Source organism: Nonomuraea gerenzanensis (genome assembly GCF_020215645.1).
In the GTDB taxonomy this organism is placed as follows: domain Bacteria; phylum Actinomycetota; class Actinomycetes; order Streptosporangiales; family Streptosporangiaceae; genus Nonomuraea; species Nonomuraea gerenzanensis.
Genome location: NZ_CP084058.1, coordinates 8,718,507 through 8,773,769 on the forward strand (window position 1 = coordinate 8,718,507; position 55,263 = coordinate 8,773,769).

The following is a 55,263-nucleotide window of genomic DNA, read 5'->3' on the forward strand; positions in this document are numbered from 1 at the left end:
GGGTGACCGCCGCCCTCGTGTGGCTGTTCTGCCACCAGCTCGGCTACGCCTGGCGCGGCTGGGAGCTGGGGCACCGGCCGCTGGCGCAACGGCTGGCTGTCGCCGGGGCCGGGCTGATCGCGCTGGTCGGGCTGACGGCGGGAGCGGGCTACCCCGCCTCGATGGTGGCCACCGCCGGCGTCGAATCCAACATCTTCCCGACGAACGCCGCCATCGCCGCCCTGGCCGTCTTCCAGCTCGGGCTGCTGATCCTGGTCACCCCGGCCGCCGGGCGCCTGCTGCGCCGGCCGGCTGCCTGGAAGCCGGTGGTGGCACTCAACGTGGCCGCGTTGACCATCTTCCTCTGGCACATGACCGCTTACCTGGTGGTGCTGTGGGGCTATGAAGGGCTCGGCGGCACGCTGCCGGCCCGGCCGACCGCCGGCTGGTGGGCCCAGCGCTGGCTGTGGTTGCTGGCCCCGTCGGTCGTGATGGCCGTCCTGGTCGTCCTGTTCGTCCGAGTCGAGCTGGCCGCCCGCCGGCCCCGGAGACAGGCGCGTCGCTGATCTCGGGCACGAAGCCCTGGCGCCCCTCGTCCAGGCATGCGTCTGGCGGACGATGTCCGTGAGGATTTGCACCGCACTTTACGCCCGGCGCGGCGTCCGCCCTTCAAGCGCGGGTAGGTCGTGATCAGATACGTACCGGACCGGGGGCAGAGGGAAATCAGGTGTGATGTCGCTGGTTGTCCGGGGAATCTTCTGGGTCGGGGTCTACCTGGCCGTGGCCGTCGCTCCCCTGGTGTTCGCGCTGCTCGGCGAGGCCCCGCCCGGGCGTGGGTTCCTCGTCGACTTCTCGGTGGCCCTCGGATTCGTCGGGCTGTCGATGATGGGGCTGCAATTCGCCCTCGTCGCGCGTTTCCGGTCAGTCGCCGCCCCCTTCGGCGAAGACGCGGTGGTGCAATTCCACCGGCAGATCGCCTACGTCGCGACTCTGTTCATCCTGGCTCACCCGGTGCTCCTGCTGATCCAGAACAGCAGCCTGATCGCCCTGTTCAACCCGGTCACGGCGCCCTGGCGGGCCCGCTTCGCGGTCGTCTCCACCCTGTGCGTGCTGACTGTCATGGTCACCTCCGTCTGGCGGCGGCAGGTGCGCATGCGTTATGAGGTGTGGCAGGGCCTGCACATGCTGCTGTCCATCGCCTCCGTGCTGTTCGCACTCGCGCACGTCGAGCTGGTCGGCTACTACGTCGACACGCCGTGGAAGCGGGTGCTGTGGGCGATCATGACGGCTGCGTTCGTCGGACTGATCGTGTGGGTACGCCTCGTCCGCCCGCTTCGCCGGCTTCGCCGGCCCTGGGAGGTCGAGGAGGTCACCGCCGAGCCGGGCGCCACCACGACGATCACCTTGCGCCCGGTCGGGCACGAAGGGTTCAGGTTCGAGCCCGGACAGTTCGCGTGGATCACGGTGGAACGCTCTCCCTTCGCCCTCACCCAGCACCCCTTCTCCTTCTCCTCCAGCGCGGAGGCCGACGGCAGGGTGCAGCTGAGCATCAAGGCGCTCGGCGACTTCACCACCAGCATGGCCGGACTGCGGCCCGGCACCCGCGCCTACCTGGACGGCCCCCACGGCGTGTTCACCCCCGACCGCAACGAAGGGCCGGGCTTCGTGCTGATCGCCGGCGGAATCGGCATCACGCCCATGATGAGCATGCTGCGCACCTTCGCCGACCGGGGGGACCGGCGGCCGTGCCACCTGTTCTACGGCGTCACCACCCTCCAGGACGCGACCTTGCTGGAAGAGATCCGGCAGCTGGAACGGCGGCTCAACCTCACCCTGGTGCCCGTCGTCCAGGACCCGCCCGCGGACTGGACAGGTGAACGAGGCCTCATCGACAAGGACCTGCTCACCCGGCGGCTCCCCGGGCTGCCCGACCGCCACCGGCGGATGCAGTACTTCATCTGCGGGCCGCCACCGATGCTCGATGCCATGGAGTCCGGCCTCGCCGAACTCGGCGTGCCGGTAGCGCACATCCACACCGAACGATTCGTCTTCGTCTGATCGGGAGCACGCCGATGCGTCACCTCTACACCACGCGCGCTGTCTTCCTCATCACCCTCCTGCTCGTCCTCGCCTCGGCGGCCTTCGCGGTGGTGACGAACGCATGACCGTCCCGGGAGGGGGCCGGTGTGCTTGATCTCCATCCCCTCCTTCCGCGCGAAGCCCTTTTCGGGGCGGGCTCCCGACGGCCCGCCCCGGCGCTGGGCAACGGGTGGGTGGCAAGGGGCCGGCCTACAGCTTGGAGAAGCAGGGCCCGTCGAAGGTGTAGCCCTGCGCGGTAGGCCCGGTGAAGAAGTCCTTCACGATGGTCACCCCCGTCGTAGCCTTGTCATCCACCTTGTTGATCAGGGTCTGCCGGAACACCGCCGAAGCGTCCGCGAAGTTCCCCGCCTCCGCCGGCAGCATCCCCTCATAGTCCACCGTCTTCAGCGTCTTCACCGCCGCCAGCAGCCCGCTCCTGCTCACGTTCCCGCCGGCCACCATCGCGTCCAGCGCCGCCTTCATCGGGTACGCCCACGCCCACCCCGAGGTGTACCCGTCGTTGGGCGTGACGCCCGGCAGCGCGTCCCGCATCGCCTTGTGCCCGGGGGTGTCGGCGTCCCAGGGCTTGCCGGGGGCCGACTGCTCGTACAGGGCCTTGAGCGCGGGGGCGGCGGGGGACTGGAGCAGGGCGGGGTTCCACGTCGGGCCGGTGCCGATGAAGCGGCCCTTGTAGCCGGCGGCGGCCGACTGGCCGACGATGGTGGCGGCGTCCGCGGGGCCGGTGGTCAGGACGACCAGGTCGGGCTTGTTCTTGGTGATCTCGGTGATGGCGCGGCCCTGCTCGGTGGCGCCCGTCGGGGTCTCGACGTTGGTGAAGGTCAGGCCGCTGCGTTCGGCGGCGGCCTTGGCGCCGGCCGCGGCGTCCGCGCCGTAGTCGCCGGCCAGGTGGACGGCCATGACCGACTTCACCTTGTACGTCTCCACCGCGTAGTCGACGGAGTTCATCGCCTCCACGCAGTAGTTGGACCCGGTCTCGATGATGACGTCCTCGAACTCCCAGGCCGAGGTCCACGACGCGGGCGCCGAGACGATGTTGTTGGCCTTGAGGTCGCCGATGATCGCGGCGGTCGTGGGCGAGCCGAGGGTCTGGGCGAGGCCGAGCACCTCGTCCTTGATCTCGTTGTAGACCTGCCGGTGCACCTCGGGGTTGTACTTGTTGTCCTTGACGTACTTGGTGACGTCCACCTCGTACTTGCCGCCGATGCCGCCCGCCTTGTTGACGCGGGCCCAGAAGGCCTTCTGGGCGTCGGTGATGGGGACGGCGAGCGCGGCGAAGGGGCCGGAGGTGAGGTCGGAGATCGTGCCGAGGTAGATGCAGCCCTTGTTGCTGTCCACCGCGGAGGGGCAGGGCTCGGTGGTGACACCCGGCGCCGCGACGGCGCCGCCCTGAGTGCCCTGGTCGTCCCCCCGGAAGACGCCGCACGCGGACAGAAGGGCCGCTATGGCGACAACAGTGACTGCATAGCGACTCTTCATGGAGAACCCCTCCTAGAGCGAGCTAGTACGAGAAAGGCCAGGACTTCCAGTAGTTGCGGACCCGGACCCACAGGCCGAACAGGCCCCGTGGCTCGAAGATGAGGAACAGCACGATCAGCAGCCCGTACAGCACGGTCTCGACCTGGAACACGTTCGGCGTCTGCGTGGTGTCGCCGCTGATGAACGGCACCAGCGCCGGCAACGACCTGGTCACCGGCTGCAGCAGCGAGATGAACAGCGCCCCCGCGATCGCCCCCGACACCGTGGCCACCCCGCCGATCAGCACCATCGCGATGAACTGCACCGACAGCAGCAGGTTGAACGACGACGGCTCGACGTACCCGGAGATCGTGAACAGCAGCCCGCCCGCGCACCCCGCGTAGAAGGAGGAGATGCCGAAGGCGAGCACCTTGTAGCGGGCCAGCGGCACCCCGATGACGGCGGCGGCGATGTCGCGGTCGCGGATGGCGGCGAAGGCGCGGCCGATGCGGGAGCGGGCCAGGTTACGGGCGGCCACGGCGAAGACGAGGAGCAGCGTCAGCATGAGCGTGTAGAGGAGCTGCTCCTTGGTGCCGAGCGGCCCGTCCTGGTCCAGCCGCACGCCGAAGAGCTGCGGGATCGCGGCCTCCCTGCCCACGCCCGGCCCGCCGGTCAGCTCCTGCCACTCCTTGAAGATGTGCTCGCCCAGGAAGACCAGCCCGAGCGTGACGACGGCCAGGTAGAGCCCGCGCAGCCGGGTGGCCAGCGGCGCGACCAGCACCCCGGCCGCTGCGGCGACGAGGCCGGCGGCGGGCAGCCAGATCCACAGCTCGGCGACGCCGTAGCCGATGTTCTCGCCGTCGGGCGGGCCTGACAGGGCTGCGGCCGTGTACGCGCCGATCGCGACGAAGAACGCGTGCCCGAGCGAGACCTGCCCGGCGTACCCGGTGACGATGTTCAGCCCGATCGCCCCGATGCCCAGCACGTACGCCGCCGCCAGCACCTCCAGCGACCGGTCCTGCAGCAGCACCGCCAGCGCGAACGCGACGACCACCAGCAGCCCCGTCGAGACCCGCTTGGCGGGGGTGTCGAGCAGCGCCATGTCCTGGGCATAGGAGGTGTAGAGCAGGGGCCGCCCGCGCACCCTCCTGGCCCGCCCGGCCGGGAGGTCGGGGGGAGCGGCGGCGGAGGTGCGCGTCTCGGTCATACCCGCTCGACCTCCCGCGTCCCGAACAGCCCGTACGGCCGCACCATCAGCACGATCAGCATGACCACGTACGGCGACACGACCGCGAAGTTCTGCCCCAGCCACGGCGCGAACTCCCCCTGGTACGACTGGAACAACGACTCCACCACGCCCACGATCAGCCCGCCCGCCACGGCCCCGCCCAGCGAGTCGAGCCCGCCCACGATGATCGCGGGCAGCGCCTTCAGCGCGACCACCCAGGTGAGCTGCTCGATCCCCTGCCCGGTGCCGACGAACATGCCGGCGATCGCCGCCAGGAACCCGGCCAGCCCCCACGACAGCGCGAACACCGCCCCCACGGACACCCCCTGGGCCAGCGCGATCTCCTGGTCGAAGGCCGCCGCCCGCATGGCCAGCCCGTAGCGCGTGTAGCGGAAGAACGCGAACAGCAGCGCCACCAGCACGGCCGTGACCAGCATCATGGCCAGCCAGCGCGACTGCACGACCAGCGGCCCGAGCGAGACCTGGGTGAACCCCCACGGGTCCCCCACCTGCCGCACGTCCCGTCCGATGAAGCCGTTCACGATCACCCGCAGCACCACGTCGATGCCGAGCGTGATGATCGCCACGACGAAGACCGGGCGGCCCACCATCGGCCTGATCGACACCCGCTCGACGACCAGCGCCACGCCCGCGATGAGCAGCGCGGCCAGCAGCACGGCCGGGTAGAAGCCGGTCAGGGCGGCCAGGTAGCTGACCGCGACTCCGCCGGCCAGCATGAGGGCGGGCTGGGCGAAGCTGATCACTCGCGTGGCCTTGTAGATGATCACGAAGCCGAGGGCGAGCAGCGCGTACACCGAGCCGTTGCCCAGTCCCCTGATCACCGACTCCAGCAGCCCCTTCACCGGCTGTACATCCCCTCGACCAGGTCCTCGAAGAGCTTGGCGATGGCCGAGCGCTTGACCTTCTGGGTGGCGGTCAGCTCGCCGTCCTCGTGGTCGAGCTCCTTGGGCAGGAACGCGAACCGCTTGATCCGCTCCACGTACGCGAACCGCTCGTTCACCTCGTTCACGATCCCCTGGACCAGCTCGCGCACCTCAGCCTTGCCCGAAAGGTCGCGGTAGGTGGTGTACGGCAGGCCGCGCCGCCGCGCCCACTCCCCCACGGTGTCCAGCTCGATCCCGATCAACGCCACCAGGTACGGCCGCTGGTCCCCGATGACCACGGCCTCCTTCAGGTAGGGGGACGCCTTCAGCGCGTTCTCGATCTCGCTGGGCGCGACGTTCTTGCCGCCGGCCGTGATGATGATGTCCTTCATCCGGTCGGTGATCCGCACGTGCGTGCCCTCGACCCACTCGCCCACGTCGCCGGTGTGCAGCCAGCCGTCCTCGTCCAGCACGTCGGCGGTGGCGCGCGGGTTGCGCCAGTAACCGGCGAAGTTCCCCGGGTGCCTGGTCAGGATCTCGCCGGTGACCTCGTCGATCTTCAGCTCGACGCCGTGGTGCGGCTCGCCGACCGTGCCCAGGCGCACCCGTCCGGGGCGGTTGGCGGTGGCGATGGCGGTGTTCTCGCTCATGCCGTACACCTCGTGCATGGGCACGCCGATCCCCATGTAGAACTTGAGCACGTCCGGCGCGATCGGCGCGGCGCCGGAGGCGGCGTAGCGGACCCGCCGCATGCCGAGCCGCTCGCGCAGCGAGCGGTAGCAGAACACCCAGCCCATCGCGTACGCCGCCCGCGTCCAGGCCGTGTGCCGGCCCCCGGTGCGCACCAGCGCGTCGCCGACCCGGTCGGCCACCCGCAGCCAGAACCTGCTGAACGCGCGCTTGACCGGCGAGGCCGACTCCAGCTTGATGTTGACCTGCGCGAGCACCTTCTCCCAGATGCGCGGCACCCCGAACAGGATCGTCGGCTGCACCTCCCGCAGGTTGGCCTGCACGGTGTCGATGGACTCGGCGAAGTTCACCTGCACCCCGGCCGCCGAGTTGAACCACACGGTGAACGCCCGCTCCGCCACGTGGCACAGCGGCAGGTACGACAGCGCGAGATCGTGCTCCGACGGCGGCGGGGAGGTGAAGCCGCCGCCCACGACCAGCGTGCGCAGCGCGAACTCGACGTTGGCGACGGTGAGCATGACGCCCTTGGGCGGCCCGGTGGTGCCGGAGGTGTAGATGAGCGTCATCACGTCGGCGGGCTCGGCCTCGGCCATGCGCCGTTCCACGGCGCCGGGGTGCGCGGCGCGGTGCTCGGCGCCCAGCGCGAGCAGCTCGGGCCAGGACATCAGCACGTCGTCGTCGTAGCGGCCGCGGATGCCACGCGGCTCCAGGTAGACGATGCGCCGCAGCTCGGGGCAGCCGTCGATGACGGACAGCGCCTTGTCCACCTGTTCCTGGTCCTCGGCCACGAGGATCTTCGCACCGGAGTCGGCCAGCAGGTAGGCGACCTCGGCGGGCGGGTTCGTCGGGTACAGCCCGACCGTGATGGCGCGCGCGGCGACCGTGCCGAGGTCGGTGTAGAGCCACTCCGGGCGGTTCTCCGCGTGCACGGCCACCCGGTCGCCCGGCTCGACGCCGAGCGCGAGCAGCGCGTGCGCGACCAGCTCGACCTGCGTCCAGTACGCGGCCCAGGTGACCTCCTGCCAGATGCCGAAGTCCTTGTGCCGCATGGCGACGCCCTCGGGAGCGCTCCTGGCGCGCTCGCGCACCCGCGTGACGATGGTGGCGGTCCTCGACGCGACACCCACACTCATGCCGTTCCTCCCAGGTACGCCTCGATGACCGCGGGATCCTGCTGCACCTCGGCCGGGTTCCCCAGGGCGACCGGGCGGCCGAAGTCGAGCACCAGCACCCGGTCGGCCAGGTCCATGACCAGCGCCATGTCGTGATCGACGAGCACGACGGGGATGCCCAGCTCGTCGCGGATGTCCAGCACGAACCTGGCCATGTCCTCGGTCTCCTCCAGGTTCATGCCGGCCACGGGCTCGTCCAGCAGGAGCAGCCGGGGCTCCATGGCCAGCGCCCGGCCCAGCTCGACCCGCTTCTGGATCCCGTACGGCAGCAGCCGCACGGGATGGCGGCGCCAGGCCTCCAGCTCCAGGAAGTCGATGATGTCCTCGACCTTGGCGCGGGCGGCCAGCTCGGCCCGCCTGGCGCGGCCGTACCAGGCGAGCGCGGACAGCGCCCCGTAGCGGAAGTGGTGGTGGCGGCCGAGCATGAGGTTGTCCAGGACGGTCAGGTTGTGGAACAGCTCCACGTTCTGGAACGTCCGTGCCAGGCCCATGGCGGCGATCTCGTGCGGGCGGCGGGCCAGCAGGTCCTCGCCGAGGAAGGTGACGCGCCCGCGCTGCGGCCGGTAGACGCCGGACAGCACGTTGAAGATCGAGGTCTTGCCGGCGCCGTTCGGGCCGATGACGGCCAGCAGCTCCGCCTGCCCCACCTCGAAGGAGACGCCGTCGACGGCCTTGACCCCGGCGAAGCTCAGGTGCACGTCCTCGAACGTCAGGAGAGCCATCTTTTTCTCCGCTTGTAGTGCTTGACCTCGCGGAAGGACCGGACGGCCCCCAGGTAGAACTCCTTGATGTCCTCGTCGGCCAGCAGCTCGCCCGACGGCTTGTCCATCACGATCTTCCCGGTCTCCATGACGTAGCCGTGCGAGGCGATGGACAGCGCCATCGTGGCGTTCTGCTCGACCAGCAGGACGGTGGTGCCCTGGCGGTTGATCTCCACGATGAGGTCGCGCACCTGGCGGACCAGCGACGGCGCCAGGCCCAGGCTGGGCTCGTCCAGCAGCAGGTACCTGGGGCCGGCCATGAGGGCCCGGCCGACGGCCAGCATCTGCTGCTCGCCGCCCGACAGGTAGCCCGAGACGCTCCTGCGCCGCTCCCGCAGCACGGGGAACAGGCCGTAGACGCGGTCCAGGTGGGACTCGGCGGCGGTGTGGCCGCCGACCCTGAGGTTCTCCTCGACGGTCAGCTCCGACAGGATGCGCCGGCCCTCCATCACCTGGCTGACGCCGCGCCGGACGATCTGGGCGGGCCGCAGGTGCTGGATGGGCTCGCCCTCCAGCGTGACCTCGCCCTTGGTGATCTCGCCGTCGTGCACGTCGAGCAGCCCCGACAGGGCCCGCAGCAGGGTGGTCTTGCCCGCGCCGTTCGCGCCGAGCAGCGCCACGATCGAGCCGGGCGGGACGCGGAGGCTCACGCCGCGCAGCACGAGCATCACGTCGTCGTAGACGACCTCGAGGTTGCGTACCTCAAGCACGCGCGGCTCCCCGGGATTGTGTGGCCTGTGTCACTCCCCCCGATGAGGCCAATGTCCACGCTTGCTCAGCGACCGACAAGAGGTCCGGCCGAAATTCGACCCGCACGGTGCGCCTAGGATTCCTGGTATGGCAATTTGTGAACATCTTTCCAAGGCAGACGACCCCGAGGCCCGGACGCCGGAGGGCTGCGAGGAGTGCCTGGCCATGGGGGGCCGCTGGGTGCACCTGCGGCGCTGCCTGGAGTGCGGCCACGTGGGGTGCTGCGACTCCTCGCCGGCCAAGCACGCCACGGGGCACTTCCACGAGACGGGGCACCCGGTCATGCAGTCGTTCGAGCGCGGCGAGAGCTGGCGGTGGTGCTTCGTCGACAACCAGATGGGCTGACGCTCACCTTTCGAGCAGCGCCTCCTCGAAGTCGAGCTGCGCCATCACCTCGCGCAGCACCTCGTCGTCGAGGCGGCGCTCGTCACGCAACCGCACGAACACCTCTCGCTCAGCCTGCAGCATGTCGCGCCGCAGGCGGCGGTAGAGCGCGCTGGGCGTCTCGGCGCCGCCCGCGCCCGTGCCGCCGCCCAGGCGCTCCCACGCCGTCAGCGAGCGGCGCCACGACTTCTCCCTGAGCTGCTCGATCACCTGCCGCTGGATCTCGTCGGGCTCGCCGTCGAGCTCCCCGACCAGCCGCTCCAGCTCCGCCAGGCCCGACTCCAGCGCGGCCTGCTGCGCCGCCGCCTCGGCCAGACGGTCTTCGTACTGCTCCTGCTCGCTCGACACGCCCAGCCGCCTGATCAGCGCGGGGAACGTGGTGCCCTGGATGAGCAGCGTGCCGATCACGGTCGTGAACGTCAGGAACAGCAGCAGCGCCCGGTCCCGCGAGGACACCCCCGAGATCGAGAACGCCGCCGCCAGCGACACCACGCCCCGCATGCCCGCCCAGCCGAGGATCACCGTCTCGGCGACCGACGGCGCGCTGCCCCGGTGCCGTACCTTGAGCAGGAACGTCACCGAGAACACCCACACGAACCTGCTGACGATCGTCACCGCCAGCACCGCCGCCGCGTAACCGGCGACCGCCCAGGGGCTGTAGCCGGTGATGCCCTCGATCACGGTCACGAGCTGCAGCCCGATGAGGGCGAAGACGATCGACTCGAGGAAGAAGTCGGTGACCTTCCACACCGCGTCGGACACCAGCCTGGTGCCGAACCCCCGAAGGTGCATGCGGTTGCCCAGGTAGAGGCCGACGATCACCACCGCGATCACGCCCGAGGCGTGCACGCTCTCCGCCGCCAGGTAGGCGGCGAACGGGATCAGCAGCATCAGCGTGTTCTCCACCAGCGAGTCACGGGTGCGCTGGAAGATCCAGGCGAACACGAACGCCAGCGCCAGCCCGATCGCCACCCCGCCCAGGGCGGCGAACAGGAACTCCCACAGCCCCTCCCACAGGCTGACGGCCCCGCCCACGGCCGCGCCGATGGCCACGCGGTAGAGCGTGAGCGCGGTGGCGTCGTTGAACAGGCTCTCGCCGACGAGGATGGTCAGCGACCGGCGCGGCAGGCCCAGCCGCCGGCCGACCGCGACGGCCGCCACCGCGTCGGGCGGGGCGATGATGGCGCCCAGCGCGAACGCCAGCGCCAGCGGCAGCTCGGGCAGCAGGAGGTGCACGACCAGCCCGACCACGGCCGTGGTGAACAGCACCAGCCCGACCGACAGCAGCCCCACGGCCCGCTTGACGTCACGCAGGCGCAGGTAGGAGCTGTCGAGCGCGGCGGAGTAGAGCAGCGGCGGCAGGAACACGTACAGCACCAGCTCCGGCTGCAGCGGCACCGCCGGCACCAGCGGCGAGACCAGCAGCCCGGCCGCGACCAGCAGCAGCGGGGCCGGCCAGCCCTGACGCCGCGCGATCGCCGCGACCGCGATCGCCCCTCCGGCGAGCAGCAGCAGCTGCAACCCCATGCTCGGATCCACCGGCGCCCCTCCAGCCCCCAGCCGGGCGATCGCGAGCCGACCGCCTCAGCTCCATCGTCCCGCCGGAAGCGTACCCGCCGCGCCGCGGCGGGATCTCACCACTCCCTGCGATCGCTTCTCTCGTGGTAGTCGGGCTGCTCGGGGCGCAGGCGCTCGCCCGTGGAGAACATGGGGTCCCCGACGTACGGGCGGGACATGCCCGCGTCGGGCTGCTGCTGCGCGTACGGGTCCTGGCCGTACTGGTCCTGTGGCGGGTACTGGTCCTGCGGGGGGTACTGGTCCTGCGGCGGGTACTGCTCCTGGCGGCCGAGCGCCAGCAGCGGGTCCACCGGGTTGGGCTGCGGCGGGCTCTGCTGGTAGGAGCCGTAGTCCTGGGCGGGCTGCTGCGGCGCCGCGCGGCGGCGGCCGGCACCCGGGATGCCGTGCATGGGCGTGCCCAGCCCCGCCGTGCTCGGCTGGGGCTGGGGCTGCTGGTAGCCGTCGGCGTGCCGGCTCCCGTACGGGTCGGAGGGGTACGGGTCCTGCTGGTACGGCTGCTGCGGGGCGGCCTGGTACGGCTCGGCCGCCTGGGAGGGGAAGCCGAGCGGGTCGGTGCTGAGTGGCGACTGCCTGCGCTGGTCGCCGCCGGGCAGCTGGTAGACGGGCTCGGCGCTGTCGACGTACTGCGGCCCGGTGAACGGCTCGGGCTGGGCGGGCTGCGTGTAGTGCGGGCCGCTCAGCGGGTCGGAGGTGTACTGGGGGCCGCTGAACGGGTCGCCGGTGTACTTCTGCTGCGGGCCCGTCGTCTCCACGTAGTGCGGGGCCGCCGGCTCCGCGTACTGCGGGCCGGTGAAGGGCGAGCGCTCCCCGTACGCCGGGGTGGTGTCCCTGGGCCCCGTGGTCTCGCTGTAGGAGGCCACCAGCTTGTCCTGCGGGGCCGGGCCCCTGGCCACGAGGACGTCGTTGGGCGACAGGGCGGCCGTGGGCCGCTCGTCGAGCTGCGGCGCCGGCGGCTGCTGGCTGTGCTGCTGTGGCCGGTGGTACGTGCCGGTGCCCGGCATGACCTCCGTGCCGGGGTCGTGCGCGGGCACGGCGGGCTGCTCGCCCGTCGCCTCCGCGAACCCCTCGTCGAGGGTGTCGAGCAGCCGGCCGACATCCTCCATCGGCATGCGGAAGCTCGCTGTGCACATCTCGCCACGCCACAGGCTGAGGACCAGTGTCCCCTCATGCCACGTGACGCGGAGGCAGCGCTCCTGACCTCGTGCATCGAAGAAGACTTCGCCGAACGACGGCAACGGGACAACTTCCGACATGGCAGACATACTGCTTTAACCAGCCTTTATTCGTCCACTCAACCCCGGAAAACCCAGAGGAACCGGCACTACCATCTACAACGGGACTCCCTCCGGTCACACCCGGTGAAGGCCGTCCGCGACCAGTTGGAGTTCCGATCGCCCAGTGTGCCACGCGACGCGCCGGGAGTATCCGGGAACGCCGGGATGCGTCTGGCCGATCACACCGCGTTCGGCGCGGCGACCCCGGAATGCCGGTAGCGTTTAGTGCCGTGCCGGACTCCCATCTCCCACCAGTGGACACCCTGCTCAGCATCGCGGTCGGCGCTCTGGGCGGGAGCGAGCGGCAGGGCCAGCTCACCATGGTCCGGGCCGTGCAGCAGGCCATCGACGACGAGGAGCACCTGGCCGTCCAGGCGGGCACCGGCACCGGCAAGTCCCTGGCCTACCTCGTGCCCTCGATCCGGCACGCCATGGACAGCGACACCCCCGTCGTCATCTCCACCGCCACCATCGCGCTGCAGCGCCAGCTCGTCGACCGCGACCTGCCCCGGCTGTCGGAGGCCCTGGCCAAGGAGCTGCCGCACGAGCCGACGTTCGCCATCCTGAAGGGCCGGCGCAACTACCTGTGCCGCTACAAGGCGACGGCGGGCTGGCCCGAGGAGGACGAGCAGGACCAGCTCTTCGACCCGCGCGAGGTGAGCGCCACCGGCCGCATGGTGCAGCGCATCCAGGAGTGGGCCGAGGAGACCGAGACCGGCGACCGCGACGAGCTGGTGCCGGGCGTCAGCGAGCAGGCGTGGCGCCAGTTCTCCGTCAGCGCCCAGGAGTGCCTGGGCGCCAACCGCTGTCCCAGCGGCGCCGAGTGCTTCGCCGAGCTGGCCCGGGCGCGGGCCGGCGAGGTCGACGTCGTCGTCACCAACCACGCGCTGCTGGCCATCGACGCCATGGGCGACCTGCCGGTCCTGCCCGAGCACGACGTGGTGGTCGTCGACGAGGCCCACGAGCTGGCCGACCGCGTCACCTCCGTGGTCACCAGCGAGCTGTCGGAGGCGTCCGTCATGCTCGCCGTCCGCCGGGTCGGCCGCCTGATCGACCAGCCCGTCGCCGACCAGCTCATGGAGGCCGGCGAGGACCTCAAGGCGCTGCTGGCCGCCGCCCCGCCCGGCCGCATCGACGACCTGCCGCAGGTGCTCGGCCTCACCCTGCAGCTCATCCGCGACACCGCCTGGCGCTGCATCACCGCCATGGGCCCGCGCAACGCCGACAAGGACGACCCCGACAAGGCCGGCCAGCGCAAGGCCGCGTTCACCGCGCTCGACGAGGTGCACGACACGGCGGTGCGCATGCTCGACGCCTACGGCCACGCCTCCGAGGCCGACCGGGCCGAGGTCGTCTGGCTCGACGCCGGCACCGACCGCCGCCCGCCCTCCCTCCGCGTCGCGCCGCTGAGCGTGGCCGGCATGCTGCGCGACAAGCTGTTCGGCGAACGCACGGTGGTCCTCACCTCCGCCACGCTGGCGCTCGGCGGCACGTTCGACGCGCTGGCCGCCCAGTGGGGGCTCACCGAGGGCAAGTGGCAGGGCATGGACGTCGGCTCCCCGTTCAACCACCCCCGCGCCGGCATCCTCTACGTCGCCAAGCACCTCCCCCAGCCCGGCCGCGACGGGCTGCCGCAGCAGTACCTCGACGAGATCACCGAGCTCATCGAGGCCGCCGGCGGCCGCACCCTCGGCCTGTTCTCCTCCATGCGCGCCGCCAAGGCCGCCACCGAGGCGCTGCGCGACCGCCTGGACGTGCCGCTCCTGTGCCAGGGCGACGACTCCACGATGCTCCTGGTCAAGCAGTTCGCCGAGGACGAGCCGACCTGCCTGTTCGGCACGCTGTCGCTCTGGCAGGGCGTGGACGTCCCCGGCCCGTCCCTGCGCCTGGTCATCATCGACCGCGTCCCCTTCCCCCGCCCCGACGACCCGCTCACCTCGGCCCGCCAGCGCCACGTGGCGGCCAGGGGCGGCAACGGCTTCATGGCGGTGGCGGCCAACCACGCCGCCCTCCTCCTCGCCCAGGGCGCCGGCCGCCTCCTGCGCGCCCAGGACGACAAGGGCGTCATCGCCGTCCTCGACCCCCGCCTGGCCACGGCCCGCTACAGCGGCTTCCTGCTGAACTCCCTGCCCCCGTTCTGGCGCACCACGGACCCGGCCATCCCCCGCGCCGCCCTCAAACGCCTGGCCACCGACCCCTCCTGACCCCCTCCGCCGCCCGGCGTGCCCGCCGGGGCGGGGCGGAGTGACGCGGGGGCGCTGGAACGGCGGCGCGGCGGTGCAGGCGTGCGGCGCGGTGAGCGCGACGCGAGAGGCGAGTCCGCCCACGGAACCCGGCCCACCATGCGCCGTAACGAAGGCCGGCCCCGTGCGGGTCTAGAAGCGTCCCCCTGGAGGCCCCCAGCCCCGCACGGCGGCAGGCGCCCAAGCCCGCCTGCCGTAAACCATAGAACTCACGACCACGGGGCGAGATCGGGCCGCTTCGGCGACAGCCCATCCCCCGAGGACACCCCCCGGAGCCGCCGGGACACCCACGGCACCAGATGCTCGCGCAACCACTGAGCATCCTCCCGCCGCCGCGCCCGCGGATCCACCGCCCGGTCCGGCCACTCCTTGCGCCAGTCCTCGAACGGCACCCCCAGCACATCGAGCACCCGAGCCGCCACCAGCCGATGCCCGTCCTCGTTCATGTGCAGCCGGTCCGGGGCCCACGCCCGCCAGTCGCGCAGCCCCTGCATCGACCACTGATCGACGAGCCGGCACCCGTACAGGTCGGCGATCGACCGCAGATGCAGGTAGAACACCGCGAACCGCCCCCGCAACCGCCGCATCAGCGGCGTGTCCCGCGGATCCACCCCCGTGAACAGCACCACCTCCGCCCCGCACCCCCGCAGGTCGCGGACGGCGCGGGCGAGCTTCTTCGCCATCACGTCCGGATCGCTGCCGGGCCGCAGCAGGTCGTTCCCGCCGGCGCAGAAGCTGATCAGGTCGGGTGCCATGTCGACGGCCAGCGGCACCTGCTCGGCCACGATCTGGTCGAGCAGTTTGCCGCGTACGGCGAGGTTGGCGTAGCGGAAGGCGGGCTCGTCGGCGGCGAGCCGCTCGGCCACCCGGTCGGCCCAGCCACGGTAGTGCCCGTCCGGCCCGGGATCGTTCAGTCCTTCTGTGAAGCTGTCGCCCAGGGCGACGAAGGACTTGTAGTGCCTCATGAGGTGGTGTTCATCTCCGAAATAGCATGCAGCGCAAGGACGTACGACTGTAGTCCGAACCCGGCGATGGTGCCCGTCGCCACCCCGGCCACGACGGAGGTATGGCGAAACTCTTCCCTGGCCGCGGGGTTGGAGATGTGCACCTCGATGAGCGGCGCGGTGCGCTGGGCGATGGCGTCGCGCAGGGCGTAGGAGTAGTGGGTGAAGGCGGCCGGGTTGAGCACGACCGGGATCCGCCCGTCGCACGCCTCGTGGATCCAGCCGATCAGCTCGGCCTCGGAGTCGGTCTGGCGCACCTCGACGTCGTGGCCGAGCTTCCCGCCGGTCTCGCGGCAGAGGTCGACGAGGTCCTCGTACGTGTCGGCGCCGTAGATGGACGGCTCCCGCTTGCCGAGCCGGCCCAGGTTGGGCCCGTTGAGCACGAGGATCATGCGGAGATCTCCTTGTAGGCGGCTTCGAGCAGCTCTTCCGCGGGGCCTTCGAGGCGGCCCGGCCTGGCCAGGTCGTCGAGCACGACGAACCGCTGCTTGGCCCCGCGGTTCTTCTTGTCCAGGCGCATGTGGTCGCGCAGCCGCGGCCAGGCGTCGGCCGCGTAGGTGATGGGCAGGCCGACGCCGGTCAGGATGGCGCGGGTGCGGGCGACGACGTCGGCGCGGCCGGCCAGCCTGGACAGCTCGGCGGCGTAGACCATGCCGATGGCGACGGCCTCGCCGTGGCGGATGCCGTAGTGCCGGTCGCGTTCGATGGCGTGGGCGAGCGTGTGGCCGTAGTTGAGGATCTCGCGCAGGCCGGCCTCGCGCAGGTCGGCGCCCACGACGTCGGCCTTGACCTGGATCTTGCGCTCGATCAGCTCGCGGGTGTGGGGGCCGTCGGGACGGGTGGCGGCCTCCGGGTCCTCCTCGATGAGCCGCAGGATCTCCGGGTCGGCGATGAAGCCGCCCTTGATGATCTCGGCCAGGCCGGCGACGTAGTCGGCCTTCGGCATGCCGGCCAGTGTGGACAGCTCACACAGCACGCCGGCGGGCGGCAGGAAGGTGCCGACGAGGTTCTTGCCCTCGGGCGTGTCGATGCCGTTCTTGCCGCCGACCGCCGCGTCGACCATGGCCAGCAGCGTCGTGGGCACCAGCACCACCTGCACGCCGCGCAGCCACGTGGCCGCCACGAACCCCGCCAGGTCCGTCGTCGCGCCCCCGCCCACGCCCACCACGGCGTCGGAGCGGGTGACGCCGTGGCGGCCCAGCTCGGACCAGAGCCGCGCGGCCACCTCGACGGTCTTGGCCTGCTCGCCGTCGGGCACGGGCAGCTCGACGACCTCGTAGCCGGCCTCGGACAGCGCCGCGCGCACCGGCCGGGTGATCTCCGGCAGGGTCTCGGGGCCGATCACCGCTACGGTGCGCACGCCGGGCTTGAGCAGCGTGGGCAGCTCGGCCAGCACGCCGGTGCCGACCACCACGTCGTACGGGCTGTCGCCGCGCACCTGGATCCTCGTCGCGGCCGTCATTCGGGCAGCCCCCTCACGATCTCGTCGGCGAGCTCCTCGGGCTCCCGCTTGTCGGTCGCCACGGTGACCACGGCCAGCCGCTCGTAGACGGGCCGCCGCTCCTCCATGAGCTTCTTGAGCTGGCTGCGCGGGTTGAGCACCAGCAGCGGCCTGGCCGCCGCGAGCCCGACCCGCTGCACCGCGTCGGACAGCCCGACCTGGAGGTAGACGACGTGCTGACCGGCGAGCAGCGCCTGCGTCTCCTCGTGCAGCACGGCGCCGCCGCCGAGCGCCAGGATGCCGTCGTGCTCGGCCAGCGCGCGGCGTACGGCCTCGTGCTCCAGCTCGCGGAAGCGGGCCTCGCCGTCCTCGACGAAGATGTCGGCGACGGGCTTGCCCGCCACGGCCTCGACGTCGGCGTCGGTGTCGCGGAAGCCGAGCCCGAGCCGCTCGGCGAGCAGCCGCCCGAGCGTGCTCTTGCCGGACCCGGGCGGGCCGATCAGCACAGCGCGTGTCATTTGATCACCATGGAAGAGAGGTAGCCGGACAGGTTGCGGGCGACTTCCTCGACGGAGTCACCGCCGAACTTCTCGATCGCCGCGTCGGCCAGCACCAGCGCGACCATCGCCTCGGCCACGATGCCCGCCGCCGGGACGGCGCACACGTCGGAGCGCTCGTGGTGGGCCTTGGCGGCCTCGCCGGTCTTGACGTCGATCGTGGCCAGCGCCCTGGGAACGGTGGAGATCGGCTTCATCGCGGCGCTGACCCGCAGGACCTCGCCGTTGGTCATGCCGCCCTCGACGCCGCCCGCGCGGTTGGTGATGCGGCGCACGCCGTCGTCATCGGTGTACTCGATCTCGTCGTGGGCGCGGGAGCCGGGCCTGCGCGCGGTCTCGAAGCCGTCGCCGACCGCCACGCCCTTGATCGCCTGGATGCCCATGAGCGCGGCGGCCAGCCGGGAGTCGAGCCTGCGGTCCCAGTGCGTGTAGCTGCCCAGGCCAGGCGGCAGGCCGTAGGCGAGGACCTCGACGACGCCGCCCAGCGTGTCGCCGTCCTTGTGGGCCTTGTCGATCACGGCGACCATCGCGGCGCTGCCCTCGGCGTCGGCGCAGCGGACCGGGTCGTCGTCGATCCTGCCCAGGTCGCCGGGGCCCGGCAGGGTCTCGGCCGGGGTGCGGGCGCCGCCGATCTCGGTCACGTGGCTGATGATGTCGACGCCGAGCGCCTGCTTCAGGAAGCGCCTGGCGACCTCGCCCAGCGCCACCCGGGCGGCGGTCTCACGGGCGCTGGCCCGGTCGAGGACGTTGCGGGCGTCGTCGAAGCCGTACTTCTGCATGCCCGCCAGGTCGGCGTGGCCGGGGCGGGGGCGGGACCTGGGGGCGTTGCGCGCCAGGCCCTCCAGCTCGGCCGGGTCGACCGGATCGGCCGACATGACCTTCTCCCACTTGGGCCACTCGGTGTTGCCGACGCGGATCGCGACCGGGCTGCCCATCGTGTGCCCGTGGCGGACGCCGCCGACGATCGTCACCTCGTCCTGCTCGAACTTCATCCGCGCGCCGCGCCCGTATCCGAGCCTGCGGCGGCGCAGGGCCTCGTCGATGGCGGCCGTGGTCACCTCTACCCCGGCCGGCAGGCCTTCGAGGATGGCGACGAGTTCGGGCCCGTGGGACTCTCCGGCGGTCAACCAGCGCAACATGCGTACAAGTCTTCCATGTACGGCCCAGTGAGATGTCCCTCGGTCACGATGCGAGACAGAGTGTCGGAAGTGTTCCGAGCAGCATGAAGGTGCCGAAGGGGAACTGGGTGTGCCTGGTGCCGCGTCCGGTCGCCAGCAGGGAGACCGCGTACAGCGCGCCGAGCAGCTGCCCGCAGAAGGCGGCCGCCACCAGGGCCTGCCAGCTCATCGCGGCGGCGGCCATGCCGATCAGCCCGGCGATCTTGACGTCGCCGAGCCCCATCGCCTCCGGCCTGGCGAGCCACAGCACCCCGTACACCGCCGCCAGCACCGCTCCACCGGCCAGCGCCCTGGGCAGCTCCCCTGTGGGGAGCAGCGCCAGCGCCGTGATCGGGTACGCCGGCAGCGTGATCGCGTCGGGCAGCGTGCTGGTACGCCAGTCGATGACGGCCAGCGCGACGGCGATCACGGCGAAGCACACGTACGGCGGCCCGGCCCGCCACGCCACCAGCCCGGCCACGGCGGCGCTGACCAGCTCGAGGGCGGGCCAGCCGCGGGTGTCGCCGGGTGCGGCGTAGGAGGCGGCCAGAGCCCGGATGCGGTCTCCGCAGACCAGGCCGGCGAGCGCCATGAGTGCGACCACCCGGCCGACGCTAACCGCGCCGGCCCGCCGGCCGCGCCCCGCCATACGCACCCGGTATGGCAGGTGGTCCTGCCTCAGCGGCGGCGCGAGAACCAGCGGCGCTTGCGTGGCGCGGCCTCGACCCTGGCCACGGTCACGCCGTCCAGCTCGCTCACGGTGCCGGACTCGACGGCGGCGAGCGCCGCCAGCACCTCACCTTCGATCACGAACTGCACCGGCCCTGCCACGTCCACCACGACCGCCGCCGCCCCCTCCTGCACGGCGGCCTGACAGACCTGCAGCGTGGTGGCCTGGATCGGGCGCGCGTCGGGGCGCCACCGGGTGAGCGCCTCCGTGCCGGTGAACCCGAGCACCGCCTGCCGGCCGTCCTGCCCGACGAGCTTGGGCAGCGCCATCTCGCTCTCCTTCTCCTGCCGCAGCCCGTGCTCCCCCACCTCGGACTCGGTCAGCAACGCCACCACGGGCACCAGCAGGCGGGCACCGCCGAGCGCGTTCAGCACCTCGGCGGGGCCGGCCGTGCCGTCCTGGTAGGCGGCCAGCGCGGCGGCGACGGCTGGGGCGGGGCTGCCGTCGTCGTTGGGGTCGAGGGGTTGCGGAATGCTCGGCACAGCGTCCGAGACTACCCGCGCCCGCCACCGCCCCCGATCCCGACCGCCCGCCCGTCCGCTCCCTTCAGCACTCGTCGCCATCACCGAGTCTGGCCCGGATCGCGTGCACCGCCGCGCCCAGCACGGGCGGCACGGTGATGACGATCACCACGGCGTCGGTGATCCGCTCGGCCGCCGCGTCCAGCACCAGCCAGCCGAGCAGCGGCGCGAGCACGGTCCACGCCCGCAGATCCGATCGCACGACCCAGCGCAGGCATCGCACGGCCGCCCGCCGGACCGCGGCCGCGGGTCCCGCCGCAGCCGAACGCCCGACCGCAGCGGAGCGCCCGACCGCGACTGACGCGAGGGCGGCTCGCCGACGCAGCGTCAGCGCCATGCGCGGCATGCCGACGATGAGCGCGAACGCGAAGCGCGCCCGGCTGCCGCGACCGGGCAGCACGAGCAGCTCGCCCAGCCATTCCTCCAGCCACCTGGCCCTGACCACCGTGGGCAGCATGACCGCACCCACCGTGATGGCCCCGAAGCAGACCTGGGCACCGCCGAGCCCCGACAGGTTCGCCATGGCCAGCCGCCGCAGCTCCGCCTCGACCTCCGTCAGCCCCAGCCGGCGCGCGACGGGTGCGACGACGTCCAGGGTCTCCTGGGATTTCACCCGCTGCCTGGCCTCGGGCAGACCGCTGATCGTGCGCTGGTTGTGCAGCCGGTCGGCGAGCTTGAGCAGGAGCACGCGCCTGTCCGTCGCGGTGGGCCAATCGGGAGGTCTGCGCGCGGCATCATCCAGAATCTCCATGCCGCGCACCAGGCTCGTGACCGGCTCGCCGAACTCGGCGGCCAGTTCCTCCTCCGAACAGGACGTGTCGTCCAGCACGTCGTGGAGCAGCGCCGCACATAACATCTCGTGGTTCGCATCAAGCTCAGCCAGAATCACGGCAACCGCGACCGGATGGGTGATGTAAGGACTCCCGTCCCGCCGGAGCTGCCCGTTGTGCCAGCGCTCGGCCACCTCGTACGCCCGCCGCACCAGCCTCAGCTGCTCACCACTCAGCGAGCCACCGACGACCTTCAGCAGCGGCTGGAGGTACCCGCTCACGGCAACCCCACCACCCACCCCGGCACCCGCTGCCTACGCGCCCGGTAAGCCCTGGCGATCGCCTCCCGCGCCTCCTGCGCCCCGTCGGTCGTCACCCGGTAGTACCGGCGGCGCGGACGCCCCTCCGCCACGTGCGCCTCAGGATCCTCCCACCGGCTCTCCACCCACCCGATCTGCTCCAGCCGGGCCAGGATGGGGTACAGCGTCCCGCTGGGCAGGCCGGCGAGCTCGCACAGCTCCAGCCCGTAACGCTCACGCAGGGGATCGTCCAGAAAGGCCCGCAGGACCGCCTGCGTCGGCATGGTCATCCGTAACCCGGCCCGCATGTCTCGAACTCTACATAGGTAGACGTACGCGAAACCGTCACCGTACGGCCTGAGCTTCATGACCCCCGGCGAGCCGGCCTCAGCCCACGTCGGCGATGGCCGCCACCGGCCCGCCACCGGACGGCCCCTGGTGCACGGCCGCCACCGACACGAACACCGCCGGATCCCCGGTGACAGCAGCCGCCACCCCACCCACCGCGGCCTTGATCTGCCGGTGCCAGTGCACGTCGGAGTCGTCGAGCATGATGTTGCGCCGCCCCCGCACCCGCCCCGACGGGTCCGCCTCGCACTTCATGAACACGTTGACCAGCCGCCCCCCGAGGTCCGACGGGTGCGGGCGCTCGGGCAGCGGGAGGCCGGCGTCGCGGATGGCCTCCCAGATGCCGTCGGCGTCCAGCGCGTCCTTCATCACGCTGTGCCCGATGCGGTAGCGCCCGCCGATGCCCCGGACGTTGCCCACCAGCACGATCTGCGCCCGGTCCAGCTCCACGCCGGAGGAGCAGGAGGCGACGGAGGAGTACAGCGACAGGTCCTTGTGGATCTGGCCGGCGGACGGCATCTCGATCTCGCCGAGGGCGACGGCGATGCCGAGGGCGGTGGTGGAGTTGGACAGGTCCATGGAGGGGCCGGTCTCCTCGATGGCGGTGTCCTGGCCGCGGCTCTTGGCGTCGGTGATGGTGGCCAGGGTGAGCAGCGGGGTCTTGGTCTGGACGTAGTGCACGTCGCGCGGGTCGTCGATGCCCGCGATCTTCATGGCCTCGCGGACGCCGGCGGCGACCTTCTCGACCATGGCCGGCCGGCCGATGTCCTCGGGCAGGATGACCTCGCTCATCGCGACGCCGACCGACAGCCGGGGCTCCTCGGAGGCGGGGGCGTCGGCCGTGGTGGCGAAGACGGTGGCGTGCGGGCTGAGGATGCCGTCGGTGCCGCCGGACCAGACCAGCGGCACGCTCTCCGGCGACGGATGCCCGTGCTCGGCCAGGACCTCGCGGAAGGCGCGGTCGGCGAGGATGCGGGTGTAGTCGTTGACTCCGCCGTTGCCCTCGGTCTTGCCGATGACGGCCAGCACCCGGTCCGCCTCGATCACGCCGTCGGCGATGAGCCTGGACAGGCCGGAGGCGTCGGTGACGCTCTCGATCGGCACCTTGCGCACTTCGATCGGGTCCGGCATTGCGTACGCCCTTTCTGCTGGCGGCGGGTCCCCACGCTACCGAGCCGGCCGGCGGGGTTCATGGTCAATGTGTGCCCAGGAACCCCGCCGGCGATGTCAAGACGCGCTGATCGCGGGCGGCGATCGCGGCACCGGACGAACGCCATAAAGTCGGACTGTGATTCGCGACGCGCACGTCAACGGGATCAGGCTCGTCTACCGGGAGGAAGGCGACCCGTCCTCTCCCCCGCTGATGCTGATCCACGGCCGTACGGCCAACCACAACGACTGGAACGGCATCACCCAGCACTTCGCGGCCCGCTACCACGTGTTCGCCCCCGACCTGCGCGGCCACGGGGCCAGCGACCGTCCGGGCACCTATCGGTTGCCCGAGATGGCGGCGGACGTGGTGGCGCTGCTCGACCACCTGGGCGTCGGGCGGGTCAGGCTGGTCGGGCACTCGCTCGGCGGCGTGGTCGCGTGCCTGGTGGCGATGGGGCATCAGGACCGGATCGAGCGGCTCGTGCTGGAGGACCCGCCGCCCGCGTATCCGCTCACGGGGCGCCCGCCGATCGTGGAGGACGGCTCGACCGGGTTCGACTGGCGGATGGTGCACGAGACCGAGCGGCAGCTACTGGATCCCGATCCGGCGTGGGCCGAGGGGTTGGTCAAGATCACGGCGCCGACGCTGGTGCTGTCGGGGACGCTGAGCCCGTTCGAGCCGGACATGGCGGCGCGCATCCCGGGGGCGGAGCTGGTCCGGGTCGAGGCCGGGCATCTGGTGCACATGGACGCCCGCAAGGAGTTCCTGCGCGTGGTGGACGCCTTCCTCGGCCAAGGCCCAGACCTGGCAAAGCAGGCTTAGCTGGGGCAAATGTGACCTTACTGTCATAAAGATCCGCCAAGGTGGAGGAGTGCTAAACAGGCTCAGCGATCTCGTCAAGGAGCGGCTGGGCACGTTCGGCCTCACGGCGCCGTCGATCGTGCAGTGCGCGGTGGGCGCCGCCCTGGCCTGGACCGCCGCCATCGAGCTGCTCGGCCACCCCGCCCCGTTCTTCGCCCCCATCTCCGTGCTGATCTGCGTGGGCGTCGGCCTCGGGCAGCGGCTGCGCCGGGTCGTCGAGCTGGTCGTCGGGGTCAGCCTGGGCGTCGGGGTGGGCGACCTGCTGGTGGCCTGGATCGGCTCGGGAGCCTGGCAGCTCGCCCTGGTGGTGGGGCTGGCCATGACCGTGGCCGTGCTGCTCAACAGCGGAGCGCTGTTCGTGGCGCAGGCGGGCTCGTCGGCCGTGCTGGTCGCCACGCTCGTGCCCGGCGAGGGCGCCGGTGGCCTGGACCGGATGGCCGACGCGCTGACGGGCGGCGTCATCGGGATCGCGGCGGTGGCGCTGATGCCCGCCAGCCCGTTCGCGATCGCGGCCAAGCATCTGTCCGGGGTGCTCGACGCGCTGTCCACCGTGCTGGAGCGGGCGGCGGAGGCCATCGAGAAACGCGACGCCGACCTGGCGGCCGAGGCGCTGGAGGAGGCCCGTACGACGCAGGCGGCGGTGGAGGAGTACGAGGCGGCGCTGGAGACCAGCAAGGAGATCACGATGATCTCGCCGCTGCACTGGCACCGGCGGGCCCGCCTGGCCCGCTACGAGACCGCCGCCGTGCCGGTGGACCTGGCGTTGCGCAACGCCCGGGTGCTGAGCAGGCGCACGCTGGCCTCGCTCGGGGAGTCGAGCCCGCCGCCGGCCGCGCTGGCGGAGGCGATGCGCGAGGTGTCCGAGGCGGCGCTGCTGCTGCAACTGGAGCTGGGGGCCGGTCGGGAGCCGACGCTGGCGCGGCAGGCGCTGCTGGCCGTGGCGGCCCGTGAGCGGCCCCGGGGGCTGGGGTTCTCGGCGCATGTGATCATCGCGCAGTTGCGGTCCGTGGTGGTGGATCTGCTGCAGGCCACCGGGATGGAGCACGAGGAGGCCACGGCGGCGCTGACGCCACTGGACGAGGGCGGCTCGGGCGGGCGGAGCGGTGTGGAGGACGAGGCGACGCGGCACGGGTGAGGGGCCCGTGCGGGCTCAAGCGGGTGCATGGTCGCCCGCGACCGCGGCAGGGCGTCGGAGCCCGCCAGCGTGGGTGCGTTCCTCCTAGGAACATCTCACCACTGCCTCCATCCTTCCGGCCTCGGCAGACTCGTCATCACCGCCACCCGGAAGGAAGATTCACATGATCGGCAGAATGCTGCTCACCCTCGGCCTGCTCACCGCGATGACCGCCTGCGCCGACGGCGGCCGTGGCGCGAAGCAGGCGCCGGATCGGGCGAGCGCGCCCCCGCACCCGTACGTCGGCATGTGGGTGACCGCCGACGGCCGGATCAGGCAGGAGCTGCTGCCCGACGGCCGCTACGAGGAGGAGCGCGACGGCCGCGAACGCGCCTACACCGGCCGGTACACCGTCACCGGCGACCACCTCGACTACTTCGACGACGCGGGCTTCACCGCCACCGGGGACGTCCGCGACGGCGTGCTCTACCACGAGCACCTCGTCCTCTACCGGGAGCGATGACCGGAGCGATGACCGGAGCGATGGCGGGGGCGATGGCGGGGGCGATGGCGGGGGCGATGCTGGACGAGCGAGGGTCGGGCGAGGGTCGAGGCCGGCGGGCCGCGACGCGGGCCGCCGGCCTCAAGGGGCTACGGCTGGAACGGATACGGCGCGGTGACCTCGAAGCGGGCCAGCTCCTCCGTGGAGCTCACCCGCCGGAACCCGGCCTTCTCGAGCACGCGAATCGAGGCCGGATTGGCCGGTTCCGCGTGCGCGAGCACCGTGTGCACCTCGGGGGCGGTCAGGGCGAACGCCGTCAGGGCGCGGGTCGCCTCGGAGGCGTAGCCGCGGCCCCGGCGCGAGGCCACGACCCCGTAGCCGATCTCGACGGCCCCGTCCTGGGGCGGCCAGAACAGGCCGAGCGAGCCGACCACCAGCCCGCTGTCGCGCTCGACGATGAGCCGGTGACCGTACGGGCCGAGCCAGGCCGGGTGCTCGCCGAGCAGCCCGGCGATGACCTGGTCACCCTCGGCGGGGAAGTCCCCGGCCCAGTGCGCGGGCCGGGCCCCGTCAGAGAGGGCCTCGGCGCCGTCGGAGGGCCGGGCGCCGTCGAGGACCGCCTCGACGTCACCGGGGGTCCACACGCGCAGGGCGAGACGCTCGGTGATCAGGTCGGCGTCTGCCGGCGCGGACGGGTCGAAGGATGAAGAACGCATGTGACAACTCCTGGTCGTTTCAGAGGACAACCGGGGCCGCGCGCTCGAAAGGTCACACGGGCCGGTTGAGGGCATGCTGAACACGGCTGTCGACAGCCATATTCATCAGCCCCCTTTCATCCAGAAGTGGTCCGCGCCGATCTTATCAGGAGGACAGGCGCTTGAGCCGGGTGACCGCCTCGTCGATGACCTCGTCCTTCTTGCAGAAGGCGAACCGGACGAAGTGCCGCCCGCGCTCCGCGTGGTCGTAGAACACCTGCGTGGGGATGGCCACCACCCCCGCCAGCTCGGGCAGCCGCCGCGTCAGGTCGAGGCCGTCGGAGAAACCCAGCGGCCGGATGTCGGTCTGCACGAAGTAGGTGCCCGCGGGCCGCAGCACCGAGAAGCCCGCCGCCGACAGCCCCTCCATCAGCCGGTCGCGCTTGTCCTGGAGCCCGGCCGCGAGCGCGGTCACCCACTCCATCTCGTGCCGCAGCCCGTAGGCCACCGCGAGCTGCCACGGCGCGCTCGCCGTGAAGGTGAGGAACTGCTTGACCGTCTGCACCGCCGTGACCAGCGCGGGCGGCGCGCACACCCAGCCGGTCTTCCACCCGGTGACCGAGAACGTCTTGCCCGCGGACGAGATCATGACCGTGCGCTCCCGCATCCCCGGCAGGGTGGCCATCGGGACGTGCTCGACCCCGTCGAAGGTGAGGTGCTCGTACACCTCGTCGGTGATCGCGATCAGCCCGCGCTCCTGGCAGAGCTCGGCGATGACGGTCAGCTCGTCGCGGGTGAAGACCGTGCCGGTCGGGTTGTGCGGGGAGTTGACCAGGATGGCGCGGGTGCGCGGGGTGACGGCGGCGCGCAGCTCGTCGGGGTCGAAGGTGAAGCGCCCCTCGACGGGCCTGAGCGTGACGGCAACGAGCCTGGCCTGGGCCAGGGCGATCGAGGCGGCGTAGGAGTCGTAGTAGGGCTCGAAGGCGATCACCTCGTCGCCCGGCTCGCACAGGGCGAGCACGCCGGCCGCCACCGCCTCGGTGGCGCCCACCGTGACCATGACCTCGCCCACCGGATCGTAGGCGAGCCCGTAGTGCGTCTGCCGGTGCTCCGAGACCGCCTGCCGCAGCTCCAGCACCCCCGGCCCCGGCGGGTACTGGTTGGCGCCCGCGCCGATGGCCTGGACGGCGCGGTCGAGCATGGCGGCCGGGCCGTCGGTGTCAGGGAAGCCCTGGCCGAGGTTGATCGATCCGGTCTGGACGGCGAGCGCGCTCATCTCCGCGAAAATGGTCGTGCCGAAGGCGCGCATCCTGCTGACAAGTGGTTCCTCCACGGCTCCACACTATTAGTCTCGTCCCGTGATCATTCGGGTCGTGCTCGCTCTCGTCCTGTCCGCACCCCCCGTCATGACCCCGGCCGCAGCGCCGTCCGTGCCCTGTCCCGTCCCGGTTCCCGCCCATACGAGCTGCGGCTTCCTGGAGGTTCCCGAGCGCAGGGACACGCCGGGGCGGACGGTCGAGGTCGGGTACGCCGTGCACCTCTCGACGGCCCCCGACCGCAAGCCCGACCCCGTGGTCTACATGAGCGGCGGGCCCGGGTCGGCGTCGATGCAGCTCATCGGGTTCCTGAGCCAGATGTTCCCGGACCGGGACGTGGTGACCGTCGAGCAGCGCGGCAGCAGGTACTCCCAGCCGTCGCTGGCCTGCCCCGAGACCGCGCAGGCGCTGCTCGGCCAGCTCCGGCAGCCGCGGGCCGACGTGGCCGACGCCGCGCGGCGGTGCCGCGAGCGGCTCGGCGAGCAGGGCGTGGATCTGCGCGGGTACACCACGAAGGAGATCGCCGCCGACGTCGTCGCGCTGCGCGGCCGGCTCGGCTACGGCCCGTGGAACCTGTTCGGCGTCAGCTACTCCACCCGGGTCATGATGGACGTGGCCGCGGCCGACCCCGGGGGCGTGCGGTCGGTGCTGCTCGACTCCTACCTGCCCGCGGGCATCGCCTGGTACGACGACGCCGGCAGGAACCTCACCGACACGATGGCGCTGCTGGGAGTGCGTGAGCCGTTCGAGGCCATGGTGGCGCGGCTCAACCGGACGCCGGCCCTGGTCCCCGTGCTGGACCCGCTGGCGGGCCGGGAGTTCACCGCGCGGATGAGCGGGGACGACGTGGCCGCGATCCTGGCGGAGGCGCTGCACGAGGCGGAGGTCGCCGCCGTGGTTCCGGCGATGGTGAACGCGCTGGCGGCGGCAGGGCACGACGAACTGCTGCGGCCACTGGCGGACGCGGTGGGCGAGGGGCTGACCTCGCACGAGTTCGGGCTGTATCACGCGGTGCAGTGCCAGGACGAGGTGCCGTTCAACACCTTCGGCGGGCAGGGGACGCGGCTGTTCACCATGAAGGCGGACAAGGCGGTGTGTGACGCCTGGAAGCTGCCGGGAAGCGCGTCCCCGGCCGTCACTTCCGGCACCGCCACCACGGTGAACGCGACCACCACCGTGAACGCGACCGCCACCGCGAACGCGACCGCCACCGCGAACGCGACCGCCACCGTGAAGGCCCCCGTCTACGTGCTCGGCGGCCAGTACGACCCGACGACGCCCCCGAGAACCTCGGGCCCCGCCGCCGAGTCCCTCCCCGACGGCCGCTTCCAGCAGTTCGCCGGTCTCTCCCACGCCGTCTTCCTGTCCTCCGCCTGCGCCCGCCGGCGGATGGCCGCGTTCCTCGCCGACCCCGCCCACCAGGCCCTCGCCGGGTGCCCGCCTCCCCAGCTCCAGCCGGGCGGCCTGCACGTGACCGCCGCGCCGTACCAGATCTCCCGCTCCCCCTGGCTGGCCGCGCCCCTCGCCCTGTTCGCGCTGGCCTCCCTGATACAGCTCGTCACGGCCGCACTGAAGGGCAGGGCGCTGAGCGCGTTCGGCGGGCTGACGGGGGTGGCGTTCACGGGGCTGCTGGCCCAGTCCGTCCTCACCCTGGCGAACAGGAACGAGACGGCCCTGGCCGTCGGCATCCCCGACCTCATGGTGCCGTACAGTGCGATCGCCGCGATCTCCGCCATACTGACCGCCGCGGCCCTGCTCCACGACCGCAGATGGCCGCAGATCGCGGCAACCGTCATCAGCGGCGGATTCCTCGTATGGTGGTTCACCTGGGTCCTGTAAAGACGCGCATCCATGAGCTCGACGCCCTACGCGGCTTCGCGGTGGGCGGCATCATGCTGGTCAACACCTGGCAACACGTCGAGGTCAAGAAGGCGCATCCGGTCGGGCTCGACTGGCTGATCGAGGGCCTGTTCCAGAGCCGGTTCTATCCGATCTTCTCGTTGCTGTTCGGCATCGGCTTCCTGCTGTTCCTGCAGGGCAACAGCCGGTGGGCGCTGCTGAGCAGACTGTTCTGGCTGTTCTGCTTCGGGATGATCCAGCACCAGTTCTACGAGGGCGAGGTGCTGACCGACTACGCCTTCTACGGCGCCCTGGTGCTGCTGCCCGCCTCGTTCCTGGCCGAGGGGCTGCCCGTGCTGCTGCTGGGCGTGGCGGGGGTCGCGTGGGCCATGATGCCCGGGGTGGGTGCCGGGCCGTTGCTGATCCCCGGGCTGTTCCTGGTCGGCATGGGGTTGTGGCAGCTGCGGCCGCCCCGGTCGCTGCTGCTGCCGGGGTTCGCGGTCGCCGCGCTGGCCTCGGCGTTGCTGACCACGGCATGGGTGAGCACGAACGACTGGATCGTCTACAGCGTGGCCGCGTTGGCGGGCGCGGCGGCGTACTCGCTGGGGCTGCTGCTGATCCTGCGGCCCCGGCTGTCGGCGGTGCTGGAGCCGCTGGGCAGGATGGCGCTGACGAACTACGTCACCGGCACCGCCGTCATCGTGCTGGCCCTGCCGCTGCTGGAGGCCGATCGCACCCGGTGGTCGGTGGTGGGGCTGACGGCGGTCACGCTGCTCGCGCAGGTGCTGTTCAGCAGGTGGTGGCTGGCGACCTTCAAGTACGGCCCGCTCGAATGGGTATGGCGGTGCCTGACCTGGTTTCGAGTGGTGCCCAACCGGTTAAAGTCGGGCCGTGACGAAAATCGCCCTCTGCCAGATCCCGGTGTCCCCTGACCCGTCCACCAATCTCAAGAGGGTCAGAGAGGCGCTCGCGTCCGCCGAGGGCGCCGATCTGGCGATCTTCCCCGAGGCCACGCTCACCCGGTACGGCCGGCGGATCACCACGCTGGCCGAGCCGCTCGACGGGCCGTTCGTGTCGGGGCTGGCCGACTCGGCCAGGGAGCACGGGCTGGCGGTGATCGCGGGCGTGTTCGAGCCCGGCGCGGATCGGGTGCACAACACGGCGGTCGCGATCGACGCGCGGGGCGAGGTGCGGGCGGCGTACCGGAAGATCCACCTGTTCGACTCCTTCGGCGCGAAGGAGTCGGACCTGGTCGCGCCCGGCGCGGAGCCGGCCGTGGTGGAGCTGGCGGGCGTCAGGGTCGGGCTGATCACCTGTTACGACATCCGTTTCCCCGAGCTGGCCAGGGCGCTGGTCGACCGGGGCGCCGAGCTGTTCGCGGTGATCGCCGCCTGGGGGTCCGGGCCGCTGAAGGAGGACCACTGGGTGACCCTGGTCAGGGCGCGGGCGCTGGAGAACACCATGTGGACGGCCGCCGTCGGCCAGGCGCCCAACCCGGCCGAGTCCTCCGACGGGTTCGGCGTGGGCCGCAGCATGCTGGTCGACCCGCTCGGCGTGGTCCGCTCCGACCTGGGCACCGGCCCCGGCGTGCGGATCGTCGAGGTGGACCGGGAGTGGACCGCCACCGCCAGGGCGATGCTGCCGTGCCTCGAACACCGGGTGCTGTGACCCCCGGGCGGTCCACCCGAGGGTCAAGCGATCGTAAAGTAGGACTGTGAGCGGAACGCAGATGCAGAAGGTGGTCCCGCCGCGTCTGCTCGTGCCATATCTGTCGGGCAAACGCACGGTCATCTCGGGTTACGTCTACCGGGTGCAGGATTGTGTCAGGCTGACCACCCCCGAAGCCCTCTACTACGGGCTCGACCTGTCCTTCGACGGCTCCGAGCTGTTCGCCGAGGTGCCCGAGCTGTACCTGATGCGCTGGTTCGCCCGCGACGTCGACACCTACGCGGTGCCGTACGGGCCGCACATGGGCGGCGACTGGAGCGACGCGCCACCGTTCGCGGGCAACGGGTTCACCACGTCGTCGGAGCACGTGGTGCCGCAGTTCCACACCGTCCCGATGCCGATCCCGGCCGGGGCGGAGATCGTGCACGTCACCACCGAGGGTGAGCGAGCCTATGCCCTGTACGACGGTCTGACCTGGCGGCCCGCCGCATGAGCGACGAGATCGCGCCGGTCGCCTCCGGCTTCGTGGCCCGCTACGCCGAGCGTACGCTGCCCGCCGCCCTCGGCCCCGACAACGACCAGGTGGTGCTGTTCAGCGAGGTCGAGCTGGACGGGTTCGAGCCCGCCTCCGGCTACTGGCGGCGGGTGGTGCCCCGGTCGCAGGTGGAGTGGCTGGTGCTCATCCGCACGGTGGGCGCGTTCGGCGGCGAGCCGTGCATCGTGCTCGACGAGGACGACGACGGCCTGCACATCGCCTACACCGGGCACAGCGGGATGAAGGCCGAGGCGCTGGGCTACTGGATGGTCGACCACGGCGCGTACGAGGTCGTGGTGCCCCGCGAGGAGGTCTTCTCGATCCGCGTCGAAAGGATTCCGGTCCCCTAGTCAACGATCGGCGCGTTCGGGTGTCTCTAGGGGTGTGACCGAAACAGCGACCATGGCGCAGCCGTCGTTCGCCGAGCTGTTCGCGGCCCAGTACCAGTCCCTGGTACGACTGGCCGGGCTGCTCGGCGCGGACGATCCTGAGGACATCGCCCAGGAGGCGTTCGCCCGGCTGCACTCGCGGCGGTTGCGCGACGACGGGGCCGCGATGGCCTATCTCCGCGCGACCGTCTGCAATCTGACCCGCAACCGCCTGCGGCATCTGCGCCTCGTCCGGCTGCGCCGCCCCGACCCGCCCGAGCACGTGCGCAGCAGTGAGCACGCCGTGCTCGTCTCCGAGGAGCACCGCGAGCTGCTGGCGGCCGTGGACCGCCTGCCGCGCCGCCAGCGCGAGGCCCTCGTCCTGCGTTACTGGCTGGACCTGCCGGAGCGCGAGATCGCCGACGCGATGGGCGTCTCCCCAGGATCGGTGAAGACCCACACCAGCAGGGGCCTGGCGGCCCTGGGCAGGGCGCTGAAGGAGGAGGACCGGTGAACGACCTGGAGAAGCGCCTGCGGGCGGCCTTCGACGCCCGCGCCCAGAGCTTCGAGAGCAGCCCGGACGCCTGGCTGCGGACGCGCGAGCGCCGGCCGCGCCGCTACCTCGCGCTGCGCCTGGCGGCGGCGGCGCTGCCGGTGGCGCTGCTGGCCGTGTTCGTTCCCGTCCTGCTCGACGGGGGCCTGGGCAGGAACACCGCGGCCGACGCCGACGCGATCTACCAGCGGCTGATGCAGGACAGGACGCCGGCCGGCGAGCAGCTCAGCGTGGACAACCCGACGGAGGGCAAGCCGCTGCGGCTCTGGTTCGCCGAGGCGAAGGCGGGCCATCCCGAGCTCTGCTTCGTGCTGGAGCGGGCCGACGCGGAGCCGTACGGGAACTGCTCCCCCGTCGTGGAGGAGGACGGCGCGGAGGCCTGGTTCGCCGGCAGCACGCTGCGCGGAGGGGCGCAGAACGCACTGGACTGGGGCGTGGCGTTCCCGGACGTCGGCGGGATCACCGGGGTGGCCAAGGACGGGCAGCGCCTGCCCGGCACGATGCTGCGGCCGGCGGGGGCGCCGTACGCGATCTGGACCGTCACCTATCCCGCCCGGCACGCGATGGCGGCGGTCGAGATCGCGGACGGCGCGGGCCGGGCGATCGGGTCGGCCTCCCGCGCCCTGATGGCGGGCCAGGAGGCGGGCCAGGACCTGGGCCCGGCCGTGGACCTGCCCGCCGGCGTCACCGCCCAGGCGCGGCGGACCGGGCGTGACACCTCGATCCGCTGGCTGCGGCACGGCACACACCTGGTCTCCAGCGGCGTCCAGCTCGATCGGCCGGTGCTCGCGATGGCCGACGAGAACGTGATCATGGGCATCGCCCGCCCCGACGTCACCAGGGTCGCCCTCGTCTTCCCCGGCGGGGTCACGGCCGAGGCCGCCACCAGACCGGATCCGTGGAGTCTGGGGCTCACGCTGTTCGCCGTGGAGGACCCGACCACGGATCCACAGGACCGCTTCGCGACCGTCGCCTACGACGCCTCCGGCACGGAGATCTGGCGCGAGGAGGCGGCCACGGAGGAGGACCGCTTCCCGCCCGTCGGCGAGGTGATGACCATCCCGGGCACCGAGGGCTCCGGCGAGCCGGTGCGCGCCTGGTTCACCGGCATCGAGATGAAGGGCGACCCCGAGGCGGTCACGCTGTGCAGGTCGGGCGGCCTGTCCTCCTCCGCCGGGGACGGCACGCTCTGCACCGGCGGCAGCCGGAACGGCATGTTCAACCCGTATCCGCTGACCAGATACCTGCCGGAGCCCGGCACCGTCACCTACCTCGGGGTCGTCGGCAAGGAGTGGAAGGCGGTGACGGCGGTGCTCTCCGACGGCACCCGGGTCCGTGCCGGGTTCCTGCGCGGCACGGGCACCCCGGCCCCGATCTGGCACGTCACGATCCCGAGGGGCGACGTGATCGTCTCCGGCTTCACCGTGCAGCCGGAGAACGGGCCGCTGGAGCGCCACCCCGAGCCGGACAGGACCTGCGGGCGCAGGGCCGCGGGCGCCGAGCGCCAGCAGGTGGCGGCGGGCGTGAGCGCCGCCGTCGCGGCGCCCGGTTGCGTCGCCTTCTTCGAGGGCGACCAGGTGGATACGTCGCTGCCCGGGCCGCTGCCCGGCGAGAAGCTGAGCGGCCTGCTCGACGCCGAGCGGCCGATGTGGTGGCGGCGCGGCCGGAGCACCTGGTACGGCTACGCGCTGCCCGGCACCGCCCGCGTCGAGCTCGTCACCTCCAACGGTCTGACCAGCACGGCCACGGCCGTTCCCGACCGGTTCGGCCAGGGTGTGACGTTGTTCGCCGGGCCGGTGCCCGAGGGCGGCGAGTTCTCCGCCGGCATGGTCGTCAAGGGCTTCGACGCCGCCGGCGAGCAGCTCTGGCAGAGCGGCTAACGGCCCAGGTCGCGGTAACGGGCCTGGCGGGCCGCGAAGCGGTCGGCCGGGCTCACCCGCAGCAGCCCCGCGATCTCGTACTCCAGCGCCCGTCCCACCCGCTCGCAGAACTGCCTGGGCTCGTAGGCGGCGTCGGGCAGCTCGGGGATCACCCGGTCGGCGATGCCGTCACGGCGCAGGTCGGTGGCGCGGATGTGCTGGGCCTGGGCGATCTCGGGGGCGAAGTCGACCGAGCGGTAGAGGATGGCGGAGGCGCCTTCCGGCGGCAGCGGCGCCAGCCAGGCGTGCTGCGCGCAGAGCACCCGGTCGGCGGGCAGCAGCGCCAGCGCGGCGCCGCCCGCGCCCTCGCCGAGCAGCAGGCAGACGGTGGGCGCGTCGAGCGTGAGGAGCTCGGCCAGGCAGCGGGCGATCTCGGCGGCCAGCCCGCCCTCCTCGGCCCCCTTCGACAGGTCGGCCCCGGCCGTGTCGATCACGGTGACCAGGGGCAGGCCCAGCTCGGCGGCCAGCCTCATGCCGCGCCTGGCCACCCGCAGCCCGGCCGGGCCGAGCGGCGAGTCGGCGCGCTGGAGCCGCCGGTCCTGGCCGAGCACCACCGCAGGCGCGGTGCCGAACCTGGCCAGCGCGAGCAGCAGCCCCGGCTGGTTCTTGCCCTCCTCGGTGCCGCTGAGCGGGGTCACGCCGGTGGCGGCGAGCTTGAGCAGCGCGCGTACGCCAGGCCGGTCGTCGCGCCTGGACCGGGTGATCGCCTCCCACGCCTCCACCGGCCGCAGGTCCTCCTCGGGCGGCTCGCCGGCCTCGATGGCCGAGCGGTCGGCGGCGAGCACGGTCAGCGCCCTGATCGCCACCTCCCGCGCCTCCTCGGCCGAGACCACCGCGTCGAGCAGGCCCTTGGCGTGCAGGTTCTCCGCCACCTGTACGCCGTCGGGGAACGGGTAGCCGTGCAGCGACTCGAACACCCGCGGCCCCAGGAACCCGATCAGCGCCCCCGGCTCCGCCACCGTGACGTGCCCCAGCGACCCCCAGGACGCGAACACCCCGCCGGTCGTCGGATGCCGCAGGTAGACCAGGTACGGCAGGCCGACCGCCCGGTGCGCCTGGATCACCGCGGTGATCTTCACCATCTGGACGAACCCGAGCGCGCCCTCCTGCATGCGCGTGCCGCCGGAGGCGGGCAGGGCCAGCAGCGGCAGCCGCTCGCGGGTGGCCCGCTCGGCCGCGGCCGCGAACCGCTCGGCCGCGACCACCCCGATCGAGCCCGCCATGAACGAGAACTCGCACGCCACGACGGCCACCCTGCGCCCGTCGAGCAGCCCCTCACCGGTGATCACGGCCTCGTCGTAGCCGGACTTGACGCGGGCCGCGGCCAGCTCGTCGGCGTAGGAGGAGCCGGGCTCGGCCGGATCGGCGGGCGGCGCGTCCCACGACTTCCACGACCCCCGGTCGAGGATCGTTTCGATCAGTGTGCGCGCGTCCGGACGGCTCACTATCGCTCCCTAGAGGTCAGCCAACGATGCAATGTTGACGCATGAGCGCCCTGGCCGGTGCCACCTGTTCGCGATCAACTTTCGCGCTCCTCCAGCCAGGCGAGCACGGCCTCGCCGTCCTGGCCGAGCGCGGGCGGCGCGGTGTGCTCCACCCCGGTCAGCCCGTCGAAGCGCAGCGGCGGCCCCGGCAGCTCGATCGTGCCGAGCACCGGGTGCTCCACCTCGACGACCAGGCCCTGCGAGCGGGTCTGCTCCCACGCGTAGACCTCGTCGAGGGTCCTGATCGCGCCCGCGGGCACGCCCGCCTCGGCCAGCTTCGCCAGCCAGTGGGCGCGGTCGTGGGCGGACAGCGCCTTCTCCATGTCGGTGATCAGCTCGTCTCGGTGGGCGGACCTGTCGCGGTTGGTGGCGTAGCGCGGCTGCTCGGGGTCGAGGCCGAGGAGCGCGGCGACCTTGCGCCACTGGCCGTCGTTGGCGGCGGCGATCTGCAGCATGCCGTCGGCGCAGCGGAAGGCGCCGTAGGGGGCGATGGAGGCGTGGTGGTTGCCGCCCGCCGCGGTGACCTGGCCGCCGACCGTCCAGGCGGTGCCGTGGTAGGCGTGCACGCCGGTGATGGCGGCCAGCAGCGAGGTGCGCACGACCCGGCCCCTGCCGGTGCGGGCGCGCTCGTGCAGCGCGGCGGCCACGCCGTACGCGCCGTACATGCCGGCCAGCAGGTCACCGATGGAGGCGCCGACGCGGTACGGCTCGTCGGGCGAGGGGCCGGTCAGCGACATCAGCCCCGCCTCGCCCTGGGCGATCTGGTCGTAGCCGGGCCTGCCGCCCTCGGGCCCGTCGTGGCCGAAGCCGGTGATCGACAGGATGACCAGGCGCGGGTTGAGCTCGTGCAGGCGCTCGACGGTGAAGCCGAGGCGGTCGAGCACGCCGGTGCGGAAGTTCTCCACCAGGACGTCGCTGTGGCGGACGAGCCGCTCGATGAGCTGCTTGCCCTCGGCGGACTTCAGATCGACGGCGATGGACTGCTTGTTGCGGTTGGCTGCCAGGAAGTAGGTCGAAATATCGTGATCCGGCCCGACGAACGGCGGACCCCAGCCGCGCGACTCGTCGCCCCCGTCCGGATGCTCGACTTTGATCACCCTGGCGCCCAGGTCACCGAGCATCTGCGCGGCGTGCGGCCCGGCCAGGGCCCTGGACAGATCGAGTACGACGATGTCACCGAGGGGTCCGAGCAAGATCCAACCTCCCGCTTGCGAATCGGGGTGAAAGAACATTCTCTCAGTACGGTGCCCCTCGTCACCTACCCTGGGTCCGATGAAAGACCTGCCCTCCACCCCCGCCCCCACCCCCGCCCCCACCGTGCCTTCGATCGCGGCCCGCGTCGCGGGGCTCGCCCCTTCGTGCGGCCCGGTCCGCCTGGTGGCCGTGGACGGGCCCGCGGGGTCGGGCAAGACGACGTTCGCGGGGCGGCTGGGGGCGGAGCTGGCCTGCCAGGTGATCCACAGCGACGACTTCCCCGTGCCGTGGGAGGACGGGCCCGGCGGCTGGTTCCCCGCCCTGGAGTCACAGGTGCTGCGCCCGCTCCAGCGCGGCCTGCCCGGCGGGTTCCGCAGGTACGACTGGGTACGCGGCGCCTACGCCCAGCAGGTGGCCGTGCCGGTCGCGCCCGTCCTGGTCGTCGAGGGCGTCGGGACGGCACGGGCCTCGGTGTCGGGCCTGCTGGCGTACACCGTCTGGGTGGAGGCAGCCGAGCCGGAGCGCCTGCGGCGGGTGCTGGCGCGCGACGGCGCCGAGCTGGAGCCGCGCTGGCGTCAGTGGTTCGCGGCGGAACGGGAGTGGTTCGCGGCGGACCGCACCCGGGAGCGGGCCGACCTCGTGCTCACGACGTGAGGTGCGCGACGTCGTTGAACGCCACCAGCTCGCCCGTGCGCCACACGGACACCGAGGCGTTCAGCACCGGCGTGCACTCCAGCACCGCCGCCAGCTCCGCGTCCGGCCGCCCGTCGAGGACGTGGCGCAGCGCCAGCACCACCGAGTCGTGCGCGACGATCAGCACCCGCCGCCCGGCGGCCCGCCCGTCCAGGTCGCGCAGGAACGCGCGCAGCCGCACCACCACGTCGGCCAGCGACTCCCCGCCGGGCGGGCGGTAGGCGTAGGCGCCCAGCGACTCGCGCCGCTTCAGCTCCTCGGGGTGCCGCTCCCGGATCGCGGCCAGGTTGAACCGCGCGAACGCGCCCGGCTCCTGGTCCCTGAGCCGCTCGTCCACGGTGACGGGCAGCGGCTGCACGCCCCACGCCTCCTGGGCGATCTTCCAGGTGTCGAGGGCGCGCAGGTACGGCGAGCACCACACCAGCTCCGGCGCCTCCCCGCCGGGCAGCGCCGCCAGCAGCCGGCCCAGCGCCGCCGCCTGCGCCCTGCCCAGCTCCGTCACCGTCACCTCGTCGTCGCCGCGCTCGTAGACCAGCGGCGTCTCGCCCGCCTCCCGGTGCGCGAGGTTGGCCTCGCTCTCGCCGTGCCGCACCGCCATGATCCGTTCGGGGCCCATGCGCTGATCGTACGGTGGGGGCATGACTTCTGTCGCAGTACTCGGAACGGGGCTCATGGGGCTGCCCATGGGCCGGAACCTGGCCAGGGCCGGCATGCGGGTGCGGGCGTGGAACCGTACCAGGGACAAGGCCCTGCCCCTGGAGGCGGACGGCGCGGTCGTCGCGCACTCCCCCGTCGAGGCCGTCGAGGGCGCCGACGTGATCCTCACGATGCTGAGCGACGGCGACGCGGTGCGCGAGGCCGTCACCGCCGCCGCTCCCGGCCTCCGCGACGGGCAGGTGTGGGCGCAGATGAGCACGGTCGGCGTGCCCGCCGCGGAACACCTCGCGTCACTGGCGGCCGAACACGGCCTGACGTACGTGGACGCACCCGTCCAGGGCACCAGGCAGCCCGCCGAACAGGGCAAGCTGGTCATCCTCGCCTCGGGCCCGGCTTCGGCGCGCGAGGTGCTGGAGCCGGTCTTCGGGGCGCTCGGCCAGCGGACGCTCTGGCTCGGGGACGCCGGAGCCGGCACGCGGCTCAAGATGGCCACGGTCAGCTACGGCATCTCACTGACGGCCGTCGTGGCCGAGGCCCTGTCGCTGGCCCGTGGGCTGGGGCTCGACCCTGACCTGGTGCGGCAGGTGATCACGGGTGGGCCGATGGACAACGCCTACTTCCAGGCCAAGTCCGCGGCCATCCTGTCGGGCGACTTCACGCCCAGCTTCACGGTGCGCAACGCGGAGAAGGACACCCGGCTGATCCGGGAGGCCGGGGAGGGGGTGGGGGTGCGGCTGGATGTGGTGGCGGCGGCCGGGGAGAGGTTCCGGCGGGCCGTGGCGCAGGGGCATGGGGATGAGGACATGGCGGCTACGTATTTCGCGAGCTTCGACGAGGCGTAGGGGGTGAGCCCGGGCTTCGCGCTTTCGGGGTGACTATTCGTGTGCGGCCGGGTACAGTTACAGCAGGCCGCCCTCCTGCGGGGGGGATGGAAGTGGGCCCGGGTGGACCGCCGGACGACGGGAGCCCGGGCTTCGCGCTTTCAGCGGGTGTCGATGCGCTGCAAGGCGAGACCCGTCTCCACTAGGCTCCAGAACTTGTCATCGCCGCGCTCAGCGAGGCACCTGGCGCCCGCGATGATGTCCGCCAGCCACAGCAGAGGCTCCGACACCGGGTCACACCACGACAGCCGAAGCCTCGGCGGCACCGCATGACGACCCTTCAGCTTGACGACGAGCTCGTGATCGCGTCGATCGAGTCCCGCGTCGCGGCGTTCGAAGAACACGTCCGCCACATGGTGATCACCGAGCTCCCAGAGCAGGCACTCCATGCACTTGCGACGGGCGCGTTCCTGGCGGGCGGGGTCCATGCCCGTGCCCACGACCAAGATCCCGTCCGGCCGCCACTCCGCAACCGCCTCGATGAGCTGCGTTCGGCGCTTGTCGTTCTCATCGTGCCAGTGCAGCCGCAACTGCCGATGCAGCAGCAGCGCTCGCAGATCGGCACGGTAGCGATCAGCCTGGTGCGGCGCCACCAGCACGGCCGCCATCAGATAGACACCGCGCGCGAGCACCATGGACTCATCGACGTAAGCGGCAAACGGGGGGTTCACGAGAGATCATGCTAGCCCCTGTGAACACGAAGCGTGATTAACTACTCACAATTCGTCCACGTCCGCATAACCCCTCCCACCGGAAAGCTTCGCGTACCCCGGCCCCCGATCGAAGAACCGATCCCCCGGCGGCCGCAACCGAGCCCGCAGCTCCGCCGTCCCCTGCTCATCGATCCGATCCCCGTCCAGCACCACCCCGTAATCCCCCAGCGCCCCGGCGATCGACACCTTCCCATCCCGCACGTCGGCCGCCACCGCCCGCGGATCCCGGTCGTACGGCGACCCCCAGCCGCCCCCGCCGGTGGTGCGGATCCTGATCAGGTCGCCCGCCTGCACCGGGTGGTCGTCCACCAGCCCTTCCATCTCCTTGCCCGCGATCTCCACGCGGAAGGGCCGCCCGGCGAGGCCGCCGTTGACGCCCCAGCAGGACAGGATGGAGCGGTCGGCGATCGACATGTACGAGGCGTCGCGCAGCATCCGGATGTGCTTGTCGTAGCCGAGCCCGCCCCTGAACATGCCCGGCCCGCCCGAGTCGCAGGCCAGGGCCAGCCGCTCCACCCGGAACGGCCAGCGGGCCTCGGCGAACTCGACCGGGATGTTGCGCGAGTCGGGCACCACGTGGATGGTGTCCTCGCCGTCGGCGTACCAGCGGCCGCCCGAGCCGCCGCCGAGGACCTCGCGCATGAGGTACGGCTGCCCATCGGCGTCCGTGCCGTACACGCCCGTGTAGCGGATGGTCTCCTGGTCGGCCGGCATGCGGCCACCGGTGGCCTTGGCCAGGACGCCGGCCAGGACGCCGAGGAGACGCAGGATGACGAACGTTCGGGCGTTGGTGGGAGCGGGGAAGACGGGGGTGAGGAGGGTGCCCTTCTCGGGGAAGATCATTTTGATGAGGGGCACCACTCCCTCGTTCACGTCCAGCTCGGCCATGCGTTCCGGGGTGTCGGCCAGGTTGCGCAGCACCGGGGCCAGCCACTTCTTGAGGAACACGCCGTCGGCGTAGTCGCCGGCGTGGTTGATCGGGCCCTTGGCCTGGGGCGAGGTGCCGGTGAAGTCGATGGTCAGGGGCGCGTCGGCGGCGTGGTCCACCGTGAGGGTGATGCGCTGGGCGTGCAGGCGGGGCTCGTCCACGCCGTCGTGCTCGGCATAGTCCTCCCACACGTACGTGCCCTCGGGGATCTTGGCCAGCAGCTCCCTGCGGAACGTCTCGGTCGTCTTGTCGATGATGGCGTCGAAGCACTCCTCGACGGCCTGCTTGCCGTACCGGTCGAACAGCTCGCCGAGCCGCCGGGCGCCCATCAGGCAGGCCGAGCACTCGGCGTCGAGGTCGCCCGCGAGGGAGTCGGGCATGCGGGAGTTGCGGGTCATGATGCGCAGCGCGGCCTCGTTGGGCACGCCCTCGTCCCACAGCTTGATCGGCGGGACCATCAGGCCCTCTTCGTAGACCGAGCGGGCGTGCGAGGGCATGGAGCCCGGCACCGAGCCGCCGATGTCGTCGTGGTGGCCGAACGCCTGCACGAAGGCCACCACCGAGCCCTCGTGGAAGACCGGGACGGTGACGCACAGGTCGGGCAGGTGGCCGATGCCGCCTTCCGACAGGTAGACGTCGTTGTGGAAGTAGACGTCACCCGGCTTCATGGTCTCGATCGGGAAGTCGCGCACGACGGGCTGGACGAGCGCGCTGTAGGAGCGGCCGGTGAGCTTGCGCAGCCGTGCGTCGTGGATGCCCGCGCGGAAGTCGTGCGCGTCCCGGATCATCGGCGAGCGGGCCGTGCGGGCGATGGCGGTCTCCACCTCCTTCTCCACGGAGGCGAGCGTCCCTTCGACGATCTCCACCAGGATGGGATCAGTCACGGCTTATCTCCACATTTCCGTATTCGTCGATCTTGGCGGTGAAGCCGGGGTGGACGGGGATCGTCGAGCCGTACTCCTCGATCACCGCCGGCCCCTGCACGGTCGCGCCGGGGCCGAGGGCGGCGCGCTGGTGGACCGGGGTGTCGCGGGTCTCGTCGAAGTGCACCGGGCGCACCGAGGTGGCGCCCTCGCCGGCCTTGTCCAGGCGGCGGATGACCGGGCGGTTGATGGGGCCGATGCCCGAGACGCGCAGGTTCACCCACTCCACGCCGTGGCGGGGGTCGTCGCGGTAGGCGTAGCCGTACAGCTTCTCGTGGGCGTCGTGGAAGCGGGAGATCACCTCGGCGTGCCAGTCCTCGTCGATCTCGCCGGCGGGCGCCGGCACCCGCACCTCGTAGGCTTGGCCGTAGTAGCGCAGGTCGGCGCTGCGCTGGTAGACCGGGTCGTCGAAGCCCTCGCGGTCGAGTGCCTCGCCCGCCTGATGCTCCAGGTCGTGGAAGATCTCGACGGCCTTGCCGAGCGAGAGGTCGCGGGTGACGTACGTGCGCACGTAGTCGTTCTTGACGTCCACCGTGAGCAGCCCGAACGCCGAGACGTTGCCCGGGTCGCGCGGCACGATCACGGACGGCAGGCCGAGGATGTCGATCAGCCGGCACGCCAGCAGCGGCCCGGACCCGCCGAACGTCACCAGCGGGAAGTCGCGCACGTCCAGCCCGCGCTTGACGGTGAGCTGCCTGATCGCGTTGCTCTGGTTGAACGCGCTGATCTCCAGGATGCCGGTCGCCGTGCGCTCGGGGGTCAGGCCGAGCTTGTCGGCCAGGGCCTTGATGCCGATGCGGGCGGCGTCCACGTCGAGCGGGATCTCCCCGCCGAGCAGGTGCGGCGGGATCCGGCCGAGGAACACGTGCGCGTCCGTCACCGTCACCTCGGTGCCGCCCTTGCCGTAGCAGAGCGGGCCGGGGTCGGCGCCGGCGGAGCGGGGGCCCACCTTGAGCGTGCCCTCGGGCGAGATCCACGCCACCGAGCCGCCGCCCGCGCCGACCGTGATGATGTCGATCATCGGGATCTTGCACGGGTAGCGGCCGACGGAGCCCTCGGTGGTGATGGAGGGCTCGCCGTCGATCACCACGGCCACGTCGGTCGAGGTGCCGCCGCCGTCCAGGGTGATCACGGACCGGTGGCCGGCGGTGGAGGCGATCAGGGCGGCGCCCAGCGCGCCCGCCGCCGGGCCCGACAGGACGGTGGTGATGGGCTGGTTGACGACCTCGCGGGCGGACAGCACGCCGCCGTTGGACTTCATCACCGAGAACGGCATGCCGAGCCGGTTCGACAGGGTCGCGATGTAGCTGCGCATGGCCGGCTTGACGGCGGCGTCCACGAGGGTGGTGACCGCGCGCTCGTACTCGCGGTACTCGCGCAGCACGTCGCTGGACAGCGAGATCACCGCCTGGGGGTGCTCGCGCCAGAGGATCTCGCGCATGCGGCGCTCGTGCTCGGGGTTGGCGTAGGAGTGCAGGAAGCAGACCCCGATCGCGGTGATGCCCTTGGCCCGGAACCAGCGGGCCACCTCCACGGCCTGCTCGTCGGAGAACGGCCGCACCTCGTCGCCGAGGTGGTCGAGCCGCCCGCCGACGGTCCTGACCAGGTGCACGGGCACGATCCTGGGCGGTTTGACCCAGAAGTAGGAGTTGCCGTAGCCATCGGGCACGCTCTGCCTGGCGATCTCCAGGACGAACTCGAACCCCTCGGTCGTGATGAGGCCCAGGCTCTCGATCCGGTCCTCCAGCAGCCGGTTCGTGGCCACCGTGGTGCCGTGCACGATGGCGGCGACGTCGAGCCGCCCGAGCTTCTCGATGCCGGCGAGGAACCCGTCGGCCGGGTTCGCCGGGGTCGAGGGGGTCTTGGTCGTGAGGATCTCACCGGTCTGCTCGTCCACCGCCACGATGTCGGTGAAGGTTCCTCCGGTGTCCACTCCGATACGCACGCTACGCATGGCTCCTCAGCTCCGGCGACGGCCGAGCACTTCGTCGATGACTCGGGGCGCGTTCGTGGGGCCCACGTACGCCGCCAGGCGCACCACCATCTCCTGCGTCCTGGCGAGCTCGGCCTCGACCCTGGCCTTGCCCGACTGGCCGGCCTGGACTCCGAAGTAAGCCCCGATAATGGTACCGATCACCCCCGCCACCCCGGCGAACAGCGCGGCGAACTCCCCCGAGGCGAACACGGCGGCGCCGAACGCGATGAGCAGCGCCACGATGCCCGCGACCACGACGAGGAAGCCGTAACGCCAGCGGGTGGCGTCCGCCTGGGCCGCCGTGAGCTCGTCCTGCCTCATCAGCGCGTCCAGCGGCGATGACTCGGACGATGGTTTGTCGGTGACCACAGATTCCTCCTGAACAACTACAGGGGAGAAATGTCCCACGAGGTCATGGAACAAGCCAAGCCACTAAGCTGGCGGCCCGTGACCGAACTGTCTGCCCTGTCTGCCGTGCCGTCCGGCGGCCGTGATGCCGTACTGAAGTTCTACTTCGGCCCCATGGACTGCGGGAAGTCCACCCTGGCGCTGCAGATGAACTACAACCACGGAAGGCAGGGCAGGCGGGGCCTGGTGCTGACCAAGCACGACCGCTCGGGCGGGCCGAAGGTCACCAGCCGGATCGGGCTCGGGCTGGAGGCGATCGAGGTGGAGGACTCCCTCGACCTCGTCCGCCTGGTGACGGGGCACGACCGTGTCGACTACCTGATCTGCGACGAGGCCTGCTTCTACACCGTCGAGCAGATCGAGCAGCTCGCCGACCTGGTCGACTCGCACGGCGTGGACGTCTACGCGTTCGGGCTGGCCTCGGACTTCAGGTCGGTGATGTTCCCGGCGGCGCAGCGGCTGTTCGAGCTGGCCGACGAGGTGTGCCGGCTGCAGGTCGAGGTGCTGTGCTGGTGCGGGCGGCCGGGGCAGCTCAACGCCAGGGTCGTGGGCGGCGCGATGGCGCGTACGGGCGAGCAGGTCGTGATCGGCGACACCGGCGACGCGCCCGTGCGCTACCAGGTGCTCTGCCGCCGCCACCACCGGGCCGGCCAGCTCGGCGAGGGCACCGCCGCACAGAGCGCCGACGGCGGCTCAGCCGCCTGAGCCACAGGCGCTCAGACGACGGGGGCTGTGGCTCAGCCGCCTGAGCGGGGCGGCACCAGGCGCTCCAGGGCGGCTCTGAGCACCTGGGCGTCGCCGCCGGGCAGCGGCGCCAGGAACTCGGCCTCGGCCGCCGCCACGACCCGCTCGGCCTCGGCCAGCACCTCACGGCCGCGCTCGGTCGGCTCCACGATGTTCTTGCGCCGGTCGGCGGGGTGCGGCCGGCGCCCGACGAGCCCCTTGCGCTCCAGCCCGTCGACCATGGCGACCATGGTCGTCCGGTCGATCCCCATCCGCTGGGCCGCCTCCAGCTGCGACAAGGGCTCCGAGCCGCCCAGCACCGACAGCACGCCGAACTCGCGCCCGTCGATGCCGCACGGCTCCAGCGCCGGCCCCATCAGGTCCGACAGGCGCTGGTTGGCGTGCTTGAACAGGTAGGCGAGGCTGCGTGTCGACACCTTGGGATTCTCCCATCCCGCAGGGTCAGACCGCGCAGTACCCGTCGTCGCACCCGTCGGCCGGAGCCGCGAGCGTGGTGATCGGCGTCTGCCCGGTACGCTCGGCCACCTCGTCGATGGCGGCGGCGAAGGCGTCCTCGGGCTGCGCGCCGGAAACGGCGTACTTGCCCTCGAACAGGAACAGCGGCACCCCGGAGATCCCCAGCGAGCGCGCCCTGGCGAGCTGCTCGCGCACCTCCTCGGCGCCCTCGCCGGAGTCGCGCACGCCCACCTCGGCGGCGAGCGCGTCCAGCACGCCGGGGTCGGCCACGTTGAGCCCCTCGGTGAAGTACGCGCGGAACAGCCGCTCGGCCATCTCCTTGCCCAGGCCCTGCCGGGTGGCGACCTCGATCAGGCGGTGCGCCTCGAACGTGGCCGCGTTCACGGCCTGGTCGTAGTTCAGCTCCAGCCCCTCGGCGGTGGCCACGCCGACGACCCGCTCGACCATCTGCCGGGCGTCCGGGCCGAACTTGCGCTCCAGCGCCGGGATCACCGGCTCGCCGTCGGACGACGCGTCCGGGTTGAGCTGGTACGGCCGCATCGTCACCTCGATCGTGCCGCCCTTGGCCCGGAACCGCTCGGCGGCCCTGGCGAACCGGACATGCCCGATATAACACCAGGGGCACACGACATCCGAAAAAATCTCGACCTTCATATCGGGGCACAACCCGATCGCGCCCCGCCGGATTCCTGCTCCTACCCGGCCGCCAGCTCCTCCAGCCGGTACGGCAGGTACGCCGAGTCGTCCACCAGCGCCGACGCCCCCCGCCACCAGCCGAACCACTCGCCGCTGCGCCACATCCAGTCGACCCGCTCGATGGCGGCCACCACGTCGCCCACCGTCGCCCAGCCCGCGCCGAGCTGCTCGTCGGAGGCGCCGTGCCGCTTCGCCCACGAGCGCAGGATGCGGGCCGCCTCGGAGGGCACCTCGCGGGCGTACGGGTCGGGGTGCTCCCTCGGCAGCCGGTGCGGCCCGAGCCCGGCCGCGACGCCCCAGCTCCACTGCGCCTCGGCGGGCCGCGAGTAGCGCAGCGACTGGAAGTCGAGGTTGGAGCCCAGCTCCTCGTCGGCCCGCCGGGCGACGACCGCGTCGAGCCGGCCGCCGGCGTCGAAGTGCACGACGAGACGCTGCCCGGGCTTGACGCCCGGCGGCAGCTCGAAGCGGTCCTCAGCCTGCCAGGAGTTGAGGTCCACCTGCGCGACGGGCGCGCCCCACATCTGGTCGGCGGCGTCGTCGGAGACCCAGGCGGCCAGCATCTCCAGTGCGGTCAGGTCGGTCCACGGCTCGATGGCGACCGCCGTGCGCACCACCTCGTCGGGCGCGGGCAGCTTGCCGCCCCTGGGCTCGGTCCACCAGCCCTCGCCCAGCTCGCGGGTGCCGACGAGGAGCGCGGCGATGGCGGCCAGCTCGGCCGAGCGCCTGGTGAGCTGGGCACCGAGGGCCAGCTCCAGCGTGCGGTCCGTACGCTCGTCGCCGAGCACCGGACGCACGTCGCCGATCAGCATCTCGGCTGTCGGCCGCTCCTCGCCCAGGAGGTTGCGTACGACTCGCCTGGCCTCGGTCCGTGCGTCTTCAGCATGTGCCTGCCGCATATTGCCACGCTACGCCGGGAGATCCTTTTCCGCGAGGGTCCTGGAGGCCACCACCTTCATGCGCCTCAGCGGCGCCACCCGCGTCCCAGCAGCCAGCCCAGGGTGACGCCGCCGAGCGCGACGCCCGCCCCCATGCCGAACGCCGCCAGCATCACCCACGGGCGGGTCTCGGTGTGCTCCCTGGGCGGCCGCTCGAACACAGCGGCCGGCTCCACGGCCGGCTCCACGGCCGGCTCCACGGTGCTGGCGGGCACCTGAGCCGGCACGGCGGCGGGCGCCGTCAGGTGCTGCTCCACGGCCGAGAAGAACTCGCCCGCCGTCCGCTTGGCCACCGCGCCGAGCATGCGCTGCCCCACCCCGCCGATCATCCCACCGACGACGGCCTCGGCCTCGTAGTCCACCCGCGTCCCGCCGTCGTGCTCACTCAGCCGGACCAGGACGGTGGCGTCCACGGTCCCCGGCGCGCCCTGCCCGCGCGCCTTGAGCGTGAAGCTCTCGGGCTCCAGCGGGTCGGACAGCGCCACCTCGCCCTGGTAGACACCCTTGATCGAGCCCACGCCCGCGTTGATCGTCATGCGGTACGTGTCAGGCCCCGTCTCCTCCAGCCGCTCGCATCCCGGCAGGGTGCGCACCAGCACCTCCGGGTCCCTGAGCGCCGCCCACACCCGCTGCCTGTCCACGCCGATCTCGGCGCTGCCCGCCAGTTTCATGCCGCCACTCTAGGCAGCGCCGGCCGCGTGGATAAGGGCAACACCTCACAGAGACTGGCAAGATGGTGCTCCATGTTCAGGGGACACCGGATGATCGGCGTGACGTGCGTGCTGGCGCTGGCCGCCTGCGCCCCGGCCGGGACCGCCTCCTCCAGCCCCTCCCCCGGCCCCACCGCCACCGCGCCGGCCCCCGTACGCACGACCCCCGCGCCAGGTCCTCCGGGCGCCAAGCCGCGCACGGGCGAGGTGCGCCCGATCCCCCGCACCGGCGGCCTGCCCCCGGTGATCAGCTCGATCCCCACCAGGCGCAAGGTCGTCTTCCTGACCATCGACGACGGCTGGGAGCAGGACCCCGGGTTCGTCAGGCAGGTCCGCGACCAGCGCATCCCGATCACCGCCTTCGCCATGCGCGACGCGGTCGAGGCCAGGGGCACCCCGGACGAGTCGGGCGGCCCCGCCCGCTTCGTCGGCGCCGGTAAATGGGGATATTTCCGGCAGCTTCGCGACGCGGGCGTGGCGGTCGAGAACCACACCCTCACCCACCCCAACCTGCGCCTGCTCGGCCACCCCGCCCAGCGCCGCGAGCTGTGCGGCGCGTCGAAGCTGATCGAGAAGGAGATCGGCACCCGGCCCGCCCTGTTCAGGCCGCCGTTCGGGAACTACAACACCGACACGCTCAGGGCCGCCAGGAGCTGCGGCCTGTCGGCCGTGCTGCTGTGGACCGCCACCGTCCAGCCGGGCGGCAAGATCGCCTACCAGGTGCCCGACAAGAAGCTGCGCCCGGGCGACATCCTGCTCCTGCACTTCCGCCCCAACCTGGCCAGGGACTTCCGCGTCCTGGTGAACAAGATCAAGCGCCGCGGCTACGAGCTGGGCGACCTTCAGGCGTACCTGGAGGCGGCGCTTCCGCGCTGACTCCGCCGGGCGGCGTACGCGACGATCAGCCGGGCGGGTGACGCGCCGGCGGGCTTCCGCGCGCGATCCTCGATAGCGCAACCAGCACAGACGATGTGACCAAGCTCGCATCGCGATGCTCTACAGCTTGTAGTACTACTTTGAGTAGATGTACTACAGCGTGTAGAGTTCAGGGAGACGACGGGGAAGATGGACGCACTTGACCTTGCGCGGTGGCAGTTCGGGGTGACCACCGTGTACCACTTTCTGTTCGTACCGCTGACCATCGGCCTGGGCATCTTCGTCGCCGGCCTGCAGACGGCCTGGCACCGCACAGGCAACGAGCAGTACCTGAAGCTCACGAAGTTCTTCGGCAAGCTGTTTCTGATCAACTTCGCCATGGGCGTGGTCACCGGCATCGTGCAGGAGTTCCAGTTCGGGATGAACTGGAGCGAGTACTCCACGTTCGTCGGCGACGTCTTCGGGGCGCCGCTGGCCATGGAGGCGCTGCTGGCCTTCTTCATGGAGTCCACGTTCCTGGGATTGTGGATCTTCGGCTGGGACCGCCTGCCGAAGAGGGTGCACCTGGCGACCATCTGGGCGGCGGCCATCGGCTCGAACCTGTCGGCCTACTTCATCCTGGCGGCCAACGCCTGGATGAAGCACCCCGTCGGCTACGAGGTCGTGGACGGCAAGGCCAGGATGACCGACCTGTGGGCCGTGCTGACCAACTCCACCGCGCTGGCCCAGGTCCCGCACGTGATCGCGGGCGCGTTCGTGGTGGCGGGCGGCTTCGTCCTGGCGGTGTGCGGCTACTGGCTGCTGCGGACGCGCGCGGACATGTGGCGCCGCGCCGCCCGCGCGGCGCTGCTCATGACGGCCGTCGCGGGCGCGGTCGTCGCGGGCACCGGCGACCACTCGGCCAAGCTCATGTACGAGCAGCAGCCCATGAAGCTGGCCGCCGCCGAGGGCCTGGAGCGGACCACCGAGGGGGCCGGGTTCACCGTCGTGCCCGGCATCGAGATCCCCAAGCTGCTGAGCTTCCTGTCCACCAACGACCTCGAAGCCCCCGTCCAGGGCACCGAGGACCTGCAGCAGCGCTTCGAGCAGCAGTTCGGCCCCGGCGACTACCGCCCCGACGGCACCGTCGTCTTCTGGTCGTTCCGCGTCATGATCGTCTTCGGCCTGGCCACGGTCGGCCTGTCGGTGCTCGGCCTGTGGCTGACCCGCCGCAGGCGGCCCTTCCCCGCGTGGCTGTCGCGGGCGATGCTGCTCGCGCTGCCGCTCCCGCTGGTCGCGGTGATCGCCGGCTGGCTGCTCAGCGAGATCGGCCGCCAGCCCTGGACGGTCGCGGGCGAGCTGCTCACCGCCTCCAGCGTGTCGCCCGGGGTCTCGCCGGCCGAGGTGGCCACGTCCCTGACGATCTTCACGCTCCTGTACGGCGCGCTCGCCGTGGCCGAGGTCGTCCTGCTGGCCAGGCACGTCCGCAAGGGCGCCGAGGAGCAGGCCCCGGTCCGGGCGGCCGAGGCGCCGCGCGAGCCGTCCCTGATGTACTGAGGAGCTTCCAGCAATGATCGAGTTGTGGTTCGCCATCATCGCCTTCCTCTGGACCGGCTACTTCGTCCTCGAAGGGTTCGACTTCGGCGTCGGCATGCTGGCGCCCCTGGTGAGCAGGAACGCCGCCGAGCAGCGCGCCAGCCTCCAGACCATCGGCCCGGTGTGGGACGGCAACGAGGTCTGGCTGATCACCGCCGTCGGCGCCATGTTCGCCGCCTTCCCCGCCTGGTACGCGGGCGTCTTCAGCTCCTTCTACCTGCCCGTGACGCTGATCCTGGTGGGGCTCATCGTGCGCGGCGTCGGCCTGGAGTGGCGCGGCAAGGTGGACAACCCGCTCTGGTGCGACCTGGGCATCGTGGTGGGCAGCGCGCTGCCCGCGTTCCTGTGGGGCTCGGTCTTCGCCGACCTGCTCTTCAACGACCCGCTCGCGGCCCTGGTGGGCGGCGCGTTCACGCTGGCGGTGTGCGTGCTGCACGGCGCGGTGTTCCTGGCGCTGAAGACCACCGGCCCGGTACGCCGCCGCGCCCGCGTCGCCGCCCTGGTCGCCGGTGGCGTCACCATCCCGGTGGCCGTGGCCGCCCTGTCGAGCCTGGGCACCGTCCCGGCCCTCGTCTCCATGGCGGCCCTGGCCGCGGCCACGGCCCTGATCTGGCGGCGCAGGGAGGGCTGGGCGTTCGCGGCCACGGCGGGCGCGATCGTGCTGGCGACGCTGGCGGTGTTCATGGAGCTGCGGGTGCGGCCGCTGCCGGGGCTGACGCTGGTGGAGGCGGCCTCGGCGGCGTACACGCTGAGCATGCTGACCTGGATCGGGCTGATCGCGCTGCCGTTCGTGCTGGTGTACCAGGGGTGGACGTACTGGGTGTTCAGGAAGCGCGTGCTGGTGGCCGGTTCGTGACCCGGCCGAGGTCCAGCACCACACGGAGCTCCGGCATGAGCGCCCGCGCGAACTCCACCTGCTTCTGCTGCCCGCCCGACAGCAGCCCCGTCATGCTCCCCCACCGCTCGTGGTCGTGCCCGAGCCGTTCGGCCCGATCAGGCCGTTGATCCTCCTTTCCCGCAGCTCGACGGTGGCGCCGTCCACGGCCGTACCGGAACGGCCGCCCGCTGGACGGCTCGTAGCTGCTGCGCGAACCGTCAGCCGACGACCTGCATCTGCTTCGTCCGATGGTCGGTGAGATGCAGGTCGCCGCCGAGCCGCTCCTTGAGCAGGTCCAGCACCTTCCTGCTGGACAGCACGGTCCAGAGCGGTCCCACCAGGTGCGGGTTGTACTCGGGGGCGGCGTCCATCCAGGCGTCCTTGCCCGCCTGGCTCCTGAACGTCGTGACGAAGAACTCGCCGTCCGGGGTCTTGCAGTAGCCCGTACGGAGTTCGGCGGCGTTCACCTGCATGCGTGGCGAGCAGCCCACCTTCGCGGAGAGCTGCTCGACCGTGAGGGGGGCGGCGCCGGCCTGCGCCCCGCCCGCTGCGGCGTAGCCGCCGGCGCTCCCTGAGGAGCACCCGGCGGCCAGCGCGGCCAGCAGCGCGAGGGCGGCCAGGCGTGGAATCGTCGTCATGTGCGGAGGTACGCAGGTCCCGCGCCGGGAGTTCAGAGACCGACTAGTTCGGTTGGGGTGTCATGGAGACCCGGTGGTCGGTCAGGTGCAGGTCGCCGTTGAGCGGCCCGCGCAGCGCCTCCAGCACCTTCAGCGGGCCGAGCACGGTCCACTTGGGGCCCACCAGGTGGGGGTTGTACTCGGGCGCCCGGTCCATCCACTCGTCCTTGAGCTTCTCGGTGGCGAAGGTGTTGACGAAGAACTCGCCGTCCTGCGTCTTGCAGTACGCCGTCCGCACCTCGTCGGCGTCCACCTGCATCTTCGGCTCGCAGCCGACCTTCTTGGAGATCTGCTCGATCGTCATGGGAGCGGCGGCGGGCTGGGACTTGCCTGCTGCGACGTAGTCGCTCCAGCCGCCTCCTGAGGAGCAGCCGGCGACCAGTCCGGCCAGCAGCGCAATAGTGGCCAGACGTGGAAATGTCGTCATGTGCGAGGGTACGCACGGCCGCGCGGCCCGGTTCAGGGTTCAGCGCAACACGACGCAGCCCCGCGCCTCCAGGCGGCGCAGCACCTCCGGCTCGCCGTCGAGCTTGTTCCAGCGCAGGTCCAGCTTGTCGAGGTCGGGCAGGTCGGCGGGCAGCTCCCGCAGCCGGTTGTTGCGCAGGTCGAGCTGCTTGAGCCCGGCGGGCAGCCGCTCCGGCAGCGTGCGCAGCAGGTTGTTGCGCAGGTCGAGCTGCCGCAGCCCGGCGGGCAGGTCGCCCGGCAGCTCCCGCAGCCGGTTGCCCTGCAGGTGCAGCTCGCGCAGCCGCGACAGGCGGCCGATCGTGGCGGGCAGCCGCTCCAGGCGGTTGTTGTAGAGCCGCAGCTCGGCCAGCGCGGCCATGGAGCCGATCGTGTCCGGCAGGCTCTCCAGCCGGTTGTCGGTGAGGTTCAGGTAGGCCAGCCGGTCCAGCCGGCCGATCGACTCCGGCACCTCGGTGAAGGCGTTGTCGCTCAGGTACAGGTAGTCCGTGAGGGGCAGGTCGCCGAGCTCGGGCGGGATCGCGGTGAGCCGGTTGTGGCCGAGGTCGAGCATGCGCAGCCGGGTCAGGCCGCCGATCGCGGCGGGGATCTCGGTCAGGGCGTTCTCGGCCAGGTTGAGCGATTCGAGCCCGGTCAGCTTCCACAGCGAGGCCGGCACGCCGCTCAGCCCGTTTCCGCCGGCGGCCAGGTGGCGCAGGGCCGGGGGCAGCGGGTCGGGAAGGGTGGCGACGCGGTTGCCGTACAGGAAGAGCGTCTCCAGGTCTGGCGGGAGGGCGGGCAGGGCGGTCAGCTCGTTGCCGTCGAGGTGCAGCGCGCGCAGCGTGGCCAGGCCGGACAGGTCGGGCAGCGCGCGCAGGCGGTTGCCGTCGAGCCGCAGCTCCGTCAGCGCGGCGAGCCCGGCCACCCGCTCCGGCACCTCGGTGATCGCGTTCCACGCCAGGTCCACGACCCGGGCGTCGGGGGGCACGGCGGGGAAGGCGGTCAGACCGGAGTCGGGGGCACGCATGCCGCCGATCATCCCACGCACCCGTCCCCGCGCGTGCCGCCGATCACCTCGTCCGCAGGTCGAACAGCTCGGACGGCGAGATGGGCATGCGGTTGATCTCGATGCCCTCGGCGTCCTCGACCGCCGAGGCGATGACGGCGGAGACGGGGATGACGCCGGCCTCGCCCGCCCCCTTGATGCCCAGCGGGTTCAGCGGTGACGGCGTCTCCAGGTGAGCGGTCTCGACGTGCGGGATCTCGGTGGCGTACGGCATCAGGAAGTCCATGAAGGAGGCGTTGACCAGCTGCCCGTGCTGGTCGTAGACCATCCGCTCGTACAGCGCCCCGCCGATGCCCTGGGCCACCCCGCCGTGGATCTGCCCCTCCACGATCATGGGGTTGATCAGCCGCCCGCAGTCGTGCACGACGGCGTAACGCAGGACCTTGATCTCGGCGGTGTCGGGGTCGGTCTCGACGATCGCGGCGTGCATCCCCGCCGCGAACGTGGACCTGATCGGCGAGTAGTAGTCGCGCCCCTCCAGCCCCGGCTCCTCCCCCTCGGCCACCGGCGGGCGATCGGGGGCGGCCGTTCCGGCGAACTGGGTGGCCCTGGCGGTCTCCTCGTCGAAGGCGTAACGCAGCGGGTTGGCCAGCACCGCCACCGTGGACAGCGGGATGGCGGCGGACGGCGCCCCCGCCACGTGCACGATGCCCTCGGCGATGTCGAGGTCGTCCGGGTTGGCCTCCAGCGCGTCGGCGGCGATGCGCAGCGCCTTCTCGCGCACCTTCCTGCACGCCAGCGCGATGGCGTTGCCGCTGACGACGGCCGCCCTGGAGGCGAAGGTGCCGACGGCGTAGCCGAAGCGGCGGGTGTCGCCGGTGACCACGCTGACCCGCTCGATGGGCACGCCCAGCTCGGTCGCGGCGATCTGGGCGAAGGCCGTCTCGTGGCCCTGCCCCTGCGAGGTGAGGCCGGTGGAGACGTGCACCCGGCCGTCGGAGGTGATCTGCACGTGCCCGCCCTCGTACGGCCCCACGCCCGTGCCCTCGACGTAACACCCGATCCCGATCCCGAGGCCGGGCCGGGGCTCGAAGGTGTCCCAGCCGATCAGCTCCTTGACCATCCGCAACATCTCGGGGTAGTCGCCGCTGTCGTAGATCAGCGGGCGCCCGTCCTGGAAGGTCATCCCCTGGTCGTACGGGAACTCCTCCGGCCCGATGAGGTTGGCCGCCCTGACCTCGGTGCGATCCTTGCCCAGGTACCGGGCGATCTTGTCCATCGTGCGTTCCATGCAGAACACGCCCTGCGGCCTCCCGGCCCCGCGATAGGGCGTGACCTGCACGGTGTTGGTGTAGACGGCGGTGAACTCGACCCGGTAGGAGCCGAGCTTGTACGGCCCCGGCAACTGCGTGGAGGTGACGATCGGCACGATGATCCCGTACGGGGTGTAGGCGCCGTGGTCGTGCAGGATCGTCACGTCCAGCCCCAGCACGCGCCCGTCGTCGTCGAACCCGGCCCGCACGTACTGCACCTGCCCCCGCTCGTGCGCGGAGGAGATGAAGTGCTCCCTGCGGTCCTCGGTCCACTTGATCTCCCGCCCGAGCGTCATCGCCGCCCACGGCACCAGCACCTCCTCGGGCCACGGGTGCACGATCTTCACCCCGAAGCCGCCGCCCACGTCGGGGGCGATCACCTCGACGTGCGGCAGCGGCAGGCCGAGGGCGGCGGCCACGGCCATGCGCACGCTGGTGGAGGTCTGGGTGCTGGAGTAGACGCGCAGGTCGCGGCCGTCCCAGCGGGCGTACACGCCGCGGCCCTCCAGCGGCATGCTGGCGCTGCGCTCGATGTCGAGCCGGAAGGCGATCGTGTGCGGGGCGGCCTCGATGGCCTGCCTGGCCCCGCGCCCGTCGGCCGTGGCGACCTCCTGGACGAGGTGCGCGCCGACGTTGCCCGGCACGTCCTCGTGCACGAGCTGCGCCCCCTGGACGGCCTCCTCGATGCCGACGACCGGCTTGAGCGGCTCGTAGTCGACCTCGATGAGGGCGCAGGCGTCCTCGGCGGCGTACCGGTCGGTGGCCACCACCATCACCACCGGCTCGCCGACGTGCCTGACGACGTCCCTGGCCAGCGGGTGGGCGGTGCGGCCGTGCGTGAGCGCGGGGTGCGGGATGAGCAGCGGCAGCGCGCTGCCGACCCGCTCGGGCAGGTCCTCCCAGGTGTAGACGGCGACGAGCCCCTCGACGTCGAGCGCGGCGCTCACGTCCACGTCGCGGACGCGGGCGTGGGCGTGCGGCGAGCGCACGAACGCGGCCGCCAGCGCCTCGGGGCCCAGGTCGTCGAGGTAGCGGCCCTGCCCGGTGAGCAGCCTCGGGTCCTCGCGCCGCTGCACGGCCTCGCCGAAGAGCCTGGTCGTCATGATTCCTCCGCCAGCAGCTCGGCGGCCCGGTGGACGGCCTTGACGATGTTCTGGTAGCCGGTGCAGCGGCACAGGTTGCCCGAGATGCCCTCGACCACCTCGTCGTCGGTGGGCGCCGGGTTCTCCCGCAGCAGGGCCGTCACCGTGCAC

At 72.0% G+C, this 55,263-nt stretch carries 57 protein-coding genes (2 of these 57 running past the window's edge); 20 read left to right on the plus strand and 37 right to left on the minus strand.

Annotated features, from left to right (window positions below; all coding sequences use genetic code 11):
• Nucleotides 1-545, plus strand: the 3' portion of a protein-coding gene (locus LCN96_RS40500) for an acyltransferase family protein (protein ID WP_225267702.1). 538 nt of this gene lie to the left of the window's left edge; only the last 545 of its 1,083 coding nucleotides appear in the window; its start codon lies off the left edge, out of view; it ends in the stop codon at nt 543-545.
• Between the two features lie 166 nt (nt 546-711).
• Nucleotides 712-2,037, plus strand: coding sequence for a ferredoxin reductase family protein (locus LCN96_RS40505; protein ID WP_225267703.1), 1,326 nt, complete (start codon nt 712-714; stop codon nt 2,035-2,037).
• Between the two features lie 231 nt (nt 2,038-2,268).
• Here LCN96_RS40505 and LCN96_RS40510 read toward each other — a convergent pair whose 3' ends face one another.
• Genes LCN96_RS40510 through LCN96_RS40535 form a run of 6 tightly spaced genes read right to left on the minus strand, consistent with a single transcriptional unit; the run spans nt 2,269 to nt 8,979 of the window.
• Nucleotides 2,269-3,555 (minus strand): ABC transporter substrate-binding protein, encoded by a 1,287-nt coding sequence (locus LCN96_RS40510; RefSeq protein ID WP_225267704.1) that lies wholly within the window; start codon nt 3,553-3,555, stop codon nt 2,269-2,271.
• Nucleotides 3,556-3,577: 22 nt separating this feature from the next.
• Nucleotides 3,578-4,741, minus strand: a complete 1,164-nt coding sequence (locus LCN96_RS40515) for a branched-chain amino acid ABC transporter permease (RefSeq protein WP_225267705.1) — start codon at nt 4,739-4,741, stop codon at nt 3,578-3,580.
• A complete protein-coding gene (locus LCN96_RS40520) occupies nt 4,738-5,625 on the minus strand; it encodes a branched-chain amino acid ABC transporter permease (protein WP_225267706.1) in 888 nt (295 codons plus the stop codon). Before LCN96_RS40520 ends, LCN96_RS40515 begins: the two co-directional genes overlap by 4 nt.
• A complete protein-coding gene (locus tag LCN96_RS40525; RefSeq protein WP_225267707.1) occupies nt 5,622-7,469 on the minus strand; it encodes an AMP-dependent synthetase/ligase in 1,848 nt (615 codons plus the stop codon). Before LCN96_RS40525 ends, LCN96_RS40520 begins: the two co-directional genes overlap by 4 nt.
• Nucleotides 7,466-8,230 (minus strand): ABC transporter ATP-binding protein, encoded by a 765-nt coding sequence (locus LCN96_RS40530; RefSeq protein WP_225267708.1) that lies wholly within the window; start codon nt 8,228-8,230, stop codon nt 7,466-7,468. The genes LCN96_RS40525 and LCN96_RS40530 overlap by 4 nt, the downstream gene beginning before the upstream one ends.
• Nucleotides 8,218-8,979, minus strand: a complete 762-nt coding sequence (locus LCN96_RS40535; RefSeq protein WP_225267709.1) for an ABC transporter ATP-binding protein — start codon at nt 8,977-8,979, stop codon at nt 8,218-8,220. Before LCN96_RS40535 ends, LCN96_RS40530 begins: the two co-directional genes overlap by 13 nt.
• 127 nt (nt 8,980-9,106) lie before the next feature.
• Between LCN96_RS40535 and LCN96_RS40540 the strand changes: the two genes are divergently transcribed.
• The gene (locus LCN96_RS40540; protein WP_225267710.1) at nt 9,107-9,364 is read left to right on the plus strand and encodes a UBP-type zinc finger domain-containing protein; all 258 of its coding nucleotides are present in this window, start codon (nt 9,107-9,109) and stop codon (nt 9,362-9,364) included.
• A gap of 3 nt (nt 9,365-9,367) precedes the next feature.
• Here LCN96_RS40540 and LCN96_RS40545 read toward each other — a convergent pair whose 3' ends face one another.
• Nucleotides 9,368-10,930, minus strand: a complete 1,563-nt coding sequence (locus tag LCN96_RS40545; protein ID WP_225267711.1) for a Na+/H+ antiporter — start codon at nt 10,928-10,930, stop codon at nt 9,368-9,370.
• Nucleotides 10,931-11,037: 107 nt separating this feature from the next.
• A complete protein-coding gene (locus LCN96_RS40550; protein ID WP_225267712.1) occupies nt 11,038-12,090 on the minus strand; it encodes a hypothetical protein in 1,053 nt (350 codons plus the stop codon).
• Nucleotides 12,091-12,464: 374 nt separating this feature from the next.
• Here LCN96_RS40550 and LCN96_RS40555 point away from each other — a divergent pair, with 374 nt between their 5' ends.
• Complete coding sequence (locus LCN96_RS40555) at nt 12,465-14,459, plus strand: ATP-dependent DNA helicase (RefSeq protein ID WP_225267713.1); 1,995 nt, start codon at nt 12,465-12,467, stop codon at nt 14,457-14,459.
• A 248-nt stretch (nt 14,460-14,707) separates the two neighbouring features.
• On the opposite strand, the gene LCN96_RS40560 is transcribed toward LCN96_RS40555, so the two are convergent.
• The 10 genes from LCN96_RS40560 to LCN96_RS40605 all read right to left on the minus strand — a co-directional run bounded on the left by LCN96_RS40560 (nt 14,708) and on the right by LCN96_RS40605 (nt 22,456).
• A complete protein-coding gene (locus LCN96_RS40560) occupies nt 14,708-15,463 on the minus strand; it encodes an SGNH/GDSL hydrolase family protein (RefSeq protein ID WP_225267714.1) in 756 nt (251 codons plus the stop codon).
• On the minus strand, nt 15,460-15,894 hold the full coding sequence (aroQ, locus tag LCN96_RS40565) for a type II 3-dehydroquinate dehydratase (RefSeq protein ID WP_225267715.1): 435 nt from the start codon (nt 15,892-15,894) through the stop codon (nt 15,460-15,462). Before aroQ ends, LCN96_RS40560 begins: the two co-directional genes overlap by 4 nt.
• The gene (gene aroB, locus LCN96_RS40570; RefSeq protein WP_225267716.1) at nt 15,891-16,964 is read right to left on the minus strand and encodes a 3-dehydroquinate synthase; all 1,074 of its coding nucleotides are present in this window, start codon (nt 16,962-16,964) and stop codon (nt 15,891-15,893) included. The genes aroQ and aroB overlap by 4 nt, the downstream gene beginning before the upstream one ends.
• Nucleotides 16,961-17,461 carry a shikimate kinase gene (locus LCN96_RS40575; RefSeq protein WP_225267717.1) on the minus strand — a complete coding sequence of 167 codons (501 nt, stop codon included), beginning with the start codon at nt 17,459-17,461 and terminating at the stop codon, nt 16,961-16,963. Before LCN96_RS40575 ends, aroB begins: the two co-directional genes overlap by 4 nt.
• Nucleotides 17,458-18,639, minus strand: coding sequence for a chorismate synthase (aroC, locus tag LCN96_RS40580; protein ID WP_225267718.1), 1,182 nt, complete (start codon nt 18,637-18,639; stop codon nt 17,458-17,460). The genes LCN96_RS40575 and aroC overlap by 4 nt, the downstream gene beginning before the upstream one ends.
• Before the next feature lie 43 nt (nt 18,640-18,682).
• The gene (locus LCN96_RS40585) at nt 18,683-19,261 is read right to left on the minus strand and encodes a prepilin peptidase (protein ID WP_225267719.1); all 579 of its coding nucleotides are present in this window, start codon (nt 19,259-19,261) and stop codon (nt 18,683-18,685) included.
• 74 nt (nt 19,262-19,335) lie between these two features.
• Nucleotides 19,336-19,869 (minus strand): SseB family protein, encoded by a 534-nt coding sequence (locus LCN96_RS40590; RefSeq protein WP_225267720.1) that lies wholly within the window; start codon nt 19,867-19,869, stop codon nt 19,336-19,338.
• Between the two features lie 64 nt (nt 19,870-19,933).
• The gene (locus LCN96_RS40595) at nt 19,934-20,959 is read right to left on the minus strand and encodes an HD domain-containing protein (RefSeq protein WP_225267721.1); all 1,026 of its coding nucleotides are present in this window, start codon (nt 20,957-20,959) and stop codon (nt 19,934-19,936) included.
• Entirely contained in the window at nt 20,956-21,285 is a 330-nt protein-coding gene (locus LCN96_RS40600; protein ID WP_225267722.1) for a PadR family transcriptional regulator, read from the minus strand. The genes LCN96_RS40595 and LCN96_RS40600 overlap by 4 nt, the downstream gene beginning before the upstream one ends.
• A 79-nt stretch (nt 21,286-21,364) precedes the next feature.
• A complete protein-coding gene (locus LCN96_RS40605) occupies nt 21,365-22,456 on the minus strand; it encodes a barbiturase (RefSeq protein WP_225267723.1) in 1,092 nt (363 codons plus the stop codon).
• A gap of 157 nt (nt 22,457-22,613) precedes the next feature.
• Here LCN96_RS40605 and LCN96_RS56920 point away from each other — a divergent pair, with 157 nt between their 5' ends.
• The 3 genes from LCN96_RS56920 (at nt 22,614) to LCN96_RS40620 (ending at nt 24,976) form a co-directional block, all read left to right on the plus strand.
• Nucleotides 22,614-23,300 carry an alpha/beta fold hydrolase gene (locus LCN96_RS56920; protein WP_263657382.1) on the plus strand — a complete coding sequence of 229 codons (687 nt, stop codon included), beginning with the start codon at nt 22,614-22,616 and terminating at the stop codon, nt 23,298-23,300.
• A 49-nt stretch (nt 23,301-23,349) separates the two neighbouring features.
• Nucleotides 23,350-24,474, plus strand: coding sequence for an FUSC family protein (locus tag LCN96_RS40615; RefSeq protein WP_225267724.1), 1,125 nt, complete (start codon nt 23,350-23,352; stop codon nt 24,472-24,474).
• Between the two features lie 163 nt (nt 24,475-24,637).
• Complete coding sequence (locus tag LCN96_RS40620; RefSeq protein ID WP_225267725.1) at nt 24,638-24,976, plus strand: Atu4866 domain-containing protein; 339 nt, start codon at nt 24,638-24,640, stop codon at nt 24,974-24,976.
• 128 nt (nt 24,977-25,104) lie between these two features.
• Here LCN96_RS40620 and LCN96_RS40625 read toward each other — a convergent pair whose 3' ends face one another.
• Together LCN96_RS40625 and LCN96_RS40630 are read right to left on the minus strand one after the other, a co-directional pair.
• Entirely contained in the window at nt 25,105-25,671 is a 567-nt protein-coding gene (locus tag LCN96_RS40625) for a GNAT family N-acetyltransferase (RefSeq protein WP_225267726.1), read from the minus strand.
• A gap of 145 nt (nt 25,672-25,816) precedes the next feature.
• The gene (locus LCN96_RS40630; protein ID WP_225267727.1) at nt 25,817-26,983 is read right to left on the minus strand and encodes a pyridoxal phosphate-dependent aminotransferase; all 1,167 of its coding nucleotides are present in this window, start codon (nt 26,981-26,983) and stop codon (nt 25,817-25,819) included.
• A 25-nt stretch (nt 26,984-27,008) separates the two neighbouring features.
• Here LCN96_RS40630 and LCN96_RS40635 point away from each other — a divergent pair, with 25 nt between their 5' ends.
• The 7 genes from LCN96_RS40635 to LCN96_RS40665 are packed head-to-tail and all read left to right on the plus strand — an operon-like array spanning nt 27,009 to nt 33,809.
• Nucleotides 27,009-28,805: an alpha/beta hydrolase gene (locus LCN96_RS40635; RefSeq protein ID WP_225267728.1), complete on the plus strand. Its 1,797-nt coding sequence runs from the start codon at nt 27,009-27,011 to the stop codon at nt 28,803-28,805.
• Nucleotides 28,781-29,737 (plus strand): DUF418 domain-containing protein, encoded by a 957-nt coding sequence (locus tag LCN96_RS40640; protein ID WP_225267729.1) that lies wholly within the window; start codon nt 28,781-28,783, stop codon nt 29,735-29,737. The genes LCN96_RS40635 and LCN96_RS40640 overlap by 25 nt, the downstream gene beginning before the upstream one ends.
• Nucleotides 29,697-30,473 (plus strand): carbon-nitrogen hydrolase family protein, encoded by a 777-nt coding sequence (locus LCN96_RS40645; RefSeq protein WP_225267730.1) that lies wholly within the window; start codon nt 29,697-29,699, stop codon nt 30,471-30,473. Before LCN96_RS40640 ends, LCN96_RS40645 begins: the two co-directional genes overlap by 41 nt.
• A 46-nt stretch (nt 30,474-30,519) precedes the next feature.
• A complete protein-coding gene (locus LCN96_RS40650) occupies nt 30,520-30,966 on the plus strand; it encodes a hypothetical protein (RefSeq protein WP_225267731.1) in 447 nt (148 codons plus the stop codon).
• The gene (locus LCN96_RS40655; protein WP_225267732.1) at nt 30,963-31,358 is read left to right on the plus strand and encodes a hypothetical protein; all 396 of its coding nucleotides are present in this window, start codon (nt 30,963-30,965) and stop codon (nt 31,356-31,358) included. Before LCN96_RS40650 ends, LCN96_RS40655 begins: the two co-directional genes overlap by 4 nt.
• Nucleotides 31,359-31,392: 34 nt before the next feature.
• A complete protein-coding gene (locus LCN96_RS40660; RefSeq protein ID WP_225267733.1) occupies nt 31,393-31,890 on the plus strand; it encodes a sigma-70 family RNA polymerase sigma factor in 498 nt (165 codons plus the stop codon).
• On the plus strand, nt 31,887-33,809 hold the full coding sequence (locus LCN96_RS40665) for a hypothetical protein (protein WP_225267734.1): 1,923 nt from the start codon (nt 31,887-31,889) through the stop codon (nt 33,807-33,809). Before LCN96_RS40660 ends, LCN96_RS40665 begins: the two co-directional genes overlap by 4 nt.
• Here the strand turns inward: LCN96_RS40665 and LCN96_RS40670 are convergent.
• Both LCN96_RS40670 and LCN96_RS40675 read right to left on the minus strand, forming a co-directional pair.
• Nucleotides 33,806-35,293, minus strand: coding sequence for a carboxyl transferase domain-containing protein (locus tag LCN96_RS40670; protein ID WP_225267735.1), 1,488 nt, complete (start codon nt 35,291-35,293; stop codon nt 33,806-33,808). The two genes, LCN96_RS40665 and LCN96_RS40670, sit on opposite strands and share 4 nt — an antisense overlap.
• A 74-nt stretch (nt 35,294-35,367) precedes the next feature.
• Nucleotides 35,368-36,525 (minus strand): CaiB/BaiF CoA transferase family protein, encoded by a 1,158-nt coding sequence (locus tag LCN96_RS40675; protein ID WP_225267736.1) that lies wholly within the window; start codon nt 36,523-36,525, stop codon nt 35,368-35,370.
• A gap of 79 nt (nt 36,526-36,604) precedes the next feature.
• On the opposite strand from LCN96_RS40675, the gene LCN96_RS40680 reads away from it, so the two are divergent.
• Nucleotides 36,605-37,180: a uridine kinase family protein gene (locus tag LCN96_RS40680; RefSeq protein ID WP_225267737.1), complete on the plus strand. Its 576-nt coding sequence runs from the start codon at nt 36,605-36,607 to the stop codon at nt 37,178-37,180.
• On the opposite strand, the gene LCN96_RS40685 is transcribed toward LCN96_RS40680, so the two are convergent.
• Nucleotides 37,170-37,835: a histidine phosphatase family protein gene (locus tag LCN96_RS40685; protein WP_225267738.1), complete on the minus strand. Its 666-nt coding sequence runs from the start codon at nt 37,833-37,835 to the stop codon at nt 37,170-37,172. The genes LCN96_RS40680 and LCN96_RS40685 overlap by 11 nt on opposite strands.
• A gap of 22 nt (nt 37,836-37,857) precedes the next feature.
• Between LCN96_RS40685 and LCN96_RS40690 the strand changes: the two genes are divergently transcribed.
• Complete coding sequence (locus LCN96_RS40690) at nt 37,858-38,718, plus strand: NAD(P)-dependent oxidoreductase (protein WP_225267739.1); 861 nt, start codon at nt 37,858-37,860, stop codon at nt 38,716-38,718.
• A 140-nt stretch (nt 38,719-38,858) separates the two neighbouring features.
• On the opposite strand, the gene LCN96_RS40695 is transcribed toward LCN96_RS40690, so the two are convergent.
• The 4 genes from LCN96_RS40695 to LCN96_RS40710 are packed head-to-tail and all read right to left on the minus strand — an operon-like array spanning nt 38,859 to nt 43,617.
• The gene (locus LCN96_RS40695) at nt 38,859-39,428 is read right to left on the minus strand and encodes a hypothetical protein (RefSeq protein ID WP_225267740.1); all 570 of its coding nucleotides are present in this window, start codon (nt 39,426-39,428) and stop codon (nt 38,859-38,861) included.
• Nucleotides 39,429-39,473: 45 nt separating this feature from the next.
• Nucleotides 39,474-41,282 (minus strand): hydantoinase B/oxoprolinase family protein, encoded by a 1,809-nt coding sequence (locus LCN96_RS40700; RefSeq protein WP_225267741.1) that lies wholly within the window; start codon nt 41,280-41,282, stop codon nt 39,474-39,476.
• Entirely contained in the window at nt 41,275-43,275 is a 2,001-nt protein-coding gene (locus tag LCN96_RS40705) for a hydantoinase/oxoprolinase family protein (protein WP_225267742.1), read from the minus strand. Before LCN96_RS40705 ends, LCN96_RS40700 begins: the two co-directional genes overlap by 8 nt.
• A 6-nt stretch (nt 43,276-43,281) precedes the next feature.
• Nucleotides 43,282-43,617, minus strand: coding sequence for a hypothetical protein (locus tag LCN96_RS40710; RefSeq protein WP_225267743.1), 336 nt, complete (start codon nt 43,615-43,617; stop codon nt 43,282-43,284).
• A gap of 126 nt (nt 43,618-43,743) precedes the next feature.
• On the opposite strand from LCN96_RS40710, the gene LCN96_RS40715 reads away from it, so the two are divergent.
• Entirely contained in the window at nt 43,744-44,409 is a 666-nt protein-coding gene (locus tag LCN96_RS40715; protein WP_225267744.1) for a thymidine kinase, read from the plus strand.
• A 32-nt stretch (nt 44,410-44,441) separates the two neighbouring features.
• Here LCN96_RS40715 and LCN96_RS40720 read toward each other — a convergent pair whose 3' ends face one another.
• From LCN96_RS40720 to LCN96_RS40735, 4 genes are all read right to left on the minus strand, one after another.
• The gene (locus LCN96_RS40720) at nt 44,442-44,864 is read right to left on the minus strand and encodes a MarR family winged helix-turn-helix transcriptional regulator (protein WP_225267745.1); all 423 of its coding nucleotides are present in this window, start codon (nt 44,862-44,864) and stop codon (nt 44,442-44,444) included.
• Nucleotides 44,865-44,889: 25 nt separating this feature from the next.
• On the minus strand, nt 44,890-45,558 hold the full coding sequence (locus LCN96_RS40725) for a DsbA family oxidoreductase (protein ID WP_225267746.1): 669 nt from the start codon (nt 45,556-45,558) through the stop codon (nt 44,890-44,892).
• Nucleotides 45,559-45,599: 41 nt separating this feature from the next.
• Complete coding sequence (locus LCN96_RS40730; protein WP_225267747.1) at nt 45,600-46,496, minus strand: hypothetical protein; 897 nt, start codon at nt 46,494-46,496, stop codon at nt 45,600-45,602.
• Nucleotides 46,497-46,561: 65 nt separating this feature from the next.
• Nucleotides 46,562-47,206, minus strand: coding sequence for an SRPBCC family protein (locus LCN96_RS40735; RefSeq protein ID WP_225267748.1), 645 nt, complete (start codon nt 47,204-47,206; stop codon nt 46,562-46,564).
• Between the two features lie 72 nt (nt 47,207-47,278).
• Between LCN96_RS40735 and LCN96_RS40740 the strand changes: the two genes are divergently transcribed.
• From LCN96_RS40740 to cydB, 3 genes are all read left to right on the plus strand, one after another.
• Nucleotides 47,279-48,121: a polysaccharide deacetylase family protein gene (locus LCN96_RS40740; protein ID WP_225267749.1), complete on the plus strand. Its 843-nt coding sequence runs from the start codon at nt 47,279-47,281 to the stop codon at nt 48,119-48,121.
• Nucleotides 48,122-48,310: 189 nt separating this feature from the next.
• Complete coding sequence (locus LCN96_RS40745) at nt 48,311-49,657, plus strand: cytochrome ubiquinol oxidase subunit I (RefSeq protein ID WP_225267750.1); 1,347 nt, start codon at nt 48,311-48,313, stop codon at nt 49,655-49,657.
• A gap of 13 nt (nt 49,658-49,670) precedes the next feature.
• Nucleotides 49,671-50,552, plus strand: a complete 882-nt coding sequence (cydB, locus tag LCN96_RS40750; RefSeq protein ID WP_225267751.1) for a cytochrome d ubiquinol oxidase subunit II — start codon at nt 49,671-49,673, stop codon at nt 50,550-50,552.
• Here the strand turns inward: cydB and LCN96_RS56925 are convergent.
• The 6 genes from LCN96_RS56925 to LCN96_RS40775 all read right to left on the minus strand — a co-directional run.
• Complete coding sequence (locus LCN96_RS56925) at nt 50,521-50,646, minus strand: hypothetical protein (protein WP_263657383.1); 126 nt, start codon at nt 50,644-50,646, stop codon at nt 50,521-50,523. The two genes, cydB and LCN96_RS56925, sit on opposite strands and share 32 nt — an antisense overlap.
• A gap of 145 nt (nt 50,647-50,791) precedes the next feature.
• A complete protein-coding gene (locus tag LCN96_RS40755) occupies nt 50,792-51,211 on the minus strand; it encodes a hypothetical protein (RefSeq protein WP_225267752.1) in 420 nt (139 codons plus the stop codon).
• Between the two features lie 43 nt (nt 51,212-51,254).
• On the minus strand, nt 51,255-51,677 hold the full coding sequence (locus LCN96_RS40760; protein ID WP_225267753.1) for a hypothetical protein: 423 nt from the start codon (nt 51,675-51,677) through the stop codon (nt 51,255-51,257).
• Between the two features lie 39 nt (nt 51,678-51,716).
• Nucleotides 51,717-52,718 (minus strand): leucine-rich repeat domain-containing protein, encoded by a 1,002-nt coding sequence (locus LCN96_RS40765; RefSeq protein ID WP_225267754.1) that lies wholly within the window; start codon nt 52,716-52,718, stop codon nt 51,717-51,719.
• A 43-nt stretch (nt 52,719-52,761) separates the two neighbouring features.
• On the minus strand, nt 52,762-55,113 hold the full coding sequence (cutA, locus tag LCN96_RS40770) for an aerobic carbon-monoxide dehydrogenase large subunit (RefSeq protein WP_225267755.1): 2,352 nt from the start codon (nt 55,111-55,113) through the stop codon (nt 52,762-52,764).
• Nucleotides 55,110-55,263: the end of a (2Fe-2S)-binding protein gene (locus LCN96_RS40775; RefSeq protein ID WP_225267756.1), read on the minus strand. 326 nt of this gene lie beyond the right edge of the window; the window shows 154 of its 480 coding nt (coding positions 327-480); its start codon lies off the right edge, out of view — the gene reads right to left on this strand; its stop codon occupies nt 55,110-55,112. The genes cutA and LCN96_RS40775 overlap by 4 nt, the downstream gene beginning before the upstream one ends.

Bases quoted from the DNA above. Each gene is read 5' to 3' on its own strand.
- LCN96_RS40505 (WP_225267703.1), top strand. From the start codon at position 712: ATGTCGCTGGTTGTCCGGGGAATCTTCTGGGTCGGGGTCTACCTGGCC.
- LCN96_RS40510 (WP_225267704.1), bottom strand. From the start codon at position 3,555: ATGAAGAGTCGCTATGCAGTCACTGTTGTCGCCATAGCGGCCCTTCTG.
- LCN96_RS40515 (WP_225267705.1), bottom strand. From the start codon at position 4,741: ATGACCGAGACGCGCACCTCCGCCGCCGCTCCCCCCGACCTCCCGGCC.
- LCN96_RS40525 (WP_225267707.1), bottom strand. From the start codon at position 7,469: ATGAGTGTGGGTGTCGCGTCGAGGACCGCCACCATCGTCACGCGGGTG.
- LCN96_RS40530 (WP_225267708.1), bottom strand. From the start codon at position 8,230: ATGGCTCTCCTGACGTTCGAGGACGTGCACCTGAGCTTCGCCGGGGTC.
- LCN96_RS40540 (WP_225267710.1), top strand. From the start codon at position 9,107: ATGGCAATTTGTGAACATCTTTCCAAGGCAGACGACCCCGAGGCCCGG.
- LCN96_RS40545 (WP_225267711.1), bottom strand. From the start codon at position 10,930: ATGGGGTTGCAGCTGCTGCTGCTCGCCGGAGGGGCGATCGCGGTCGCG.
- LCN96_RS40550 (WP_225267712.1), bottom strand. From the start codon at position 12,090: ATGCCGATGGAGGATGTCGGCCGGCTGCTCGACACCCTCGACGAGGGG.
- LCN96_RS40555 (WP_225267713.1), top strand. From the start codon at position 12,465: ATGCCGGTAGCGTTTAGTGCCGTGCCGGACTCCCATCTCCCACCAGTG.
- LCN96_RS40560 (WP_225267714.1), bottom strand. From the start codon at position 15,463: ATGAGGCACTACAAGTCCTTCGTCGCCCTGGGCGACAGCTTCACAGAA.
- aroQ (WP_225267715.1), bottom strand. From the start codon at position 15,894: ATGATCCTCGTGCTCAACGGGCCCAACCTGGGCCGGCTCGGCAAGCGG.
- aroB (WP_225267716.1), bottom strand. From the start codon at position 16,964: ATGACGGCCGCGACGAGGATCCAGGTGCGCGGCGACAGCCCGTACGAC.
- LCN96_RS40575 (WP_225267717.1), bottom strand. From the start codon at position 17,461: ATGACACGCGCTGTGCTGATCGGCCCGCCCGGGTCCGGCAAGAGCACG.
- aroC (WP_225267718.1), bottom strand. From the start codon at position 18,639: ATGTTGCGCTGGTTGACCGCCGGAGAGTCCCACGGGCCCGAACTCGTC.
- LCN96_RS40600 (WP_225267722.1), bottom strand. From the start codon at position 21,285: ATGCGGGCCGGGTTACGGATGACCATGCCGACGCAGGCGGTCCTGCGG.
- LCN96_RS40605 (WP_225267723.1), bottom strand. From the start codon at position 22,456: ATGCCGGACCCGATCGAAGTGCGCAAGGTGCCGATCGAGAGCGTCACC.
- LCN96_RS40620 (WP_225267725.1), top strand. From the start codon at position 24,638: ATGATCGGCAGAATGCTGCTCACCCTCGGCCTGCTCACCGCGATGACC.
- LCN96_RS40625 (WP_225267726.1), bottom strand. From the start codon at position 25,671: ATGCGTTCTTCATCCTTCGACCCGTCCGCGCCGGCAGACGCCGACCTG.
- LCN96_RS40640 (WP_225267729.1), top strand. From the start codon at position 28,781: ATGGTGGTTCACCTGGGTCCTGTAAAGACGCGCATCCATGAGCTCGAC.
- LCN96_RS40655 (WP_225267732.1), top strand. From the start codon at position 30,963: ATGAGCGACGAGATCGCGCCGGTCGCCTCCGGCTTCGTGGCCCGCTAC.
- LCN96_RS40680 (WP_225267737.1), top strand. From the start codon at position 36,605: ATGAAAGACCTGCCCTCCACCCCCGCCCCCACCCCCGCCCCCACCGTG.
- LCN96_RS40685 (WP_225267738.1), bottom strand. From the start codon at position 37,835: ATGGGCCCCGAACGGATCATGGCGGTGCGGCACGGCGAGAGCGAGGCC.
- LCN96_RS40690 (WP_225267739.1), top strand. From the start codon at position 37,858: ATGACTTCTGTCGCAGTACTCGGAACGGGGCTCATGGGGCTGCCCATG.
- LCN96_RS40705 (WP_225267742.1), bottom strand. From the start codon at position 43,275: ATGCGTAGCGTGCGTATCGGAGTGGACACCGGAGGAACCTTCACCGAC.
- LCN96_RS40710 (WP_225267743.1), bottom strand. From the start codon at position 43,617: ATGAGGCAGGACGAGCTCACGGCGGCCCAGGCGGACGCCACCCGCTGG.
- LCN96_RS40725 (WP_225267746.1), bottom strand. From the start codon at position 45,558: ATGAAGGTCGAGATTTTTTCGGATGTCGTGTGCCCCTGGTGTTATATC.
- LCN96_RS40730 (WP_225267747.1), bottom strand. From the start codon at position 46,496: ATGCGGCAGGCACATGCTGAAGACGCACGGACCGAGGCCAGGCGAGTC.
- LCN96_RS40735 (WP_225267748.1), bottom strand. From the start codon at position 47,206: ATGAAACTGGCGGGCAGCGCCGAGATCGGCGTGGACAGGCAGCGGGTG.
- LCN96_RS40740 (WP_225267749.1), top strand. From the start codon at position 47,279: ATGTTCAGGGGACACCGGATGATCGGCGTGACGTGCGTGCTGGCGCTG.
- LCN96_RS40745 (WP_225267750.1), top strand. From the start codon at position 48,311: ATGGACGCACTTGACCTTGCGCGGTGGCAGTTCGGGGTGACCACCGTG.
- cydB (WP_225267751.1), top strand. From the start codon at position 49,671: ATGATCGAGTTGTGGTTCGCCATCATCGCCTTCCTCTGGACCGGCTAC.
- LCN96_RS56925 (WP_263657383.1), bottom strand. From the start codon at position 50,646: ATGACGGGGCTGCTGTCGGGCGGGCAGCAGAAGCAGGTGGAGTTCGCG.
- LCN96_RS40755 (WP_225267752.1), bottom strand. From the start codon at position 51,211: ATGACGACGATTCCACGCCTGGCCGCCCTCGCGCTGCTGGCCGCGCTG.
- LCN96_RS40760 (WP_225267753.1), bottom strand. From the start codon at position 51,677: ATGACGACATTTCCACGTCTGGCCACTATTGCGCTGCTGGCCGGACTG.
- LCN96_RS40765 (WP_225267754.1), bottom strand. From the start codon at position 52,718: ATGCGTGCCCCCGACTCCGGTCTGACCGCCTTCCCCGCCGTGCCCCCC.
- cutA (WP_225267755.1), bottom strand. From the start codon at position 55,113: ATGACGACCAGGCTCTTCGGCGAGGCCGTGCAGCGGCGCGAGGACCCG.